Source organism: Kribbella speibonae (assembly GCF_004331375.1).
GTDB lineage: Bacteria > Actinomycetota > Actinomycetes > Propionibacteriales > Kribbellaceae > Kribbella > Kribbella sindirgiensis.
The window spans coordinates 399,215-453,721 of sequence record NZ_SJKC01000003.1 but is presented as its reverse complement, the minus strand read 5'-3'; the positions used below and the strand labels follow the sequence as shown (position 1 = coordinate 453,721).

Sequence of the window (54,507 nt, the reverse complement as noted above, 5' to 3'; positions counted from 1 at the left end):
GAGCAGGACGTGCAGCAGGCCGATGCCGGCGACCGCGATGATCAGCGCGATCACATGCCCGATGCCTTCCGGGATGTGCGCCAGTTCGAAGAGCGGATGCAGCAGATGCGCGACGGCCGGTTCGCTCAGCGAGCCGAGGCCCAACGTGCACAACGTGATCCCGAGCTGGGCGCCGGCGAGCATCAGCGACAGCTCGCTGACGCCGGCGATCGCGGCCCGGGCCGAACGGCTGCCGGCCGCCGCTGCCTCCTCGAGCCGGTGCCGCTTGGACGCGACCAGCGCGAACTCGGCGGCCACGAAGAACCCGTTCAGCGCCAGCAGTACGGCGGAGATGATGAGCGCGAGCGTCGTACTCATGCCGTCCGCTCCATCACGACGATGCCGGGCACCCGGCGTTCGATGGTCTGCACCGTGAGCCGCACGTACTCAGGCGGAACCGGCCGCCCGTCGTGGTCGATCCGGTGCGGAAGCTCCAGGACGAACGAGTCGCCGACGTCCGGGATCCGGCCCAGCCGCGCCATCACCAGCCCGGAGACCGTCTCGTAGTCGTCACTCTCCGGCAGTTGTACGCCGGTCACCTCGGCGACCTCGTCGACGCGCCACCGGGCAGGCACCACCCACGACCCGTCGCCGCCCTGCACCAGCCCGGTCTCCGGCAGGTCGTCCTCGTCGCGGATCTCGCCGACCAGCTCCTCGGCGATGTCCTCCAGCGACACGATGCCCGCGAACCCGCCGTACTCGTCGACGACGATCGCCAGCTGCCGGCGCGCGACCCGGAGCCGTTCGAGGACCGCGGGCAGCGGCAGGGTCGTCGGTACGGCGACCGGTTGCGACGCCAGCGATCCGACGGCGATCGTCGCGCGATCGGCCGGCTCGAGCTCGACGACCTCGCCGATCGCGACCACACCAATCACCTCGTCGACCGAGGCCCCGATCACCGGGAACCTGCTGTGTCCGGTGTCCTGCAGCTCGACCACGCGGGTCAGCGGCTCCTCGCGGTGCACGGTGACCACGTCGACCCGCGGCACCATCGCCTCGCCCGCGGTCCGGCCGCGGAAGTCGAGGCCGCGGTCCAGCAGCCGCATCGTGTCCTGGTCCAGCAGGCCCTGCTCGTACGACGTCTCGATGATCCGGTCGAGCTCTCGCGCGGTCGCGCCCTGCGGAAGTTCCTCGACCGGCTCGATGCCGACGCGGCGCAGGATCCGGTTCGACGCCGAGTCGAACAGGTGGATCAGCGGTCCCGCGACCGCCAGGTAGATCAGGGTCGACCGGGACAGCCGCAGCGCGATCGCCTCGGCGCGGGCGATCGCCAGGTTCTTCGGCGCCAGCTCGCCGAGCACCATCTGGATGATCGTTGCCAGCAGCAACGCAAGGATCACCGAGACCGACCTGCTCACGGCCTCCGGTACGTCGGCCGCGCCGAGCACGCGTTCCAGACCTTCACCGAGGTACGGCTCGGCGAAGTACCCGGCGAGCAGTGCGGTGATGGTGATCCCGACCTGGGCGCCGGACAGCACGAACGACAGTCGGGCGGTGACCTTCAGTGCTCGCGCGGCGGCGGCGTCACCCTCCGCGGCCAGCGTCTGCAGGCGGCTCCGGTCGACAGCGACGTACGAGAACTCCTGGGAGACGAAGTAGCCGGTGGCAACGGTCAGCACCAGGATCAGGCCCAGGCCGGCCAGGATCAGCATGGGACGACCTTATGAGAACTCCAGCGACTGCAGCACCGCGGGGTCAGTGGCGTCGAGACCTTCCTCGGCCGCCTTGGCGAACGCCTGCATCCGGACGGCGTCACCGCGCTCCGCCGTCTCGCCCGCGATCCAGTACGCCACCGTGTGCAGGTCGTCACGACTCACACCGAGCTCGTCGACGAGGTACGGACGGATCGAACGCACGACACCGGCCTCGGCCGCGCACCACGCCTGCAGGCGCCCGGGCGGTCGCCGGAACGACCGGACCGCCTGCTCCAGGACGCTGCCGGCGCCGGTGACGGGAGGTGAGTGGATCCACTGCACGTCACCCTTGACCAGCGACCGCTCGGCGGGCGTCTCCGCCTGCAGGAAAACGGTTGACGGTACGTCGAGACTCTCGACGATGCTCGCGATCGCGGGCAACGAGGTGGAGTCACCGATCAGCAGATGATGGTCGACGTCCCCGGCGTGGAACTCGCGACGCATCCCGAGCAGTACGACGGTGTCGCCCGGGCGGGTGTTCGTCAGCCAGGTGATCGCCGGACCGGCGCCGTGCAGTGCGACATCGAAGGTGAGCCGACGGGTGGCCCGGTCGAAGGTGCGGACCGTGAAGCCGCGGGTCAACGGCGTCGGGCGGTCCTCCGGCCAGACCGGTGCGCCGGCCGGACTCACCTTCGGCATCCGGATGCTGCCGACGCCGTCCGGCGGGATGACCAGCTTGAACGCGTCGGCCGGACAGATCGTGCGGTACGCGGCGAGGCCGTCGCCCTGCACGGTCACCCGGCTGAACCGTGAGGTCAGCGGTTCGACCGATTCGACCCGGACCGGGCAGATCAGCCGGGAGTCGCCGGATCGCGTCAGTCGCCTGATCTCACCGCGTATCGTCGTTCCCCTCACAGAAACTTAGGTTAACCTAACCAGCACAGCCGGACGAGGGTCTTACCGAGGGGTGGACGGCTTCCAGGTCAGCACCTCGCCGTCGCGGACCAGTTCGCCGTACCGGGCCGGATCGACGGTGCCGGCCAGGATCAGGTCGGCGATCGGTACGACGGCATCGGCCGGCGACTTCGCCTGGCTGAAGTCCTCGAACCACGGGCGGGACGCGCGGGTGTCGACGAGCCCAGGGCAGACCGACGCGACCAGGGTGTTCTCGGCGAGGTCCCGTTCCCGTCGTTCGGCCGCGACCGCGCGCACCGCGGCGACCTGCGCGACCTTCGACGGGAGGTTGATCCACTCCGGCCAGCCCTGCGCCTGCGCCGTACCGTCGTGGACCGCCGTACGCCACTCCTCCACGACCTTCTCAACGTCCTCCAGCGAGGCTCCGTCGAACCGATCCCACAGTTGCTGCGGCAACTGCGCCAGCGTTCCGAGCGAGCTGGCCACCACGATCAGCCGACCACCCGGCCGCAGGATCGGCCCGAACGCCCGCAATACGTGCTGCGCACCCAGGTTCGCCACATCCACGAACTCATCCACCTGCTCCACCGGAGCCTTCCCCGGCTCCAGCGGCCCCACGGCGTTGGACACGACGATGTCCACCGCGCCCAGCTCCCCCGCCAACCGCCGTACGGCCTCTCCGTCCGTTACGTCCAGCACTCGACCCTCGACCCGCGCCTTTCCGTTCACCTGAGCGGCTGCGGCGGCTACTCGGGCTGGGTTTCTGCCGGTGAGGAGGATCAGGTCGTCAGGGTTCATCCGGTTGGCGAGTTCTTGTACCAGTGCGTATCCGATGCCTTGGTTGGCACCGGTGATCAGTGCGGTTCTCATGTGGCCAACGTAGGTCCGCAGCGGGTATGACTCCAGCGAAAGTTAGGCACACGTGGTATGCGTAGATGTCATGGACTTCACCGACGTCTCGCTGGTCGCGCTGCGCGTGTTCCGGGAGGTTGCCGAACGCGGTACGTTCACGGCCGCGGCCGCTGCGCTCGGCTACACGCAGTCGGCCGTCTCCCGCCAGATCGCCACGCTCGAACGCGCCGCGGGCAACCAGCTCCTCGAACGCCGCCGCGAAGGCGTCGCCCTCACCGACGCAGGACAGGTCGTACTCCGGAATGCCGCCGCTGTCCTCGACCAGATCGACGCGACTGCCCGCGAGCTCGCCGGTCTCCCGGCCGCGGGCGGGACCGTGCGGCTGGGCTGGTTCCCGAGCGCCGGTGCGGTCTTGTTGCCGCGGGCAATCAGTGCGGTACGCCGTACGCACCCGGCGATCACCGTGACGACCCGGGAAGGGTCCACGCCCGCGCTGGTCCGGGCGCTCCGCGCCGGGACGATCGATCTCGCGGTGATCGCGGCCGCTCCGCCGTTCCGGCCGCCGGACGCGGAGTCGCCGGCGTTGAAGCTGGAGACGCTCGCGGAGCGGAGCCTGCGGCTGGCGGTGCCGACCGGGCATCCGCTCGCGGCGTCCGACTCGGTCGAGGTCGCCGACCTGCGGGGTCAGCGGTGGATCGCCGGACCGCCGTCGAGCAACGAGCTGTTGATGGGCGTCTGGCCGGGGCTGGACGAGCGGCCGGTGATCGCGCACACCGTCCGCGACTGGCTCGCCAAACTCCAACTGGTCGCAGCCGGCGCGGGCCTCACCACGATCTCTGCATCCATGGCGTCCGCGGTACCACCAGGCGTCCGAGTCGTCACCGTCCGAGGCGGCCCCCAGGAGCTCAGACGCACAATCCTCGCCCGGCTCCCCGGGAAGCTCCCAGAATCCACCGCCGTACTAGCAGCAGCCCTACGAGCCGCCGCTGCGGAGATCACGCCCACCTGACCCCTCGACCTTTGGGGGTTGGGTTTCGTCGTCGTCGCCGTGGCGGGCTTTGTCGAATTCCTTCATGGCCCGGGCCGCGTTGCGGGTCAGTTCGGGGAGTTTCTTCGCGCCGAACAGGAGGACGACGATGACCAGGATGACGATCCATTCGCCGCCTTCGGGCAGTGCGAGCTGTAGCACCATGCTGCCAACGTACGTCGATCCGCGGACCGTAGGCTGGGCCATATGTCACGAGTTCTGCCCGAGTTGTTCGCGGCCGCGGTCCGCCGGGACGGCGGCGCCCCGTTCCTCACCTACTACGACGACACCACCGGCGAGCGGATCGAGCTCAGCGCGGTCACCACCGCGAACTGGGTCGCGAAGACCGCCAACCTGCTCGTCGACGAGTACGACCTGGAGGCCGGCGAGACCGTCGCGATCGGCCTGCCGCCGCACTGGCTCGGCGTTGTCTGGGCGCTGTCCACCTGGTCCGTCGGCGCGGCGCTGACCAGCGGCACCGGCACCCTCGCGATCACCGGCCCGGACTTCACGCCCCGCGGCGAGCGCGAGACCGTCGCCTCGGCGCTGCTCCCGCTCGGCGGCCGCTTCCGCGAGCCGCTCCCGGACGGCGTCCAGGACTACGGAGCCGAGGTCTACAACCACCCCGACGTCTTCGTCCCGTTCGACCCGCCGACAGCGGCCTCACCGGCGTACGACGACCTCACCCACGAAGACCTGATCGGTACGGCGGAACCGGTCAGCGACCGGATCCTGGTCACCCGGAGCCTGGTGGACCGCCACGGACTGGGACTGCTGGTCGGGGTGATCGCCGGAGGTGGTTCGATCGTGCTCTGCAGGAACCTGGACCCGGCCAAGCTGGAGCGCCGGGTGGCGGACGAGAAGGTCGACCGAGTTCTGGAGGGGTAGCGTGCAGCGGTTCGAAGGGAAGGTCGCACTGGTCACGGCGGCGGCGCAGGGCATCGGGTCGGCAGTCGCGCAGCGACTCGCCGACGAAGGCGCGTCGGTGGTGCTGACCGATCTCCAGGAGGAGAAGGTCGCCGAGGTCGCGAAGGAGATCGGCTCGAACGCGATCGGGCTCAAGGCCGACGTGACGAGCCGGGGCGACGTCGACGCAGCCGTCGCGGCCGCAGTCGAGCGGTTCGGCCGCCTGGACGTCGTGGTGAACAACGCCGGCGGGTGCATCGTGCGGTCGGTGCCCGAGGACGCCACCGACGAGGAGTGGCACGCACAGCTCGACCTCACGCTGGTCGGCGCCTCGCGCTGCATCCAGGCGGCTTTGCCCCAGCTGGTGCAGAACCGCGGCAACGTGGTCACGATCAGCTCGGTGAACGGGCTCGCCGCCTTCGGCAACCTCGAGTACTCCGCCGCCAAGGCGGGGCAGGTCGCGATGACGGTCAACTACGCCGCCCGGTACGGCAACCTCGGCGTCCGGTTCAATGTGGTTGCCCCCGGCACCATTCGGACGCCGAACTGGGACAACCAGCCGGGCACCCTGGAGAAGTTCGGCACGATGTACCCGCTCGGCCGGGTCGGCGAGCCCGAGGACATCGCCGCCGCCGTCGCCTTCCTCGCCTCCGACGACGCCTCCTGGATCACCGGCCACACCCTCCCGGTCGAAGGCGGCGTCCTCACGGGCCCCGGCGCCCTCGACCTGACCACCTCAGGCCCGTTCAAGAAGGAGTACTGACGCGGCGCAGGCCGCGGAGCGCCTCAGCCTGTTCGAGTTTGTTGCCGAAGGCGCCCCAGTCTGCGGCGGCGCGGGTGAAGGCGGTGGCTGCGGTCTCGGTGTCGCCGCGGTGTTCGGCGAGCAGTGCCTGGGCCGTCGTCGCCGCGTACTCGCGCATCGGCAGCACCGGCTCCACGGAGTCCGCGAGGACAGCCGCGGCTTCGACGTGGCCGACAGCGAGCGCCGCGCGCACCAAGGACGGCAGGCGGACGTCGAACTCGATGCTGCCGTGCAGATCGGCCAGCGAGGCGAGCAACTGCAGGATCTCCAGGACGCCGTCCCGGTCGCCGTCGTGGGCCCGCGTCGTCGCCGCGGGCGCGGCCGCGACGGCGATCATGTCCGGCCAACCCGCCTCCACCGCCAGCCGGTACGCCTCCTCGGCGTGATCGCGAGCGCCCGGAAGACCCGCCTCGGCCTCCGCCACCGCCAGCGCGCCGAGGACCTCGATGCGCCGCAGGAGGGTGAACGCCGGTGACGGGTGCTCGAGCTGGGACCGGCACGCCGCGATCACCTCGGCCGACCGGCCGGTCTCGATCATCAACTGCAGGACGGTGCAGCCGATCTGCTCCTCCATCTCGGCCAGCCGGCGCCGGGCCGAGAATTCGCGAGCCGCTTCCAGCTCGCCCAAGGCAACCACCGGTCCCTCGATCTGCCACAGCACCCAGCCGTAGTTCAGCCACGTCACCGCCGCATCGCGCCCTCGACCGCCCTCGAGCAGCGCGGTCAGCGCCTCCTTCACGTCAACGAGCCCACCGGTGTCCCCCAGTCCGACCCGCGCGAGCCCCCGCGACTCCAGGGCCCGGTGCGGCACCTCGTACCCCTGCTCGGTCGCGATCCGCAGGGCACGGTTCGCCGAATCGATCGCATCCTGATACCGGCTCGCGACCACCCGGATGCTCGCCTGGCCGGACAGCAACAACACCAGGTCCTCGCTCGGCCCGAGCTCCTCGAGCATCCCGACCGCCCGGTCGACCGTGGCGAGGCTCTCCTCCATGCTGCTCAGCGAGTACGTCGAGGCGCGCAACGCGAGCGCGACGCCGCGGGTGTCCCCGATCGCCTCGAATCCGGCGATCGCCTCGACGTACGCGGCCTGGGCGTCGTCGAGGCGACCCGCCTGGAACGCCGCCCAGCCCCAGCGCAGCAGGACCGTGGGACGTTCGGGATCGCCGGCCGGGCTCAAGGCCAGCGCGCGGTCGAGCAGGGCGAGCGCCTCGTTGGTGTCTAGGTTCATCGCCAGTTCCGCGGCCATCAGCTGGTACCGGCGTGCCCGCGGCGCGATCTGCGCCGCCGCGTCGGTGTCGCCGCGCGCGGCGGCCAGGTCGAGCGCGGTGGTCAAGTGGTACGCGATCAGGTTCGGGGTTTCCGCCTGACAGGCGGCACAGCGCAGCTCGAGCCACTCGGCGGCGGCGAGGTGCCGTGCCGACCGGACAGCGCGCGGCACCTGGCTGTAGGCGACGTCCCGGGTCAGTGCGTGCCAGAAGGCGTATTCGCGCTGGCCCAGCATCGACGATCGCCGAACCGGCCGCACCAGCTCCTTGCGAGCCAGCTCTTGCAGTGCCTGGAGCACCTCGCCCGGATCACGGTCGGACAGCGCCGCGACGGCTTCGGCCCAGAACACCGGACCGATCACCGCGGCGTCCGCGAGCAAGGCCTTGCGGTCCGGCTCCAGCGTGTCCAGCCGAGCCGCGATCAGCGCCGCGATGCCCACCGGCAGGTCGTCCGAGCCGGCCTGCTCCGGGCCGCAGTCAGTCACCACCCGGGCGAGTTCCTCGGCGTACAAGGGGTTGCCGTCGGCTCGGCGTACCAGCTGACGACGCGTCTCGTCCGGGACGTCCTGGCCGGCGAACATCCCGGTCAGGAGCTGCTCGGTCTCATCCGCGGTGAGCGGCGAGAGGCCGACGGTGAGAGCGTTCTGGATCCCACGGGTCCACTGCGGTCCGCGTTCGAGCAGCTCGGGGCGGGCTGTGACGACGACCACCAGCGGCAGGCCGGTCAGCCATTCGGCCAGGTGATCGACGAAGGCGAGCATCGCGTCCGTCGCCCAGTGCAGATCCTCGAACACCAGGACCACCGGCGACTGCTCGGCGAACGACTCCAGCAGTTGCCGCCACGCCGCGAACGACTCCTCCTGGGTCGCGGACCCCGGCTTCGCGGACTGGTCGGCGCCGACCAGCGGCCCGACCCGCGCCCGCAGCCAGGCACGGTCCGCGCCGTCGGGCACGATCGCGTCCAGCTTGGCGACGGCCTGCGCCGGCGGGTCGGTGTCCAGGATCCCGGCCTGGATCTTGAAGATCTCGGCGATCGGGCCGAACGGCGTCTCGCCGTACGGCAGCGATCGGCCCTCGCGCCAGGTGACGAGTTCGTCGTGCTGATCCAGCCAGGCGCCGAACTCCGCGACCAGGCGGGACTTGCCGATCCCCGGCTCGCCGAGCAGCGTGACGAACTGCGGCACCAGCTCCGCGAGGGCCTTCTCGAACGCCGTGGTCAGCAAGGTCAGATCGCGCGTCCGGCCGACCATCGGCGAACTGAGGTCGCGGATGATGTCAGTACCGAAACGTGCTCGCGGTGCGCCGGCCTGCCAGCGTTCGACCGGGCGGCTGATGCCCTTGGCCGCAACGGGTTCCAGCGCGTCGTACCGGAAGACGCGACTCGTCGCCTCGTGGGTGCCGCGACCGACCACGATCGCGCCGATCGGCGCGGAGGACTGCAGACGGGCGGCGAGGTTGACGACCATGCCGGTGACGAACGGCTCGCCGAGCTCGGGGCGCGCGGTCAGCTGAACCAGCACCTCGCCGGTCTCGACACCGATCCGGACCTCCAGCGGCCCGTCCGGCAGCGTCCGCACCGCCTCGAGGATCGCCAGGCCGGCCCGGACCGCCCGTTCGGCGTCGTCCTCCCGGGACCGCGGGGCGCCGAAGACGGCCAGGATGGCGTCCCCGGCGAACTTCTCCACGGTCCCGCCGTACCGCTCGACCGTCTGCCGCAAGGCCGAGTGGTACGGCGCCAGCCAGCGCCGGACGTCCTCGGGATCAGCGACCTCGGACGCGGTGGTGAACCCGACGAGGTCGCAGAACAGCACCGTGACGACCTTGCGTTCCTCGGTCATGGGGCCCCCGGGCGGCTCGAGCCGGATCGGTCAGCTCCCGGACTCGAGGCTGCGGATCCGGGCGGTCAGGGCCTTGAGCAGCGACTGGGCGACGTCCGGGTTCGCCCGCACGACCGGCTCGAAGGCCAGCGCGGACAGCGCGAACGTGCTCAGCCCGTCCGGCCCGGCCACCACGGTCGCGGAGCGCGGCAGGCCGTCGATCAGCGAGACCTCGCCGAAGTAGTCCCCGACTTCCAGCGGCTCACGCTCGACGCCGTTGACCGACACGACGGCCGAGCCCGCCAGCACCACCTGCAGGCCCGCGTCGTGGGCGCCCTGCTCGACCACATGGCTACCGGCCGGAACCTTCAGCGTGGTGCCACGCTCGATCAGCTCGGACAGTGTCTCCTTCGGCAGGCCTTCGAAGAGGTCGATCTTCGCCAGGAACTGCGGCAGGCTCTCGTAACTCATGGATCGCACCCCTCGATCGGCGCCCGTTGTCCGGGCCGCAACTGTGAACTGCGCCACAGGTTACAACCGCCGGGGGATCGCCACCACTCAGCTTTTCGGCCAGGCCTCCCAGGCGGTCGCGAACATGTCGTCGACCGTGAAGGTGTTCTGCCAGGCGAGGTCGCGGGTGGCCAGGTCGCCGTTGGCAACGACCCGGGACGGGTCGCCGGGGCGCCGCGGGCCCTCGGTCGGGGTGAAGTCGATGCCCGTGACCCGGCGGGCGGCATCCATGATCTCGCGGACCGACGTACCGGTCCCGCTGCCCAGGTTGTAGACGGGTTCGAGGGTCTTGCCGGACTCGAGAGCGCGCGCGGCCGCGACGTGGGCGCGGGCCAGGTCGGCGACGTGCACGTAGTCCTTGACCGACGTGCCGTCCGGGGTCGGGTGGTCGGTGCCGTAGATCTGCGGCACCTTGCCCTTGGTGAGCAGGTCGCAGACGATCGGGAACAGGTTGTACGGCGAGGCGTCGTACACCGTCGGGTCGCCGGACCCCACGACGTTGAAGTAGCGCAGCGAGGTGTGCTGCAGGTCCGTCGCGGCGGCCTGGTCGCGGAGCAGCCACTCGCCGATCAGCTTCGACTCGCCGTACGGCGATTGCGGGTCCGGCGCGGTGTCCTCGGTCACGACCTCGTCCTTCGGGGTGCCGTACACGCCGGCGCTGGACGAGAACACGATGTTGCGCACCGAGGTCTCCGCCATCGCTTCGAGCAGCGACACCATCGCGGTCACGTTCTGCGTGTACGTGTGCAGCGGGCGCTGCACCGAGACCCCGGCGTACTTGAAGCCCGCGAGGTGCACGACGCCGTCGACGCCCTCCAGCGCGCGGCGGACCGCCGTACCGTCGAGCAGGTTCGCCTGCACGAACGGCACGCCGTCCGGGACGAACTCCGCCTTCCCGCTCGACAGGTCGTCGATCACGACCACGTCGATCCCGTCGTTGCGGAAGGCGCGCACCACATGCGCCCCGATGTATCCGGCACCACCAGTCACGAGCCACGTCATGTCTCAGATCCTGCCACCAGAATCTGACCGGAGCCCCGGAAACGGGCCGAACCTGTACCAATTAGCAGACAGTTGCCAGCCAGAAGTAAGTCAGCTCGGTCCACTCCACCTCGGCGGGCGCCACCTCGGCCGTGAACTGCTCGCGGCTCGGGAAGTTCTTCAGCACCTCGAACGTCCGCCCGTCCGACAACTGCCGCGTCTGGTACGTGTCGCCGTCGTCCGCGGTCCGCGTGATCGGATAGTTGCTGCCCTCCACGTACCGGTTGTCGGCGAGGATCACCACGCCACCCGGCTCGACCCGGTCCCGCAGGCCGTCGACGAACCGCCGTACGTCGGACCGCGGCACATGCGACCAGAAGAAGCCGGCGAAGATCGCGTCGTACCGCCCCTCGACAGCACCGAGGTCGTACGCGTCCGCAGTCCGGAACCGTACGTCGGCCGCGCCGTAGGACCGCGTCCGCGCAATCGCCAGCGGCTCCTCGTTGAAGTCCGTCGCGACCACGGACCGCGCCGTGGTCGCCAGCGCCGTCGTCCAATAGCCGGTGCCGGCGGCAACTTCCAGGACGGAGCACCCTTCGACGAGGGGCGGCAGGAGGGCCCGCAGACGGGCCAGGTCCTCCTGCCGTTCCGGCTTGTCGTACACCGCGTCGTACTCGAGGGCACGCTCGCGGTAGTAGTCGGCCAGCTCACTCACGAGCGGTCCGGAGTTTCGGGGTCAGGATGAACGCTCCGACGTACAGCAGGGCGGCGATGATCAGCAGGCCGTGGAAGCCGATGATCAGCGCGGCGTACTCGAGACAGCCGCCGAGCATCGCGCCGAGCAGGTTCGCGCCGAACGACGCCGTACCGTCGGCGGTGTCGGTGAACCGTTTCGCGAAGATCACGTTCGCCGCGAAGATCGGCAGGAACGCGATCAGCACCGCGACCAGCGCCCGCAACCCGACCGGCATCGACAGGAGCCAGCTGTCCGGGAACACCCACGACAACGCGAGCCCGCCGAACAGGATGGCGAACATCGCCTTGATCGGTGGTGTCTTGAACCGCCTCGTCACTTCGACCGCCGCGAGCACCGCCACCAGCACGCCGGCGAACACGATCGCGTTCACGACCCACGTCGTACCGAACAGCAACGCGAACCCGGTGATGCTCTTCGTCTCCAGCAGCATGAACCCGGCCCCCAGCAGGAACAGGTCCGCGTACGGGCGCATCCGCCGGTACGACGAACCGCCGCCGGCGATCCCGACGCCGACGAGACCGGCGACCAGGATCAGCCCGAGCGTGACCAGGTAGAGCGACGGGATCCGGTCCGTGAACAGGTACAGGAACGGGCGGTTGTCCGTGGCCGGCGGCGGCGTCTCCGCGGTAGCGCCGGCCCACTCGGCGGAACAGTTCTGGTCCTGCTCGGTGAGCCCGACCGTCACGACCGCCTGCTGCAGACCGTCGCCGATCTTGTCCACACACGGCTTGTGCCCGAACGCGTGCTGCGCCGTCGACGCGAGTCGGTCGATCAGCCAGGTCTCGCGGTAGTAGTTGTACATCGCGAACGCGCCACCCGGGTTCAGGTGGTCACGCGCCGACTCGAACGCCTGCTGCGTGAACAGGTAGCTCTCCAGCCGCAGCGAGCTCGCGCCGTTGACCAGCGTCAGCGAGTCCGGCAGCGCCAGCAGGATCAGGTCGTACTTCTTGTCGGTCCGGGACAGGAACGCCCGCCCGTCGTCGATGTGCGAGCTCACCCGCGGGTCCTGGTACGGCCGGTCCGGGTGCAGCTCCTTGCCGAGGTCCCGGATCCGCGGGTCGATCTCGACCGCGTCGACGTGCTGCGCGCCCTTCTTCAGCGCGATCGCCACGTCCGAACCCGATCCGGCGCCGATGATCAGCACGTTCTTCGGCTGCTTACCCGCGTTCGCGCGCTCGTACGGCAGGCCGTACTGCGGCTCCCACTGCAGCCGCGCGTCGGCCGGGATCGCCTGCTGGTGCGGTACGCCGTTCACCGTGATCGTCAGCAGCGGCACACCTTCCCAGGTGTACTGCTTCGTCTGCACCTTGTAGTACGGCGACCAACTGTTGTCGGACTTGGTCGACTCCTTGAACAGCACCCCGAGCATCACGAGCAGCGGCGCGAGCACCATCGCGGCGCTCAGTCCGGTGGCGACCGCCCGCCGGCCGGCTCCGGAGGCCCGCGGGATCATCAGCACCGCGAACACCACTGTGACGATGAGCCCCCACCAGATCGGCGGTGCGCCCAGGAACGACAGCGCGGTGAACGTCACGATCCCGATCAGCGATCCGACCAGGTCGAACCGGTACGCCGTCAGTCGCGGAAGCTCCGCGAAACAACGCCCGACGAGTTCGGCGGGCCCGGCCAGCACCACGGCGGCCGCGACGAAGACGATCGGCAGGATCACCCAGACCGGCGGGCCGGTGGTGTTCAGGCTGGTGAAGTAGATGACGCTCGACGAGCTGCCGCGGTCGACCGTGACGGGTTTCCACGCGATCACCAGAACCAGCAGGCCGAGCATGATCGGCGAGTAGTACGGCAGCCGTTTCGCCCGGCCGGAGCGCAGGACGCCGATCCCGATCCCGAGGAACGAGCCCAGCAGCACGAAGTTCGAGAAGTAACTGAGATGCACGACGTTGGAACCGGTCCAGCGGATCAGCGCGAGCTCGACGAACAGCATCAGCGCGCTGGACGCGACCAACCGCGTCCGAACCCCGAACGGGCTCGGCCAACCGGTCGTGACGACGGGATCAGTAGCGGAGTCGACTGCCATGCGGGGCGACGTTACCGGATATCGAAGTGCTCTGCGTCACCCCGCAGGCATCGTTACTTTCTGTTCAAATTGCGGTCAGTGACGGCGGGCCGGCTTCGGGAGTTCGCAGCCGGACTTGTTCAGGTCGATGGTGCGGTTCGCGGTCAGGCAGGTGTAGAGCCACCACGTCTGCTGGCCGTACGCCGCGCCTTGCTCGACCGTGACGTTGCCGTCGGCGTCGACCTCGCACGGGTTGTTCACCGTGCACTGCTCGCCGTCCTCGTTCCCGGTGTTGTTCACACCGATCACCTCGCCGGTCGAGGTGCTGACCACGGGCGATCCCGACGTACCGCCGATCGTCTCGCAGCCGGGCTGCTGGTACTTGATCGAGTTCTGCCAGGTCCAGTCGCCCTCGCGGAGCTGCGGGATCGTCGCCTGCACCGAGCAGGTGTAGATCCGCTTCCAGTACCCGGACACCACGGCCATGCCGGCGCCGTCCGCGGGGCCCTGCTTGGCGAGCGTCAGCGGGGTCACGTTCAGGCGGCTCTTGATCGACGCGTAGGTCTCGTTGACCTGGTACACGATCATGTCGGTCTTGGTCATGGTGCCGAACAGGATCTTCTCGGCCCGGATCGTGCCGGCCCGGCTGGAGTCCGGCTTCAGCAGCGTGATCGAGCGCGTCGAGTTCTTGTTCACCAGCACCTGGCCGGGCTGCAGGAACCCGCCCTCGTAGCAGTGCCCGTTGGTGAGTACGAGCGCCTTGTCGGTGCTGACCGATTCGGCGTACCGGACGAGGGACGCGGAGCAGTTGCTGAGAGCGGCGATCCCGGTGAAGTCGGCACCCGGCGCGGCTTGGGCGACGGTGGTGCCGAGGACGGAGGTGCTGACGACCGCGGTGGCAGCCAAAAGCGTACGGAACAGTTTCATGGGGGCGGTTTCCTCACTGTTTGGGCTTAGAGGACTTCGTAACGCATCCCTCCGCCGCGAACCATCACAACTGCGTCAAGCAGGGTGAGTGCAGGGGTTTTCCTGCGCTGAGTGTCGATCCTGCTACTCTTCGTCTCCGGATCCGCCCGGTCTCGAACCATCAGCGACCCCGGCACGTCGTACCAGGTGACAACGAGCCACAAGGTACGGTCGGGAACGAACCGCCCGGAGGAGAACGGAAGGACGTCATGCCGCAGGAGAAGCCAGACCTGCGCAATCTTCGCGAGCCGGTCCGGTTCAAGCGGGCGCTGACGCTGCTGCTGATGACACTGGTCCTGCCGGGATCGGCGCAGATCGTCGCGGGCAGCAGGAAGACCGGCCGCTGGGTGTGGCGGGTGGTCGCCGGCCTGGTCGCGATCGTGATCTTCTTCGTGATCCTGGGCCTGATCTGGCGGTCCGGCACGATCAACATCCTGGCCCGCCCGGGCACGCTGCGGATCGTCCAGGTGCTGCTGATCCTGCTCGCGATCGGCTGGGCGGCGCTGTTCGTGGACGCGTACCGGCTCGGTCAGCCGCTGATGCTGGAGCGGAACCACCGCCTGATGACCAGCATCATGGACGGCGTCCTGATCTTCGTGGTCGTCGGCGCCCTGATCTACGCCAGTGTGATCGTGAACACGCAGCGTGACTTCGTCGCCAGCGTGTTCGGCAACGGGCAGAAGTCGAAGGCCGACAAGGGCCGCTACAACGTGCTGCTGATGGGCGGCGACTCCGGCGCGGACCGGATCGGTACCCGGCCGGACAGCATGACGGTGGCGAGTATCGACGCGGACACCGGCCGGACGGTCCTGATCGGCCTGCCGCGGAACCTGGCCAAGGTGCCGTTCCCGGCCGGTACGGCGATGGCGAAACAGTTCCCCGAGGGCTTCAAGTGGAAGGACTGCGGCTCCGAGTGCCTGCTGAACGCCGTCTACACCTACGCCGTCAACCACAAGAACCTGTTCCCGGGCGACGCGAACCCCGGTGAGACCGCGACCATGCAGGCCGTCGAGGCCGTCACCGGGCTGAAGCTGAACTACTACGTGCTGATCGACCTGGCCGGCTTCCGCGACCTGCTGAACGCGGTCGGCGGCATCACCCTGGACATCGGCAAACGGGTCCCGATCGGCGGCGGCAGCTCGCCGATCAAGGGCTACATCGAGGCCGGCAAGAACCAGCACCTGGACGGGTACCACGCGCTGTGGTTCGCCCGCTCCCGCGCCGAGTCGTCGGACTACGAGCGGATGGCGCGGCAGAAGTGCGTGATGTCCGCGATGCTGAACCAGCTGTCCCCGCAGACGGTGCTGACCAAGTTCCAGGGCATCGCGTCGGCCAGCAAACAGGTGGTCAAGACGAACATTCCGGCGGGTGAACTGGGCACTTTCACCGATCTCGCGCTGGACGCGAAGAAGCTGCCGGTGTCAAGCTTCTCCGCGGTCCCGCCGTTGATCCACACCGGCAACCCGGACTTCGCGCTGATCCGGACGAAGGTCGCCGAGGCGATTACGAAGTCCGAACAGCTGGACAAGGGCGGCTCGGGAGGAGACGGTAAGACTTCGAGCACTCCGAGTAGCAGCAAGCCGACGACCAGTACGACGAAGAAGCCGAGCACCGGTACCACGAAGAAACCGACCAGCTCACCGACCACACCCGCCACCGGCGTCGACGACGTCGCATCGATCTGTAAGGCCTGACCTGATATGCCGCTGTCCCACTGGCCACCCGTGTCCGTCGTGATGCCCGTGCTGAACGAGGAACGCCATCTCGAGGAGGCGGTCGGCCGCGTCCTCGAGCAGGACTACCCCGGCAACCTGGAGGTCGTGCTCGCGATCGGCCCGAGCAAGGACCGGACCCAGGAGATCGCGGACAAGCTGGCCGAGAAGGACCACCGGATCAGCATCGTGCCGAACCCGACCGGCAAGACGCCGGCCGCGCTGAACGTCGGTATCGCGCACGCCAAGCACGACATCCTGGTCCGGGTCGACGGGCACGGCGCGCTCACCGACGGGTACATCACCCGCGCGGTCGAGGTGCTGGAGGAGAGCGGCGCGGACAACGTGGGCGGCGTGATGGCCGCCGAGGGCCGGACCCCGACCGAGATGGCGGTCGCCTGCGCGTACCGCTCCCGGCTGGGTCTGGGCGCGTCGACGTTCCACCAGGGCGGCAAGGCCGGTCCGGCCGACACCGTGTACCTCGGGGTGTTCCGGCGGGCCGCGCTGGAGCGGGTCGGCGGATTCGACGAAACCATGCACCGGGCCCAGGACTGGGAGCTGAACTACCGGATCCGCAAGACCGGCGGCCTGATCTGGTTCAGCCCCGACCTGTCCGTCACGTACCGGCCGCGCTCGTCGCTGTCCGCGGTGGCGAAGCAGTTCTTCCACACCGGCCAGTGGCGCCGCGAGGTGATCCGCCGGCACCCGGAGACCGCCAGCAAGCGGTACCTGGCACCGCCGGTCGCCGTGATCGCGCTGGCCGTCGGCACCGTCCTCGGCATCATCGGCCTCGCCACCGGCATCAGCTGGCTCGACATCGGCTTCCTGGCCCCGATCGGCTACGCCCTGCTGCTGATCTTCGGCTCCGCGATGGAAGGCCGCTACCTGCCCTGGAAGGCGCTGTTCTGGATGCCGCTGGTCTGCGCGACCATGCACGTGTCCTGGGGCCTCGGCTTCCTGATCGGCCTTCGCGAGCGGCCGAAGGCCGTCTAACCGCGGGCCGACTTGATGTAGGCGGCCACGACCTCGTCGACGGGGCCGTCCAGCTTGAGTACGCCCGCGTCCAGCCAGAGGGCGCGGTTGCAGGTCTCCTGCACCACGTCCAGGCTGTGGCTGACCAGGAACACCGTGCCGGCCTGGTCGCGGAGCTCCTTGATCTTGCGCTCGGACCGGACCCGGAACTCGGCGTCGCCGGTCGCGAGCGCCTCGTCGACGAGCAGGATGTCGTGCGTCTTCGCGGACGCGATCGCGAACTTCAGCCGGGCCGCCATCCCGGAGGAGTACGTCGACATCGGCAGGTCGATGAAGTCGCCGATCCCGGAGAAGTCGACGATCTCGTCGTACCGGCGCCGGATCTCGTCCCCCGACATCCCCATCGCGAGGCAGCCGAGGACGACGTTGCGGTCGCCGGTGAGATCGTTCATCATCGCCGCGTTGACGCCGAGCAGCGACGGGCGGCCGCCGGTGTAGACGGCCCCGGACGCGGGCGGCAGCAGACCGGCGATCGCGCGCAGCATCGTCGACTTCCCGGAGCCGTTGCGGCCGATCACGCCGATCGCGTCGCCCTTGTACGCCGTGAAGCTCACGTTCTTGACCGCGTGCACCTCACGGATCGTCGGCCGGTCCTGGCGTTTCACGATCCGGCGCAGCGCGGTCGCCGCCGTACCCTTGCCGCCCTGCCCGGCGATCACCTTGTAGATGATGTCGAGGCGGTCGGCGATGACCGTCGGCTCAGCCTCGTCCATAGCGGTCCTCCGCCTGCCAGAAGTACCAGAATCCGGCCGCCAGCATCACGAACGACCAGACGATCGCGATCGACCAGGCGTGCGGTAGCTGGTTCGGTTCGTGCTCCGCGAGCAACGACCGGCGGATGATGTCGATGTACGCCGAGATCGGGTTGAACGCGAGCACCTGGATCACCCAGCCGGGCGCGTCGATCTGGTTCAGCTTGGCCGGCAGCGAGAAGAAGATCCCGGACGCGTACAGCCAGGTCCGGGTGACGAACGGCAGCAGTTGCGTGATGTCGGAGACGAACGTCCCGATCCGCGCGAAGACCAGCGTGATCCCGATGTTGAACATGACCTGCAGCAGCATCGCCGGGACGACGAGCAGCCAGCGCCACGCCGGCCCGTCGGTCAACCCGACGACCACGAACAGGATGCCGAGCGACACCAGCATCTGGTTCAGCTCGTTCAGCACGTAGGCGAGCGGGAGCGTCGCGCGCGGGAAGTGCAGCGTGCGGATCAGCGACAGGTTCAGCGCGAGCGACCGCGAGCCTTCGGTCATGCAGCGCTGCGTGAACGTGAACACGAAGATTCCGCTGAGCAGGAACGCGACGTAGTTGTCGATCCCGTTCTTCGTGCCGAGCAGGACACCGAACGCGAGGTAGTACACGGCCGCGTTCAGCAGCGGCGTCAGCACCTGCCAGATCGATCCGAGGCGAGCCCCGGCGTACATGGCGTAGGTGCGGGCGGCGGCGTAGCTGACGACGAACTGGCGACGGCTCCACAGCTCGTGCAGGTACGCGCCGAGCGGTGGGCGGACAGAGCTCCTGGAGAGTCCGTAGCGTCGCGCCAACGCCGCGGCATCGGTCTCTGCGGCGGTTGGCATTGCGCCAATGTACTGCGGTGCGTGACGTGGCGGTGACTCAGGTCAGCCCACTAAGCGGGCTCTCAGCTTGTCCAGATCGTCGTCGGTCAGACCACCGTGCCGCAGGTATGCCTCCGGTCCGCCGTAGTTCTCGTCGAGATGCCGGAGGATCGCGACGATCGACTCGGCCCGCGTGTCCCGGAACTCGATCATCTCCGGGTGCTTCGCGACGTCGAGCTCCTCGGCGAGCTGCTCCTCCAGCCACTGCGCGAGTCGCGACTGCGTGAGGTAGTAGTCGGCAACGATCTCTTCCTCACCTACGCCGGCCACACTCAGCGCCAGCGCGACGACCATGCCGGTGCGGTCCTTGCCGCCGTGGCAGTGCACGACCACGGCGCCCTCCGGCTCGTCCGCGATCGCCTTCACCGCGGCCGCGAACAGCTCCGGCCGCTTGTCCAGCATCCAGATGCACGCCGCGATGATGGTCGGCTGCCCGTGGTCGGGATCGGCCGGATCCGCCAGCGATTGCCGGACCGCCAACGGCGTACCGGTGAACGGCGTCGGCGCGATCGCGACCTCGCCGTCACCGCGCAGGTCCAGGATCCGGCTCACCCCGGACCGGCGGACCGCCTCGACGCCGTCCGGGTTCAGGTACTGCAGGCTGTCCGCGCGGATCAGCACGCCCTCGCGCACCACGCGTCCGTCGGTGGTCGGCAGGCCGCCGACGTCGCGGACGTTACGGCAGCCGGGCCAGTCGAGATCCATCGCGTTTCACCTGTCCTGTGGGCGGTCCGGGTTCGGTCCAGGATTGTACGGCGGGGGCTCCGGGAAGGTGTGGTTCTGCGGCGGCGGGTACGGATAGGTACCGGGCTGATAGGGACCGGGCTGGTTCGGGAACGTGTTCGCGGGACGGTTGCGCCGCCGCTTCTTGACCGCCCCGACGGTCAGCAACGTGATGCCGAGGCCGAGGAAGATCAGGAACGAGAACACGGTGCCGAGGATCGACAGCACGAACGCGACGACGGACGACTTCGGACCGGCCGCGTAGGTCGCACTGGTCTCGTCGTCGGTGCAGGAGATGCTGTAGTCCCCGGCCGGTACGGTCCGCGTCGACCGCGCGACGACGTACCAGTTCTCGCCGTTGATCGTGATCGTCTCCGACCCGGTCGGGGGCTTGATCGGTACGTCGTTGCCGTCCGCATCCTGCACCTCGCACGGCGGGGTCAGCACCGGGATCGACGCGTAGATCGTCAGCCCTTCCTTCGTCAGGTGGACGACCCCGTCCTCGATCGGCTGCGGCGTCCGCGGCGCGGTCACGACGATCCGCCACACGAAGAACCCGACCACCAGCGCGCCGACGACGAAACAGGCGACGGCGATCTTCGGCAGGATCGACTTCTTCTCGGCCGGAGCTCCGGGGTACGTCATACCCGCACGGTATCTGGTGCAGGTTGCTACGGAGACTGTCGCGTGAGGCTCAGATCGTCGCAGTAGCCGAACCCGGCGCCCGCTCGCGTGAAGCAGTAGACCTTCGCTGTCGTCGCACTCGGGCCGGTGGTGAACGTGACGCTGCCGCCGCGCCACGTGGTGTTGACGAAGGACGGCGCCCGGACCTCCGACGTACCGTTGAAGGCCTTCGCGCCGATCACGATCTCCGTGTCGTACGCCGACACGCGACCCCAGCCGGACAGTACGTACGTCGTACTGGGTTGCACCGTGACGACCTGCTCCGCGCTCGCCGGAGCCGGACCGAGTTTCACCGACTCGAACACGCCGGCCGGGATGAGGTTCGTACCGGCGCAGGCCGTGTCGTCGAAGGTCGAGCGCTGATGGAAGCCGACGTCCGGCCGGCAGGCGGCCGGGACCGGACCGCCGAAGTAGTCCGTGGGACTCGATCCGACCAGGTTCAGCCCGGTCCGCAGGGCGGGCGATCCGGGGCCGAGCTTGTACCCATCAGGTGTCGAACTGCCCGGCGCGGCGAGGAGCGGGTTCGCGATCGACTTGTACGGATCGGCGGGCTCCGACGACGGATGGTTGCCGTAGTAGAGGTTTCCGCGGAACACGTGGTTCGCGACCTGGTCGTACCCGCCGGTCCCGAGGTTGTAGATGACGTTGTTCGTCCAGGTCGCTTTGGTGGACGCGGAACCGTTGTCCTCGATCACCTTCGTCGACGATCCGCTCGGGATGTAGAACGTGTTCCCGTAGATCTGCGCGGCGCTCTCCCCCGCGGCGTACAGGATGCGGGACTTGTCGTTGATCGAGAGGTTGTACCGCACGATCGTGCCGGACGTGCTCCAGCCGCTGGAACAGCCGCAGAACAGGACGAATCCGCCCTCGTTGTCGTGGCTGAAGTTGTACTGGAAGATCACGCCGCGGTTGCCGCCGTCGGAGTCGAACGCCATCCCGTCGTTGCAGCACGGCCGGCGCACCCGGTAGACCTCGTTGTACTGCACGAGGGTCCGGTCGCTGTTGATGGTCCAGATGCCCGCGTTGTTCCCCGCGGAGCGCATCCAGATGTCGTACGCCGTGTTGTGCTCGACCACCGCGTCGGCGCCGATCCGCAGGACGATCCCGTCGCCCCCGATGTCGTGGATGCGATTGTTCCGGAACACGATGCCGGTGTTCGCGGTCCACACCGGCCCGGACGTGCACGCGTAGATCGCGCGGCAGCCCCAGCTGGACGAGGTGGTGAGACCTTCGCGGTCGACGCGGTAGATCTCGGAGTTCTCGACGGTCACGCCGTTGAAGTGCGTCGGTGTCGTCGTCCCGCTGACCCGGAACTGGATCCCGTTGCTGTTCTTGGTGTCGCCGCCGTTGACGTCGTGCACGTAGACGTTGTCGACGACGTAGTGCGAGCCGGTGCCGAAGTCGGCGAGCTCGACGAGGATGCCGTTCCGCTCCGCGACGGCGGCGCCCTGGTTGGTGACCTCCAGACCGCGGATCTCCCAGTACTGGACGTTGTACAGGTGGATCGCGGCGTACACGGTTCCCCCGCCGGCGACGACCGGGCGCGAACTGCCAGCTCCGTAGGCGTCGACGGTGATCGGCGCGGCGGCGGTTCCGGATCCCGACGGTTTCAGCTGCCCGGCGCAGGTGACACCGCGTGCGAAGAGCACTCTGTCTCCGGCCGCGAACCCGTGCGCGTTGACGGTCGCGAGCGAGTTCCAGGGCGAGGCCTGAGTGCCGCTGCCGCCGGACGCCGCCGAACAGTCGACGTAGTACGAGGTCCCTGCCGCCGACGCGTTGGCGCTGGTGAGCGCCGAGGCCAGGAGCAGTACCACGAACGCCAGCGCGATCTTCAGTCTCATGCTGACCACCTCCGACGACAGGTCACCACGGTTGCCCGCCGCGGCGCGCCGATTCGGACAAAAGACGACACGTCCTCACGTATCGTCCTGGGAGCATGAGGCAGCTTCTCGGGGCACAGCGCAGAGAGCTTCTGGTCAAGTGGATCGAGCGCACCGGCTCGGTGTCTGCCCTCGAGGCTGCAACGGCTCTGGGCGCGAGTGTCCGCACAATTCAGCGGGACATCGAGGAACTGTCGACGGCGGGGCGGCTGACCCGCGTCCACGGTGGAGCTGTCGGCGCCGGGCGCCGCAAGCCTGTCGACGCACAGCTGCGACTGGGCATCCTCGTCCCGACTCGGGGTTACTGCTTCGACGCGGTCCTCGCGGGCGCGGAACAGGCGGCGGCCGCGAGTGGCAGCACGTTGATCGAGGCCGACTACGACTACACCGACGATCTCGCCGCGGCACGGTACGCACGCATCACCAGCCTGGAGCTCGACGGACTACTCGTCACGCCGCACCTCCCGGCGACGACGTGGGGTCAGCTGTGCCGTACCGACGTACCGGTCGTGCTGATCGAACGGCCGTGGGAGCTCGGTTGGGTCCGCGACCTCGACCCGGCAACGTCCGTGGCCGCTGCCCGCTCGCCCGTCGACCACGTGTTCACCGACCACGAGGCCGGAGCGGTACTGGGCCTCGATCACCTCGCTGCCCTTGGACACCGGACGATCCACTGCCTGATCCGCGATACCCCGACCGCGCCGACCTTGCTGCGAACGGCATCGGCGTACGGCGCGACGATCGCTCCGGCGCGCGGGGTGACGCTCGGGATCACCCGCCTGCAACGCTCCTCCGACCAGAGACGTGTGCTGACCGACGCACTGGAACAGGTCTTCCGCGATCAGAAGCCGACAGCGCTCTTCATCCACACCGACGAAGACGCGGTAGCCGCCCGGGAGTTCCTGGAGGATCGGGTGTCGATCCTGTCGTACGACGACGGCCTCCCCAGCAACCCAGCCGGTGGCCTCAGCGCCGTCGCGCCGGACCGCGTTGCTCTGGGCAAGCGCGCCGTCGAGATGATCGTCGACCGCCTCTCCAGCCGCGGACACCACACCCACGACGTCCACCCACCCACCAAACTCGCCATCGTCCCCCGCCTGCACCAAAGAGCAACCACCAGCCGGCTACGGCACACCCAGCAGGCGTAGGCCGGCGGCGGTTGCCGCGGCGGCGACGACCACCAGCACGAACGGCGCCTTGCGCCAGGCGAGGATGCCGCCGACCAGTACGCCGGCCGGTCGGGCGATGCCTGCGGGACCGTGTCCGTCGGTCAGTGCGGAGGTGGCGACCAGTGCGGTCAGCAGGACGATCGCGGCCGCGGCGAGCAGTTGCTGTGCGCGCTCCGGCACCTCGAACCGGCTCCGCAGCGCCGGCCCCGCGAACCGCATCGAAAAGGTGCCCACGGCAAGCACTCCGATCGCGACCAGCAGCAGTGGGGTGTTATTCATGGTGCGCGTCCTCCAGTGCGGGCTTCCCGGCGCGATAGAACAGCAGACCGGCCAGCGCGAGCAGTACCGGCAGACCGGCCGGCAGGAACGGCGTGGCAATCAAGGCGATCACGACGCCGGCGAGCGCCGCCGTACGAGTCGCTCGGTCGCGGAGCGCGGGCAGGACCAGCGCCAGCAGCACCGCGGGGAAAGCCGCGTCGAGTCCGAAGACGTCGGTGTCGGTGATCACCGAGCCGGCCAGTCCACCGATCACGACCCCGATGTTCCAGCAGACGAAGATGCCGATCCCGCCGGCCCAGTACGCCGCCCGCCGCTGCTTCAGCTCGTCCTGTCCCATCGCGAACGCGACGTTCTCGTCGGTCATCAGGTGACTGCCCGGCCAGCGCCGCCACCCGCTGCCGATCACGTCGCTGACCGCAAGCCCGAACGCGATGTGCCGGGTGTTCACCAGCAGCCCCGCGACCATCGCCGCGATCGGGCTCCCGCCGGCGGCGACGATCCCGACGAACAGGAACTGCGACGCGCCCGCGAAAACCACGATCGACAACACGATCGGCACCCACAACGGCAGCCCGCCGCCGACGCTGATCGCGCCGTACGACACCCCCACGACACCGTCGGCCAGGCAGACCAGACCGATGTCACGGGCGAGTCCCCGATCGAGTGTTCGCCATATCGAACGCATGGGCATTATGATGAACACCTAATCTTCCGTTCGTCAAGCCGAACGATCAGACCGATGGAGCGAACAGCGATGGACAGCAAGGCACCCCTGGACGTGATCGCGTCCTCCCTGCGCCGGCACCGCGCCCGCGCCGGACTGTCCTTGACCGAGGTCGCGAAACGCGCCGGGGTCGCCAAGTCCACGCTGTCCCAACTCGAGTCCGGTACCGGAAATCCGAGTGTCGAAACCCTGTGGGCGCTGGCCGTCGCGCTCGACACCCCGTTCGCGGCGCTGCTCGACCCGCCGCGTCCGAAGGTCCAGGTGATCCGCGCCGGCGAAGGCCCGGCGATCTACTCCGACCAGGCCGACTACAGCGCCACGCTGGTCGCCTCCAGCCCGCCGAACGCGCGCCGCGACATCTACCGCATCGTCGTCGCCCCCGGACCCGGCCGGAAGTCCGAGCCGCATATGCCCGGTGTCGTCGAACACGTCATCCTCGGCTCCGGCCGCGCCCTCGTCGGCCCGCTCGATGACCCGGTCGAACTCAAACCGGGCGACTACATCGCCTATCCGGGCGACCTCCCGCACATCTTCCAGGCCCTGGAGGAAGGAACGGTAGCCACGCTCATTTCCGAGCATGTGTAACGTTAACCGCTCACCTCTGGACATCTACGCGCAGCTCTGCGCATCATCATCCTCGAGAGAGCTCTCTGGCTGAAGTCCGCCCCACTTCGCTTGGAGGTAGCACCCCCGATGAGACTCAAGTCCTTACTGCTGTGCGCTCTTCTCGGCCTCGCCGCCGCCCTCGTCCCGGGGAGCGCGTCGGCCGTCGGCGTCACGCCCGGCACCTACGTCAACTACACGTTCGACACCGCCTCGCTCACCCAGGCCGAGTTCACGATGACGATCAACGCCTCCCCCGGCCGCGCGAACGTCTACTGGGCCAACCAGTTCGGCTTCACCGGCGGCGACGTCGGCGGGTACACCGGCATGCAGGCCCACCGCGACGGCGGTGGCATGTTCCTGTACTCACTCTGGAACTCGACCGCCTGGAAGGCCGGCGACGCGGGCACGTACTGCATCCAGTTCCAGGAGGACGGGACCGGCGGCAGCTGCCGCCTCGACCAGGCCCCGACCCCCGGCCACACCTACAGGTTCGCCGTCGCAAGCGAAGGCAGCGGCTGGTACGGCGTCACGGTTCGCGATCTCACCGCCGGTACGTCGTTCAAACTCGGCAGCCTGCAAACGGGCTCCGGGAACACGATCAGTACGTCGGGAATGGTCAGCTGGACCGAGTACTTCGACTGGAACAACGACAAGGCCACCTGCGACGACGAGCCGTACTCGAAGCTGACGATGAGCGTGCCGACCAGCGGCAGTCTCACCGCGCACTTCACCGGTACGTCGGAGAGCAGCGGCTGCGCCGCGGACAGTCAGGTCACGCTGAACGGATCGACCGCCGTCCAGGAGAACGGCATCGGTAACTCGGCCTCGGGCGACATCCGCGGCAGCGGCGGCTGCCTGGACGTCTCCGGCTCGGACGGTACGACGATCCTCTTGTACACCTGCACCGGCGGCAACAACCAGAACTGGGTGCACGCGGAGAACTCGACGTTCCACGCCCTGTTCAGCTGCCTCGACGCGAGTGCCACGCAAGCCGGCACCGTGATCCTCTACAGCTGCCACGGCGGCACGAACCAGCAGTGGACGTTGCCCGGCGACGGCACGATCCGGTCCGGCGGCCGCTGCCTCACCGCACCGACAACTCTGGGCAATGCCGTGACTGTTGCCACCTGCAACAACTCGGCAGCACAACGCTGGACGGTCTGACAACGGACGACGCCCGGGACCGCAGCCAGCGGTCCCGGGCGTTGCGACGTACTGTCCCTCGTTAGACCTTGTGGCCGATCCCGCCGACGATGCACTCCTCGACCTGGTTCAGCGGCTTGAGCCGCGGGCCGTCCGGCCACCAGTCGTCGCACAGCACCAGGCCCGGGGGGACGAGCTCCTGGTCGGGGAAGAACGTCATCAGCTCCTTGCGGGTGCGGAACCGGCCGCTGCCCATCGGGCTGTGGATGAACTTGTCCTCCATCTTCTGGGCGACCTCGGTGTGCTCCGGCGTCTCCGGGTCGAAGAAGTGTGAGACCACCGTGTACGACCCGGGCACCACCGCGTCGACGTACTTCTGCATGATCTGCGCGCCCTCGTCGCCGATGTAGTGGTGCAGCGTGCCGTTCTGGATCACGGCGATCGGCTGGCTGAAGTCGAGGAAGGCCCGCACCTCGGGGTGGCCCAGCACCTCGTCCGGGTCGAAGATGTCGGCGCTGACGAACAGCGTGTTCTCGTTCTCCTCCAGCAGCGCGCGGCCGTGCGCGAGCACCACCGGGTCGTTGTCGATGTAGAGGACCTTGGCCTCGGGCTGGATCCGCTGCACGACCTGGTGGGTGTTCTCGGCGGTCGGCAGACCGGACCCGCAGTCGAGGTACTGCGTGATCCCCGCCTGGCCGGCCAGGAACCGGCAGGCGCGGATCAGGAAGTTCCGGTTCGACCAGGCCAGGTCCTGAGCCTGCGGCGCCGCGGCCTGGACCCCGCGCAGTACCTCGCGGTCGACCTCGAAGTTGTCCTTGCCGCCCAGGAAGGCGTCGTACACCCGGGCGATACTGGCCCGGCTGGTGTCGACGCCGACCGGGATCGAGCTCGGCGCGTTGGTGGCATCGACCATCAGTGAACCTCGCAGAAAGTGATCGGGAAGTTTGTGCGCCCGACTCTACCGAGAGTACGGCGCGCTGAACACACCGTGTCGGCGCGTGCGGTGTGGACACGTTCACGATCCGTTATGAAATGATCAACTGCTCCACACCGAACCACTGCTGGGAGGCCAGAGGTGACCGAGCCGGGGGCGTACGGCGGCCCGACCGCCCTGCGCATCATGCTTGGGGTGCACCTGCGCCGGCTCCGTGAGAACGCGGGCGTCTCCCGCACCGACGCGGGCTGGGCGATCCGCGGCTCGGAATCGAAGATCAGCCGCCTCGAGCTCGGCCGCGTCGGGTTCAAGGTCCGCGACGTCGACGACCTGCTGACGCTGTACAAGCTCGAGGACCCGGAGGAGCGCGACCGGCTGCTCGCGCTGGCGCGGGACGCGAACAACCCGGGCTGGTGGCAACGGTACGACGACCTGACGCCGCAGTGGTTCCACTCCTACCTCGGCCTGGAGATGGCGGCCGACCTGATTCGTACGTTCGAGCTGCAGTTCGTACCGGGTCTGCTGCAGACACCGGACTACGCGCGATCCGTCGTACAACTCGGCCGGCAGGACAAGCCGTTGTCGCGGGCTGAGCAGGATCGCCTTGTTTCGTTGCGGATGAGCCGCCAGGAAGTGCTGACACGGCAACGACCCGCGCGGCTGTGGGCGGTGATCGACGAGGCGGTCCTGCGACGTCCGATCGGCAGCCGCCAGATTCTCAAGGCCCAGCTCGAGTTCCTGATCGACTCGGCGCGCCGGCACAACGTGACGCTGCAGATCATCCCGTTCGAGAAGGGCGGGTACACGGCGACCGGCGGCGCGTTCACACTGCTCCGGTTCAACGACGCCGACCTTCCCGACATCGTCTACATCGAGCATCTGACCAGCGCCGTCTACCTCGACAAGCGCGAGGAACTGGACACGTACGTCGTCACCATGGACTCCGTGTCGATCACCGCGGCCCAGCCCCGCGAGACCGAATCCATCCTCCGCAGGGCGATCGCGGACCTCGACCTCTAACGAGGTTGCGCCCCAGGCCCGGGGCGGAAGGCAACTTCACGCGGGCTCGGCTCGTGGCCGGCCTCGCACTGCATGACGACGGTGACGCGCTCGCCGCAGTCGCCACGGTGCCGCGGCTCGATCGGCGGGCCGGAGTCGAGCGGCAGGTACTGATCGGCCCACTGGATCATCGCGACCAGCACCGGGTAGAGGTCGAGCCCCGCCTGGGTGAGCCGGTACTCGGAGCGTTCACGCTGGCCGGGCAGGCGATACGGGTGCCGGCGGATCAGGCCGCGCTCGATCAGCGCGGCGAGCCGCTCGGTGAGGACCTGCCGCGGTACGCCGGCCCGGGCGCGGATGTCCTCGAACCGGCGGACGCCGACGAAGACCTCGCGCAGGACGTGAAAAGTCCACTTGTCGCCGAGGATGTCCATCGTCCGGGAGATCGTGCAGTTCTCCGTGGACCAGTTCATCGCCTCCGGCATCTGTTCGCTCACTGCCGTACCCATACCTCGATGATAAGTCCGCTTGACAGACTCAGCCAAGTCGAGCCAGGCTGAATCCGTGAACCAGACTCAGACGAGACCGCCACTCGTCCGCCGCGCCGGCGAACCCGACGCGGACGAGCTGGCGAGGATGCTGTCCGGGCTGACGGACCTCAGCCGCTACTTCCGGTTCCAGACCGCGATCGGTACGCCGCCACGCCCGGCGCTGCTGCTGCGGATGCTGTGCCCGACCGGCACCGCCTTCGTGGCCACCCGCGACCAGACGATTGTCGGCCACGCGATGTGGGCCTGGGCCCCCGGCGAATCCACCGCCGAACTCGCTGCCGTGATCGCCGAGGACGACCAGCGCCGCGGCCTCGGCATCCGGATGCTCTCCATCGCCGCTGCCGACGCCATCGCAGCCGGCGCCACCCACTTCCTGTTCGTCGTCAGCGCCGCCAACGAACGCACCCTCCGCATGATCCGCCGCCGCTGGCCCACCGCAACAGTCGACCGCGACGGCGCCCTCCTGACCTTCACCGCCCCAGCCCGCCTACCGGAAGAGCGTCTGCACGTCGTCAGCCCGCGCGGTGCAACCCGTACCTCCGTCGTCGCCCGCGTCCCGTAGCAAACTGGGGCACGTGGATTCACTGCCCTGCGGGCACATCGCGCATCGCGGCCCGAGCCGGTTCTGCCCGCACCTCGTCAGCAGCGAGGATCGATGGGTCGAGGCCATCGCCTACCTCACCGGAAACGATCTGGACTTCGACCTGTCCTGCAAGGACTGCGACGCCGCAGCCCATCCGATCGCGTGGGTCGACGTGTGCGAGGGATGCGTCCAGCGGATCATGGAGGACGACAACCCGGTCGCTTGGCGCGGCCATCCCGGCGTGAAGCACCGACCGGAACCGGTCGAAACCTCACTGACCTCGACTGCCCTGCCGGCAAACCTCGCTCAGCCTGCCGACTTCACCGCACTGCCCGGAACCGCCGGCAACTGGTTGATCCTCACCGCGGACGGTCTGCTCAGCAATTTCGACGCCGACACCGGTGAGCATGTCCTGCTCGCGCCCGCCGACCTTCCGGCAGAGCCCACGCCCGAGCTCGGCAAGACGCCGCGCCCCCGCATCCATGCCGACCCGAGCGGTCGATACGTCGCGATCGTCAACGACTACGGCCGGTACGGCGTTGTCCTCGACCTGCACGACGGACGGGAAACCATGCGGCTCGATCGAGGTGACTACCACCCCGAGCAGACGCCGTTTCCGATCGCGTTCCTCACCGTCGACGACGACATCGCCCTGATCCATGCCACGGCATGGAACCGCGTCGATGCGTCAGATCCCGCCACAGGAAAGCTGCGTACTCGCCGCGACCAGACCCCCTACCTCGCCGGCCAGCCAAGGCCCGAGCACTACCTCGACTACTTCCACGGCGCGCTGCACCTGTCGCCGGACGGCCGCTGGCTCGCCGACGACGGATGGGTGTGGAGCCCGGTCGGGCTCCCCCGCGTCTGGGACACCCAGCACTGGCTTCGAACGAACGTCTGGGAGTCCGAGGACGGCGAATCGGCCCGCCGTCTCGCGCACCGTGCCTACTACTGGGACAAGCCGATGTGCTGGGTCTCCACCGATCTCGTGGCGATCAGCGGCATCGGGTACGACGACGAGGCCATGCTCGACGGCGTCCGCATCTTCGACGTCACGACCGGCGACGAGGTCCTCGCCTTCGCATGCCCGATCAGGGCACTCTTCGGCGCGCCCGGCCGTCTCTACGCCAGCTCGGAAACGGAACTACAGATCTGGGACCCGCGGACGGCCGAGCTGATCGGCACCGTCGACCACTTCGCCCCGACCCGCTACCACCAGGGCACCAGCGAACTCGCGCAAATCCAGAACGGACAACTCACGCGCTGGAGCATGCGCTAGTCAACCCGCTCGATCCGCTGAGCCGCAGCACGGACGCCGCGTTCTCGCATGACCGCAGCGAAACTGGTGGCTCGATGGGTGCCGGTGTAGTCGACGACGAAGCGGAAGCCGTGGGGGCTGGTCCAGGCGATTGCTCCGGTGGGCAGGCGTCGGCTTCGCCAGCCGCCGAAGGTTTTGGCGCGGTGGTGGAGTCTGCCGAGCGGTATGAGGTTGTCGGTGGTCGTCTGTCTCGGTGGTCCAGCACGCTCGTACGGCGCGATGTGATCCTGATCCATCCGCGTCGTCGCCTCGGCTCCGCTGTACGGGAACATGTCGACCGGGTGCTGGAGTCTCACTCGTTCGCGGATCCGGTCGGGGATCTCGTAGCTGTGGACGCTGACCTGGTCCTGTAGGTCGATCACCGGCTTCACGACGATCTGGTCGTGGCCGAGAAGCTCGTTCAGTTGGCCGGCGAGTAGCGGTCCGAGTTCTTCGACCCGCAGTACACCGTTGCCGGTAGCAAGTGTCCGGTCGGTGAGATGCACGTACAGCGTGTGCCGGTTCCGCCGTCCGCCGCCCGAGCCGAGACCTTCGCGGTACGCCTCGCGCTTGATCGCCGCGAGCCGAGCCGGAAGCGCACCAGCCAGCATCCGCCGCGTGAACGCATCCCCGTCATCCCCACCACAGGCAACGCGATCCCAACCATCGCCACCGTCATAGACAGCCGCATCCCAGCCGTCGCACGAGCTGTCGTATGCACCGTTGTCCCCGCCGGGAACCTGGCCCTCATCCGCCTGATCAACCTCGAACGGCGCGATGTTGTCAGCTGCCGGCGCGTCCTGCTCGGCCTGCACGACGTCGTCTGCCGACGGTACGTCGTGCTCGGGCTGGCCGGTCCCGTCCTCTGCGTCGGCCCACTGCAGCGCAGCATCCGCATCGCCTGAGGTCGCGTGCGTCCGTTGGGCGTGCGGCGGCTGAGGGTCGGCGGGCTGAGGGGCGGCCTGCTGGCGCTCGGTGGGCTGGAAACCCGCTGGCTGGGAACCGGCCCGCTGGAGGTCTGCCGGCTGGAGGTCTGCGGGATGGGAATCCGCGGGCTCGGAATCCGCTGGCTGGGGGCTGGCTGGCTCGGGGTGGGTGGGTTGGGTGCGGGCGAGGTGGCGGGCGACCTCGAGGAGGTGATCGGCTGCTGCCGGGTCGGCGATCCAGCCGAGGGCTTTGGCGCGGCGTTGGTTGAGGTCGTCGGGGTCGCCGAGGGTTTTGAGGGCGCGGGCGAGGTCGTCGATGGTGGCGTCGAAACGGATCACGTCGCCGGCGGCGGCGCGGACCCAGATCTGCTTGGTGCCATGGTCGTCCGACGGGGCGACGAACACGCCGCGGGTGCGGGCGGCAGCTTCGGCCTGGGCTTTCGCGGCGTCGGGGTCGGCCTCCCAGACCGCCGCCTTGACGATCCGCTCCAGCGCGCCCGGCGTCACGGTGTTCACAATCCCGACCACCCGCCGGTCCACGATCGCGGCCGCCTCCTGCGACAGCGCCAAACAGGCGTGCGCGACCTTGCGGGCCCGCCACGGCACCGCGTTCCCGGCCAGCACCGCGGCCCAGATCCTGGGCAGCCGGTGCCGCAACGCGAGCGCCTCGCCGATCAGCGCCGCGGCGGCACCCGACGACATACCCAGCACGGCGCCGAACTCGATCGGCGCGAACTCCGCCACACCGGGACAGCCGTCACCGCCGTACACACGGAGCTGCTCGTAACCCGGCAGCCATTGATAGCCCTCGACGACCGCATGCCGGTCGGCGTAGACCAGCGCGACCTCCAGGACCCGGACCGCGGCACGGGTCTGGATCTGGTCGTACTCCGACGCCGCGGCCAGCAGGTCCGCGGTGTCGAGTGCCTCCAGATCTTCTTCGAACATGTGTTCTAGTTTATGTCACGATCGGGTCTCGGTCAAATCGGCACAGACTCCAGATCCCTTGTTTACAAGGGAATACCGCACAAGACGAAACTTGTCGGACGGCACGGACCACCGGCTGGTGCCCGCGCTCTCGGGATGCGGCCGCGCCGCCTACCGGACCAGGCGGAAGAAGGTTCGGATGTCGTTGACGAGGACGGTGGGGGCTTCGAGGGCGGCGAAGTGGCCGCCTCGGGGGAATTCCGACCAATGGATGATGTGGTGCCGGCGTTCTAGGACGCGGCGGATGGCTGGGTCGGTGGGGAAGACTGCTACGCCGGTCGGCACACCTGGGCGTACTTCGGTCGCATCTGAGCGGTTCTCGTAGTACAGGTTGGCGGAGGTGGCGCTGGTGTTGGTGAACCAGTAGATGGAGACGTCCGTCAGCAGGTGATCGAGGTCTACCGCGTCCTCGGGGAGGTCGCGCGCCGGGTCGGTCCATTCCCAGAACTTCTCGAGGATCCAGGCCAGTTGCCCAACCGGTGAATCGCTCAACGCGTACGAGACCGTCTGCGGCCGGGTCCCCTGCAGATCGGCGTACCCGGTGCCGACCGCGCGCAACCTCTCGGCCGCCGCGAGGCGCTCGCGTTCGACCGCGGTCAAAGCGGAACGATCGCCCGGTTCGAGCGCCGGATAGGCCAGTCCCCCATTGATGTGTACGCCGACCACGTGCGCCGGATCCACCTGTCCCACCAGGGGCGAGACGACCGATCCGGTGTCACCGCCTTGCGCGCCGTACCGCTCGTACCCCAGGCGGCGCATGAGCTCCGCCCACGCGCGGGCGATCCGCTCGTGGTTCCAGCCTGGGGTCAGCGGCACCGAGAACCCGTGCCCGGGCACGGACGGCGCGACGACGTGGAACGCGTCGCGCGGATCACCGCCGTACGCCGCCGGATCGGTCAACGGCCCGAGGACGTCGAGGAACTCGGCGACGGACCCCGGCCAACCGTGCGTCAGCACCAACGGCAGCGCGTCGGGCTCAGGTGATCGCACATGCAGGAAGTGAATCGTCTGCCCGTCGATCTCGGTCGTGTACTGCGGATACTCGTTGAGTCGTGCTTCCCAGGCCCGCCAGTCGTACGTCGTCCACCGCTCGGCCACTCGTTGCACATAGCTGACCGGCACCCCACGTTCCCAGCCGCCAGGTAGTTGCCGGGGCCAACGAATCCGTTCCAGCCGCTCACGCAGGTCCAAGAGCTCCGCGTCCGGCACCGCGATCCGGAACTCAGAGATCATGCGCCCGCTCGTGCAGCGGCTCGTACAGGCCGACCTCACCCCCGCCCGGCAACCGGAACGACGTCAGCACTCCCCACGGCTGCCGCTCGACCGGTCGCACGAACTCCACGCCCCGTGCCGACAGATCCGCCATCGTCTGCTCGAGGTTGTCACACATCAGCAACAGCTCGTGCGACCCCGCCTCCGCCGGATGCAGGGCGACCTCGGCCGGTGGCAGTTTGAAGATCAGCCAGCCGTGGCCGGCGTCCACCGACGGGTACTCGAGCACGTCCCGGAAGAAGGCACGGTCCGCGTCGGCGTCGGTCGTGTAGATGATCACATGCGCTCCGTTGATCATCTTCAGCACTGTAGCGGGGAATACCGACAGTGCCGGGGCAGGTTGCCGACTAGGTGATCCTCTTGACTGGCGCAACGGGAAACGTCGGGCGCGAACTCCACGCGCTGTTACCGGAGGCGCGGACCCTGGACCGCTCGTCCGGCGCCGATCTCGCCCGTCCCGAGACGCTCGACCTGGAAGGCGTCGACACCGTCTTCCTGGTCTGGCCGTTTCTCACGTCCGAGGGTGCGCGCACACTCCTGCCGAAGATCGCGGAGCACGCACAAAAGGTTGTCTATCTGTCCTCGTCGGCCGTCCGGTTCGGGGCCGACACGGACCCGATCACGCGGCTGCACGCCGATCTGGAGACCGCCGTGCAGGCGTCAGGCCTGGAGTGGACGATCCTGCGCGCTGACACGTTCGCGTCCAACGCGCTCGGCTGGGCGGGTCAGTTGCAGGCCGGTGACGTCGTACGCGGACCGGACAGCGCCGTCACCGCGGTGATCGACCCCGCGGACATCGCCGCGGTCGCTGCCGCCGTACTGCGTGATTCGCGGCCCGGCACGACCTACACCCTGACCGGTCCCGACGTACTCAGCCGAGCCGATCAGGTGCGGATCCTCGGCGAGGCGCTCGGTCGCGAACTGAGGTTCGACGCGACACCGTTCGACGACGCGCGCGCCCAACTGCTCGCGGACGGTCGCCCGCCGGCACTCGTCGAAGCGCTCATCGGCAGCGCCCAGAACCGCCCCGCCTCCGACCTCGTCACGACAACCGTCCAGGACGTCACCGGCCGGCCCGCGGGCAGCTTCCGCGCCTGGGCCGACCGGCATGTCGCAGACTTCAGCTGATCAGTCCTCGACGACGATCGCCAGCGCCGGGCAGACGGCCGCGGCCTGATGTACGTCGGCACTCAGGTCCTCGGACGGGTTGTCGGTGAGGAGGACGACGATCCCGTCCTCGTCCCGTTGGTCGAACACGTCGGCGGCCGCGGTGACGCACTGGCCGGACGCGACGCACTTGTCCTGGTCGACGATGATCTTCATGAGGTGGCCTTTCACCAGGTGACGGGGAGCGAGTAGACGCCGTACACGGCGCCGTCGTGCTTGAACGGGATCTCGTCCAGCGGGACGGCCCGGCGCAGCGTCGGGATCCGGCGGTAGAGCGTGCTGTAGACGACCTGCAGCTCGAGCCGCGCCAACGGTTGCCCGAGGCATTGATGGACGCCGAACCCGAACGCCACATGCCGCCGCGCGTCCCGGTGCAGGTCCAGCGTGTCCGGGTCCTCGAACACGGACGGGTCCCGGTTGCCGATGTCGTTCGGGAAGATGATCCCTTCACCGGCCTTGATCACCTGCCCGTGCAGCTCGAGGTCCTCGAGCACCGCGCGCCGGCGGCCGCTGTGGGTGATGTTCAGGTACCGCAGCAGTTCCTCGACGGCGCCGGCCACCACCTTCGGGTCGTCCGTCTCCTGCAGTACGGCGAGCTGCTCCGGGTGCTCCAGCAACGCGAGGGTGCCGAGGGCAATCATGTTCGCGGTGGTCTCATGCCCCGCGAGGAGCAGCAGCACGCCCATCCCGGCCGCGTCCTGCCGGGTCAGCTCACCGGTCTTGACGCGCTCGGTCAACCCGGACAGCAGGTCGTCGCCGGGATTCTCGAGCTTCTCGCCCACGAGGTTGTCCAGATACGACGCGAGGTTGCCGTGTGCCGTCGCGCGTTCCTCCGGCGTCGCCGACATCTTGATCAGCAGCTTGCTGTTCTGCTGGAAGAAGTCGTGCTCCGCGTACGGCACCCCGAGCAACTGGCAGATGACCAGCGACGGCACCGGCAACGCGAACGCCTCGACCAGATCGACCGGGTTCGGCCCGACCAGCAGGTCGTCGATCAGCGAGTCCACGAGCTTCTGGATCCCGGGCCGCATCGCCTCGATGCGCTTGATCATGAACGGCGCGGTCACCATGCGGCGCAGCCGCGCGTGCTCCGGGTCGTCCATCAGGATGAACCCGATGCCGACGCCGTCTTTCCGCGGCGGCTCGCCGGTCGGGCTCGGATATCCGGGTTTGCTGACGTCGGAGCTCAGCCGCGGATCCGCGAGCAGCGCGCGCTGGTCGTCGTACCGCGTCACGAGCCAGGCTGCCTTGCCGAAGACGTCGACCTTGACCAGCGGCGCCTCCTCCTGCAGTTCGCGCAGCTTCGGCGGCGGATCGAACGGGCAACCCGGTGCCCGGGTCATCGGATAGACAGGAGTAGTCATGCAAAGTCCTTCCCCAGAGAGGTCTTTACGCGTGCACCAGGTGCTCCCGGTGCAGGCGGGTCTGTTTCGGTGCGTTCCAGCCGAGGACGCCGACGATCCGGCCGTCCCGGCGGTAGTGCGCCACGAACCGGTCCGCAACGTTGCCTTCGGCAATCGTCACGGCGGCGTCGGCGGACGGCCGGCCGTGGACCTGGATCTTGGTGCCGAACTGGTCGGTCCAGAAGTACGGGATCGGGCGGTACGGCTGTGCCGCGCCCAGGATGTTGGCCGCGACGCACAACGCCTGCTCGGTGGCATTGGTCCGATTCTCCAACCGGAGCAGGGAATCCCCGCACTGCCAACGCGCCACGTCACCGGCCGCGTAGACCCCGTCGGCCGCACGACAGAAGGCATCACACACGATCCCGTTGTCGATCGTCAGCCCGCTGCCGTCCAACCACCCGGTCGCAGGTTCCGCCCCCAGCGCGACAACCACAACATCAGCCGGCAGTACCTCGCCATCAGCCAGCAGTACGCCGCTCACGCGACCGTCAACGTCCGTCAGCCCGGTCACCGCCGTACCGAGCCGAAGCTCGACGCCTTCGGCCATGTGCAACTCGCCTAGCAATCCCCCGATGACAGCACCGAGCTGAGCTTCCAGCGGTACGGCTTGAGGCCCGGCGAGCGTGACGGCGAGCCCCAACTTGCGAGCCGTCGCAGCAACTTCGGCGCCCAGCACACCGTCACCAACGACCACGACACGGGCTGCCTCGGTCAGGTCTTTGCGCAGGGCAGCGGCGTCGTCGAGCGTCCGCAGTACATGCACGCCCTCGAGCTCCGGGCCAGGCAAGCGGCGCGGCGTGAGACCGGTGGCGATCACCACCGTGTCGGCCGACAGCTCGCGGCCCGACGCGGTTCGTACGGTGCGACCGTCAAGACCGACCGCAGGATCGCCGAGCACGAAGTCGACGTCCAGCGCCGACAACATCGCCTCCGGGCGCAGCCGCGTTCGCGCCTCGTCCCAGTCGCCGCACAAGAACTGCTTGGACAGCGGCGGCCGGTCGTACGGCGGATGCCACTCGGCCCCGAGCACCGTGATCGGATCCCGGAAGCCCTGACGCCGCAGGGCTTCCACGGTCGTCAACCCGGCCGCCGAGGCACCCACCACGAGCACACTCATGAAGTGACCGGCGCGGTCAGCAGCCCGACGATCCCGTCGATCAGACCGTCGGCCATTTCCTCCCACGTCGCCCGCGCGGTCGGTCGGCCCTCGGCCAGCGCGAGCTCGAACTCGGCCGTCATCTGGATGATCAGGTGCCGCGCCATGTCACCGCGCTCGATCCGCACCGGCTCCGGAAGGTCCGCGAGCCTGTCGGCGAGACCGTCGACGACACGCTGCAGCGACGGCGAGTTTCGCGACTCCTGGAGCTGGATCTCCCGCAGCGCCGGGTCGTTCATCAGCTGCGCGCTGAACCGCGCGAGCCAGCACGACGTCCCGAGGCTGCCCATGTGATCGGTCGCCGACCGGACCAGGACCGTGACCCAGTCGCGCACGTCCGGTTCGGCGCCGAGCTCCGCGAGCAGCTCCCGGCGGCGCGCCTCGACCGGCTCCGCGTGTTTGCGGACGATCGCGCGCACCAGATCGGTCTTGGTCCCGAAGTGGTACCCGACCGCGGTGTTGTTGCCCTGTCCGGCAGCCTCGCTGATCTGCCGGTTCGACACCTCGTGCACACCGCGCTCGGCGAACATCCGCTCCGCCGTGGTCAGGATCAGCTCGCGGGTCGCGTTCACCCGGATCGCCCGGACATCTTTCGCCATCATCATCACCAGATCACCCTTACCTCCCGCAGCCCACCGACGAGCAGCCCCTCGACGAGCGGCAACTCGGCCGGCGGTACCGCCAGCGCCAACGTCGGCAGCCGGCGCAACAACACTTCCAGAACGACCTGCAGTTCGGTCCGCGCCAGCGACTGACCGATGCAGGAGTGCGGCCCCGCCCCGAACGCCAGGTGCACGTTCGGGCTGCGGGTCAGATCCATGTCCGCGGCCTCGGTGAAGATCCGCTCGTCCCGGTTCGCCGAGGCCATGCTGCAGATCGCGGTCGTCCCCGCGGGCAGTACGCCGTCGGACAGTTCGAGCTCCTCCGAGACATACCGGATCATGCCGAACCCGGCGTTCGCGTCGTACCGCAAGGCTTCCTCGACGGCGGTGCGGACCAGCTCGGGTTCCGCGAGCAGCTGCTCCCAGCGGCCGCGGTCGGCGAGCAGCATCGCCATCATCTTGCCGATCATGTTGGTGGTCGTCTCGTGCCCGGCGATCAGCAGACCCATACCGGTGGAGACGAGCGCGTCGTCGCTCAAGCGCTCCCCGGCCGAGTCGGTGCCGGTGATCAGATCGCTGAGCAGATCGGTGCCCGGCTCCGCCCGCTTGGCCACGACGTGACCGGTCATGTACGCCGTGAACTCGGCCTGCGCGGCCTCCATGTCAGCGGCCGTGTAGCGACTCAGGTTGAGGAACGTGTCGGACCAGTACGAGAACCGCTCGCGGTCCGACGCCGGTACGCCGAGCAGCTCGCAGATCACCCAGACCGGCAACGGGAAACCGAGATTCGCCTTCAGGTCCGCGGGTTTCCCGCCCGCGATCATCGCGTCGACGAGTTCGTCGGCCATCGCCTCGATCGAGGGCCGCAGCGCCGCCATCCGCTTGGCCGTGAACCATTTGGTGATCATCCGCCGCCACCGCTGATGCCCGTCCGCGGACTGCGGTACGCCGGGACGCCGCTTGTCGAACACGCCGGCGCCCTCGGCCGAGACGCGGGCCGCTCCCTCGGCGGTCCGGGCGAACCGCGCGTCGGACAGCACCTGGCGAACATCGTCGTACCGGGTGAGCAGGGCGGCCTGGTCGCCGCTGGGGAGCCGGACGTGCGCCACCGGGCACTGCTGCCGGAGCTGCTCCCACTCCGGTGGCGGTTCGATCGCATCGACAGGCGGGATCGGGTAGTTCACGAGCTGATCACTATCGGTCACAGGCCATCACCTCCGAGTGGTTTCTCTCCCAGCTTGCCTCGCCGACTTGTTTAAGTCAACTGCCTGACTTACCATTATGGTTGCACAAACCAACTATCTATCTCAGCCCAGGAGGCTGCTGATGTCCGCAACTCCCACCGTGCGTACCGGTGCCGTCGTGCCGGTGCTCGCCTCGGCCGGTATCACGGTCGCCCTGATGCAGACCCTGGTGATCCCGCTCGTCCCGGAGCTGCCGCGTCTGCTGCACGCCTCGGCCGCCGGGACCGCCTGGGCGATCACCGCCACGCTGCTCGCCGCCGCGGTCGCGACCCCGATCATGGGCCGCCTCGGCGACATGTACGGCAAGCGCCGGATGCTGCTGATCAGCATCGGCATGCTGATCGCGGGCTCGGTCGTCGCCGCGCTCAGCAGCTCACTGGTGCCGATGATCGCCGGCCGCGCGTTGCAGGGCCTGGCCGCGGGCGTGATCCCGCTCGGCATCAGCATCATGCGCGACGAGCTGCCCTCCGAGAAGGTCGGTACGGCGGTCGCGCAGATGAGTGCGTCCCTCGGCGTCGGCGGCGCACTCGGCCTGCCGCTGGCAGCGCTGCTCGCCGAGAACTTCAACTGGCACACGCTGTTCTGGCTGTCGGCCGGGCTCGGCTTGATCGTCTTCGGGCTGGTCCTGCGGTTCGTCCCGGAGTCGGCGGTGCGCTCCGGCGGCCGGTTCGACCTGCTCGGCGGGCTCGGACTGTCGATCGGCCTGATCTCGTTGCTGCTGGCCATCTCTCAGGGCGCGAGCTGGGGCTGGACCGGCGGCCGGACGCTCGGCCTGTTCGCGCTCGCGGTCGTGGCGTTGCTGGCCTGGGGCTGGTGGGAGCGCCGTACCACCGAGCCGCTCGTCGACCTGCGTACGACCGCGCGTCCGCAGGTGCTGCTGACGAACCTGGCGTCGATGGTGTTCGGCTTCGCGATGTTCGCGATGTCGCTGGTGCTGCCGCAGTTGCTGCAGATGCCCAAGGCAACCGGTTTCGGACTCGGGCAGTCCATGCTCGCGTCAGGTCTGGTGATGGGCCCGTCGGGTCTGATCATGCTGGTCGCCGCACCGTTCTCGGCGAAGATCTCGAAGACCCGCGGCCCGAAGGTGACGCTGATGCTCGGCGCGCTCGTGGTCGCGGCCGGGTACGGCGTGGGCAGCGTGCTGATGAGCTCGGTCTGGCAGCTCGTACTGGTGTCGCTGCTGATCGGCGCGGGCATCGGCCTGGCGTACGGCGCGATGCCCGCGCTGATCATGAGCGCGGTACCGGTCTCGGAGACCGCCGCCGCGAACAGCTTCAACACCCTGATGCGGTCGATCGGGACGTCGGTGTCCAGCGCGGTCGCGGGCGTGATCCTCGCGAACCTCACGATCAGCCTGGGCGGCTACACCCTGCCTTCGCAGAGTGGCTTCCGGGTCGTCCTGCTGATCGGCGCCGGCGCCGCACTAACCGCCCTGGCCATCGCCTCCTTCATCCCCACCCGCAAAGGTTCAGAGGAAGTCGAGGGTGCGCTGGAGGAGGAGTTTGGCGGCGGCCTCGTCGTAACCCGGGAGGGATGAGTCCGCGAACAAGTGCTCCTTGCCGGGGTAGAGGAAGAGTTCGGCTTCATCGACGGCGGCGACCAGGGCGCGGGCAGCGTCCAGGTCGCCGCCTTCCTCGGTGAAGAACGGGTCCTCGTCCATGCCGTGCACCTGCACCGGTACGCCGTCCGGCCAGGCGCCGAACTCCTCTACGGGCAGGCACGAGTAGTAGAAGAGCGCGCCGGCGGCACCGGGACGCGTCTGCGCCAGCTGCTGCGCGGGCACCACGCCGAGCGAGAACCCGGCGTACACCACGTTCTCGGGCAGGCTCTGCGCCGCCTGGACGCCGCGCTCGGCGACGACGCCGAAGCCGGTGGTCCGCGCGTAGTCCATCCCCTCCTCGAGCGTCGCGTAGGTGTTGCCCTCGTACAGGTCCGGCGTGTGGACGGTGTGGCCCGCCTGCCGGAGCTCGTCGGCGAACGCCTTCACCCCGTCGGTCAGCCCCTGTGAGTGGTGGTACAGCACGACCTCGGCCATCATCAGCTCCAATGATCCAAATATCTCGAACAATCGGCGATGCTAGTCTATTCGAACCATGCCGAACAAGGTCCCCGACTACGAACTCGCGGACACCGTCGAGCTGACCACCGCGGAGCAGGTGCGGGCGATCAGTGATCCGCTCCGGACGACGATTCTCGGGCTGCTCCACGAGCGGGCGGCGACGGTGACGGAGCTGGCCACCGCGGTCGGGCGGCCGAAGAGCACGGTCGCGCACCACGTGAAGGTGCTCGCCGACGCCGGCATCCTGCAGGTGGTCCGGACCCGGCGGGTGCGGGCGATCGAGGAACGGTTCTACGGGCGCGCCGCGCGGATGTTCTTCGTCGGCCTCGGCCGGCAGGGCGACCACGGGCAACTGCCGCACGACTTCAACGATTTCGAGGTCGCGGCCGAGGAGTCGAAACCGGCGTACGACGCGGGTCAGATGCGCTCGTTCATCCGGCACGCCCGCATTCCCGAGGAGCGGGCCGCCGAGTTCTGGCAGCAGGTGGACGCACTGATCCACACCTTCGACCAGCTCCCCCGCGCCGGCGACACGACGTACGGCTTCACGGTCGGCCTCTACCCGATCGGCGACTACCCGACGCTGCCCCCGGCCGACGACGAAACCTGATCCTCCTCGGCGGCGAAGCGGTCGAGGACGTCGACCAGGCGGGCCAGGACATCGCGGACCACTTCGTACTCCTGCTCGCCGAATTCCTCCTCGAACCGCCGCTCCAGCTCGATCAGATGCCGGAACCCGTCACCCGCCACCGACCGTCCGTGCTCGGAGTAGTCGACCACCTTGGCCCGGCCGTCGTTCGGGTCGGCCTTCATCTCCAGCATGTCGAGGGCGACCATGTCGCGAATCACCTCACCCATCGACTGCCGGGTGATCCCGGCCCGAACCGCCATGTCCGCGGCCCGCGCGCCACCGGAGTGCAGGGTGCCGAAGACCGAGTTGTGGGCCATCTTCACCTCGGCGTGGCCGTCGGCGTGGGCGCGCCGAACCATATCGGTCTGCAGCGCGCGATTGGCGCGGTCGACCAGCGCGATCAGCGGCTTGCGATCAGGCCGCGGCATCTGAGGCCTTGACATGTCGTAAGGATACCTTCCAATATTTCGACAGGAATCCTTACGGTATCAGGAGGGGTCGATGGAGACCAGGCAGCTGCACCCGGTGGTGGCCGGTCTGTTCGCGCGGGGGCGTCGGCGGACGGTCCGGGTCGCGATCGAGCAGGAGTACGTCGTCGCCGCGGCCGATGGACGCGTGGTACCGATCGAGGAGCTGCGGCGAGCGGCGGAGGGGTCGCCCGCGGCGCCGTACCTCAGCTTCGAACCCGGCGGACAGCTCGAACTGAGCCTGCCGCCGTCGCTCGATCCGCTCGGCGATCTGCGTTCGTTGACGGCCGACCTCCGGCGCCGGCTGGGCGGGATCACACTGCGGGCAATCCCGGTCGACCCGCGGCAGGACGTGCCGTTGCAGTTGACCTCGGCACGGTACGTCGCGATGCAACGGCACTTCGACCGCATCGGGCCGGCGGGGCGACGGATGATGCGCCGTACCGCGTCCACCCAGATCTGTCTGGACTGGTGGCCGGGGCGGGCCGGCATCGAGCAGTGGCGGGTCCTGAACCTCGCCGGTCCGTTCCTCGCGGCCCGCTTCAATCGCAGCGACCGGCTCGCGACCTGGCTGGCGGTCGACCCGGGACGGACCGCCTTCGACGACAGCCTGCTGCGCGACGAGGACCCGGTCGCGTCGTACGCCGCCTTCGCCGCGGCCGCGACCGTCTTCGTCGACGGGCCGGTCGGGCACCTGAGCACCCTGTTCCCACCCGTTCGCCCGCGCGGGGCGTATCTCGAGGTGCGTTTCCTCGACGCGCTTGAACCGGACGCGGTCGAGCGAGCGGTCGGCGTACTCAGGCAGCTCATGTACGACGACGTGCGCCGACGCGACGTACTGCGCGCGCTCGAAGGGTCTCGTTCCGCAGAGCTGTGGCGCGCGGCAGCGGCCGGCGAACTGGAGGAGGAGATGGCGGCATGAGCGGCGTTCTGTTCGTCACCGATCCCCTGGTTGGTCTGCAGGGCGAGATCGACGCCGGCATCGGGCTGATGAGTGCGACGCAGGACCTCGGACTCGACGTCTGGTGTTGTGGTCCGGAAGAACTCGCGGTCGTCGACGGGCGGGTGTGCGCGCAAGCCCGGCGGATCCGGCTGCGGCCGCGGGTCGCCGGTGGCGATCATCGGTGGATCGTGGACTCGACCTGGTGGGACGAGCTCGGTACCGCGGTCGTCGACGTCGCGTCGTTCGAGGTGGTTCACCTGCGGATCGATCCGCCCGTCGACGCGCGGTACCTGCACACGACGTACCTGCTCGACCTCGTCGAACAAGCCGGTACGCGGGTGATCAACCGGCCGGAGGGGATCCGGGCGATGCACGAGAAGCTCGTCGCGCTGCAATTCCCCGAGCTGTGCCCGCCGACATACGTCGGTGCCGATCCGCAGGCGCTGCGGTCGTTCGTGCGGAGGGTGGGCACGGCGGTCGTGAAGCCGGTCGACGGGTTCGCGGGGATCGGCGTCTGGCTCGTGCGGGACGACCGGAGCGCGATCGCGTTACTGGAATCGGCCACGCACGGCGGGCGGCGGCACGTGATCGCCCAGCAGTTCCTGCCGACAGTTGCGCAGGGCAACAAGCGGCTGTTCCTGCTGGACGGCGAGATCGTCGGCGCGGTCCTGCGGCGCCCGGCCGCCGACGACTTCCGGATCGGGCCGCCGGTCGCACCGGCCGATATCGACGACGACGACCGCGCGATCGTCGGCGTCCTCGGACCGGTGCTGCGCAAGCACGGCCTGGCGATCGCCGGTCTCGACGTGATCGACGGCCGGCTGATCGAGGTCAATGTCACCTGTCCCGGCGGCATGCACAAGACCGACGCCCTGCTCGGGACCAACCTCAGCCACACCATCGTCAGCAGTCTGTTCAAGGGAGCACTGGTATGAGCACGATCACCGTTGTCTGTATGGCCCTGCTGGGCATCCTGCTGTTCCTGCTCGGCGCCAACGTCACCCGGAACCGGGCGCTCCGCGGCGGCGGCAACCAGCAGCCGACCGACCCGACCGACCGGCTGCTGATCGCGGTCCGCGCGCACGGCAACGCGGCCGAGTACATCCCGACGATGATCGTGCTGCTACTGGTCTGCTCGGCGCTGTCCGACAGCAGGCTGATCGACGTCCTCGCCGTCGCGGCCGTCGCCGTCCGGTTCACGCACGCGATCGGCATGCTGCGGTCCGCCACACTCGCGGCGCACGGCCCACTCCGCGATATCGGTGCCCTGGGCACCTATCTGGTCGGGATCGCGCTCGGCGTCACCGCGATCGCGACGATCTGAAAGCGGTCGGAGTGGCACCGGTGAACTGGCGGAACACCCGCGCGAAGTGCTGGCTGGAGCTGAAGCCGAGGCTCAGCGCGAGCGCGGTGACGGTCACGTCGCTGGTTTCGAGGAGTTGGCGGGCGCGGTCGATCCGGCGTTCGTTGAGGTAGCGGTGCGGCGGCTGGCCGAGCTCACCGGCGAACAATTCGGCCAGGTACGCCGGCGCGAGCCCGACGCGGTCCGCCAGCTCCGTCAACGTCCAGCGCTCGTGGAACTCCTGGTCGAGCAGGCGTTTCACCGTCCGTACGGCGGGATGCATCGCGAGCTGCGGTACGGCGGCCGGCGCCAGCGACCGGGAGAACGCGAGCACCAGATGGTCCACCGCGAGCGCGAGCCCCGTCTCGGCGTACTCGTACCGCGTGGTCAGCTCGCGGACCAACTGCGCGAACGCGTACGTGAGCTCGCCGGCCTCTCGATGGACGACGGTCCGCGGCATCCTGAGTCCCGGGTGGCGCGTGCCGACCACCTCAAGGTCGACCGCGGCGAAATAGAAGTGGTGATTGCCGGATCGACCCGCGAGGTGGTGGATGACTCCGGGCGGTACGGCGAACAGGTGCCCTGGACGTAGTGCGTAACTCTCGCCGCCGGCGACCCAGTGCGTGGTGCCGTGCTGCTGCAGGTAGATCTCCCAGACCGGGTGGTCGTGCGGCTCGATCAGGAACTGCTCGGGCACCCACTGCTCGCCGGCGTGCAACAGGCCGCTGCCCGGTGCGAATCCGTCGGCGTGGAAGCCGGCGCGCAGGCCGCTGGGCCGATGGAGGGACACCTGAAGATTGTGTCCAGTTGCCTGAACATCGGCAACGCCACGGCGGTCGAGCGCTTCGTAGGTTGAGGGGCATGGACGCTGACGACATTGCCTTCTACCGCGAGCACGGTTACTGGATCTCACCCGTGATCGTGCCCGACGACGTACTGGATGCGGCCGAGCGCGGCATGGAACGGTTCTACGCGGACGATCACGATCGGGCGTTGCCCGACATACCGGCGACGCGCGGCTGGCGGCCGGCGGACGGCTACGTACTGCGGAAGAACGACTACTCGTCGCTGCGGGTCGACGAACTGGCCGCGCTGGTTCGGCATCCGGCGATCGGCGCGACGGCGGCCGCGTTGTCCGGGGCGGACGGGATCCGGCTGTGGCACGACCAACTGCTGTTCAAGCCGCCGGGCGGTTCGGCCACAGTCGGTTGGCACACGGACCGGCAGTACTGGCAGTCGTGCACGTCGGACGAGATGCTGACCGCGTGGGTCGGGTTCCACGACGTGGACGAGGTGAACGGTGCGGTGGGGTTCATGCCCGGTAGCCATCGCTGGTCCGTCACCGGGCTCGACTTCTTCTCGCAGGACTCCGCCGGCCTGCAGGCGTCGATCGTCGCCCAGGGCTACGACCCGGCCCCGTTCGTCCCGCGGATGAAGCGCGGCCAGGTCAGCTTCCACCACTGCCGGACCGTGCACGGGAGCTCGGCCAACCTCTCGAACGCGCCCCGCCGGTCGCTCGCGATCCACCTCCAGCCGCTCGACAACCGCTGGCGCCCCGGATCCTCACACTCGAACGATCTCCTCGCCCGCAACAACCCCGACCCCGACTACACGGACCCGGCAATCCAGCCACAACTCTGGCCGCCACTGCCTTGAGAAACGGACCGCAGTCCGTTAACGTCGCCGCATGGAGACACGCGCCGGACTCGACCGGATCAACGAACTCGGGCAGCGGGACCACTTCCTCGCCGTAGCCATCACCCAGCGACGGTCCGGCGAGCCGGCCGCGTCGGTGGTGAACGCCGGCGTGATCGACCACCCGGTGACCGGCGAGCCCGCGGTCGCCTTCGTCGCACGGGGGCGGACGGCGAAGCTCGCGCACCTACGGCGGACGCCGCACGCGACGCTGGTGTTCCGCGCGGAGTGGGAGTGGATCGGCGTGAGCGGTTCTGTCGAGCTGGCCGGGCCGGACGATGCGCTGGAAGGGATCGACGCGGAGCGGTTGCGCGTGCTGCTGCGGGACATCTACCACGCGGCCGGCGGCGTACATCCGGATCTGGAGGCGTACGACCGGGAGATGGTGGCGGATCGGCGTACGGCGGTGCTGATCACGCCGGAGCAGTTCACCAGCAACCCCACCGGCAGCGACCACCAGGAGGACGCGTGAACGTCGCACCCGGGACAATTCAGGTCTGGTCGGACCTGCTGTGCCCGTTCGCGCAGGTCGCGATTCACCGGCTCCGGACAACTCGGGCCGAGCTCGGGCTGGACGGGGTGGTGCGGCTGGACCACCACACATTCGCGCTGGAGCTGTTCAACGGTCCGCACTCCCGGCCGGGGACGGACAGCGAGGCGGTGGGACTCGGCCAGCTCGCGCCGGAGATCGGGTTCCGGCTGTGGACCCAGCCCGACTGGACCTACCCGTCGACCGTGCTGCTCGCCGCCGAGGCCGTCCATGCCGCCAAGGCCCAGGGCCTGCAGGCTTCGGAAGATCTCGACGCGGCACTTCGTCGAGGCTTCTGGTTCGAGTCCCGGCCGATCGGTCACCGGCAGACCATCCTCGAGATCGCGACCGACGTCGCATCGGTCGACGCCACGGAACTCGCCGCTGCCCTCGACGACGGCAGGGCACGATCCGCGGTGATGGGCGACCATGCCATCGCCGTCACCGATGCCGTCCAGGGCAGCCCACACCTCTTCCTCCCGGACGGCACCGGCATCCACAATCCGGGCATCGAGGTGCACTGGGAAGGCCCCTGGGCCTCCGGGTATCCGATCGCTCAGAGCAACGACCCCGAGTGGCCAAAACGCCTCCTCCACGCCGCCACGGCCACCAGATCCTGAATTCCGCGTCATGGATCGGCGGGGCGAGCGTCTCAGGGCGTACGAGTCGCCCGCCGGCCAGGTGGGCGACCACGATCGGTAGTCATAACGGGGACCCGCCATGGTGATCGACAAGCTGCTGCAAGAACCGGATCCAACGACGCGAGGGCGGCATCGGCTGCGCGGGCCGAGCCACGAGACGGTGTTCCGCCCGCTGCTTCAGGCGCTGGCGGGCGGATCGGATCCGGTCCCGCACGCAGCCGCGGCGGGGCGGCGGTTGGCAGAGCGCGAGGTTCCGTTGACGGCGGCCCTCGACGTACTGCGGAAAACGTATTCGGCGGCCGGCGAGGAGCCGTCGTTCGAGGCGATCCGGGCGTTGTGCCAGAGCTGGACCGAGTGCACGCTCACGTACCTGCACGCCTCCTCCTGCGAGGACGCCGGCACCGGACTCGCCACCACGCCGCACCTGCGGACCAGGCTGACCGAGCTCTACCGGATCGCCGAGCGCCACGGGTGGTACCTCCCCGACACCCACACCCTGGTGATCACCGAGCCGGTGACGGCCCATCCCTGCGACTCCCAGCTGGCCAACCTCGGCGGCGCGCTCGGGACCGTGTTCCGCGAGCCCGAGGTCATCGCCCGCCTGGGCGCCGCCCGCGTCGCCACGATCGTCCGCGTGGACGACCATTTCGCCGAGCACGTCGGCACGCTGCGCTCGATGATCGGCTACTGGCCCGACGACGCCCAGCCCGGTACGGCGGGAACACCGCGCACCAAGATCTGGTCCGAACGCCTGCCGACGCTCTCCGACTGGTCGGACAGCTTCGTCAACGATCTCGCGCTGGCCTGAGCTATCGCACGAGACGGGAGTAGTACGCGCGGGCGTCTGGGGTGCGGCCGGTGCCGAAGACGCGGAGGGCCTCCGCCAGGTCGGGGTGGTCCTGCTCGAGGAGGTGGGCGGCGGCTTCGAGTTCGGCGGCCGACGCCACGGCCCGCAGTACGTCCTGGATCACCGTCACCGGATCCCCCGCCTGCTGCGGCCAGGCAGGCGCACTGCCGGCGGCGGGCGGGGCCTCGGTCGTCACCATGGTCAGCGTGGAACGTTCGGCCGCCCGTACGTCGGCGAGCCGGCGCGACTGCTCCTCCGGCGGGAGCTCGTCCCACGTGGCGTCGCCGACCATGGCTTCCAGGTGCAGCAGCCGGGAGAGCACCGCGGGACTGCTGATCTTCGACCGATGACCGGACATCAGCTGCGACAGCATCGGCGCCGAGAGTCCCAGTACTCCGGCGAGTTGCGCCTGCGAGAGCCCGAGGCGCGCCAGCAGCCGGCCGAACCGGTCGCCGAGCGGTTCGCCGTACCACTCGATCTGCCGCTCGACGTTGCGGGTGTGCGCGTCGGTCACTGTTCCTCCGAGGGCTTTGCGGTTGCAAATCACAAATGCAAACGCTAGGGTCAATCTCGTTCTGATCTGCAAACACTGGGAGTTAGCAATGATACGCCGCGCTGCACTGCTGACCGTAGTCGGGCTCGCCATCGCGTTAACGTCTGCAAACGCAGCCGCGACCCCGGCCGCCGACCCGTACTCGCCGGTGATGGTCGTGCTGGACTCGTCCGGGTCGATGAAGGCGCGGGACGCCGGCGGCCCGGGGACCCGGATGGACGCCGCCAAGCGCGCCGTCTCCTCGATGGTCGACGGGCTTCCGGCCCAGGCCCGGGTCGGGCTCACCGTCTACGGAGCAGGCACCGGATCGGCAGGGTCCGAGAAGACCGCCGGCTGCCGCGACGTGCAGGTGGTCCAGCCGGTCGGCGCGGTGAACAAGCCGGCGCTCAAGGCCGCGGTGAACCGGGCCCAGGCGCGCGGCTACACCCCGATCGGCCAGTCGTTGCGGACCGCCGCGGCGCAACTTCCCGCGGAAGGGCAGCGCTCGATCGTGCTGGTCTCCGACGGCGAGGACACCTGCGCACCGCCGCAGCCGTGCGAGGTCGCGAAAGAGCTGCACCGGCAGGGCATCGACCTGCACGTTCACACCATCGGCTTCCGGGTCGGCGCCGCCGCCCGCGCGCAGCTCGCCTGTATCGCGCAGACCACCGGCGGCACGTACCACGACGCCGATGACGCCGGCACGCTGACCGGCGTGCTCGGACGCGTCACCGAGAAGGCGCTGCGACACTACGAACCGATCGGCAAGCCGGTCGCCGGGACGAACGACCCGACGACGGCGCCGCTGGTCGCGCCCGGGCAGTACGTCGACACCCTCAACTCGCAGGAAGAACGCTTCTACACAGTCGATCTGAAGGACGGCGAGACGCTGTACTTCGCCGGTACCGCGATCTTCCCGCGCGGCAACGTCCGCGACGTCGAAGCGCTGGACATCCGCATCACCGGCCCGGGCGGCGCCGACTGCAACAAGCGCGAACGGCAACTCAACACCCGCGCCAAGGCCGACGGCGGGAGCCTGAGCACCGTGCTGCGCTGGGACGAACTGGCGGACGGCACCAGCCAGAGCAGGACCTGTGACGAAGCGGGCCGCTACACACTGCGGCTCACGCGCGACAACAAGGGCACCGACCGCGTGCCGGTCGAGCTGCTGGTCCGGGTCGAGCCGCCGGTCACCGGCGGGAAGGGCGATCCTGAGCAGGCCGCGCGCGTCGAGTTCGCGGGACAGCCGGCCGGCGCCGGTCTGGCGGTCCGCGGCGGCGGGTCGTTCAACGAGGCCACCACGCTGGCCGGTCCCGGCCGGTACGCCGAGACGGTGTACTACGGCGAGCAACTGTTCTACCGGGTCAAGCTGGACTGGGGTCAGGGGCTCGCGTACCGGATCACGTACGGCGGGGTGCCTGACGGGGAGACCGTCAACGTCGCAACGTCGCTGTTCAACCCGGTGCGGGACGAGATCGACAGCGACACCACGGCGTACACCGGGAACACGATGACGCTGCCGTCCAACGGCAAGCCGATTGCGACGACGCGCGTGATGTACCTGAACCGCGAGGGCGGCGCCGCCGACATCCGGAAGATGGGCGTCGACGGCTGGTACTACATCATGGTCAAGCTCGGTGCGGCCGACGGAGCGGGCGGCGTACCGGTCAAGATCGACCTGGCGGTCGCGGGGACCAAGGTCAACGGACCCGAGTACAACGCGGTGGGCAGCACGCCCGAGGCGACGCCGAGCGAAACGCCCACCAGTTCGCCGTCCTCCTCGCCGGAGAACGGCTCCGGGACAGCGAGCGGTCCGATCGACGGTACGGCGACCTCGGACGACTCCAGCTCCGCGCTTCCTTGGGTGATCGGAGGGGCCGCCGGACTGCTCGCGGTGGCGGGCGTCGCGATCGCCCTGATCCTGCGCAACCGCCGCCCACTCAACTGATCTTCACCCACTCCTAATTCGTCTTCACCCACAGGTAGGACGATCCTTGCTGACGGCACTCAACCCGAGTGCCGTCAGCAGCCTTCTCAACCGAACCTGCCACCTGCCACCCGCACGGTTGCCCGGCCCGAATCTGCGGATCCGCAGACCGTGTCGCAGAACTCGCAGGCGTCGCGGTCTCGGATACTCCCGTGCCAAGCGGCGACGCCGAAGTCCCCGGTGGCAAAGGCGATTCCCCCAGCGGATCGAACACCGCCAGCACCGCCGCACTCCCGCCCCCAACCACCGCAACCATCACAGCCGCGGCAACAACAACCGCAGTACGCCGCCCGCCCTTCCGACGCTCGGGGGCTTGCTCGGGTAGGTGGTCGAAGACCTCGATGACTTCGCCGTCGGGGGTGTGGGCGGGGACCACGAGCGGCTCCGCCAGCGACGGGGCGAGGGCGGCGAGCGCTTCGGCTGCGGATTCTGGGCGTGTGGCGGGATCGGCGCGGGTGAGATCGGTGACGACGTCCCAGATCGGGTCGGTAGCGTCCGATGGCCGTGTCGGCAGGGATCCGCGTTCGGGTGGCTCGGCGCCGGTGAGCAGCTGCCACGCGGTCACGCCGGCGGCGTACAGGTCCTGCCGCGGCGAGGGCGCGGCCCCGGCGAGTACTTCGGGAGCGAGATAACCCGGCGTGCCGACGACCGTCCCGTGAACCGTCAGCCTCGGCTCCCCCATCGCGATCGCAATCCCGAAGTCGCTCAGCCGGAGCATCGGTCGCTCGGTACCTGTCGTCTCGAGCAACAGGTTCGCGGGCTTCACGTCGCGGTGCAGAACCCCGGCGGTGTGGATCTTGTCGAGCGCCCCGAGCAGCTGACTCAACAGCTCGGCGGCGAGCCGCGGCGGGAGCGGTCCGAAATCCGCCACAAGGTTGTCCACCGAACCGCCGCCGACGAGGTCCATCGCCAGCAACGCCATGTCGTCGTCGGCCGCCCAGCCGTACGGCGAGAGCACGTTCGGGTGATCCAGCCGACGGCCCTGCTCGCGGACGAAACGCAGCAGCGCACCGGCATCCCGCTGCCGCAGTACCTTGGCCGCACACAGCCGCTCCTGCCGACGGTCCCAGGCCCGCCACACCGTCCCTGCTCCACCGACCCCGATCGGGTCGAGGAGCTCGAACCGTCCGGCGAACACATCCGGCACCCCGTGGACCTCCTAGTACGTCGCAGCTCGACGCACACCGTAATCCATCACGGTCTTCTGAGAACGAAGCACCGGTAGTAGCTAGCGACCCCGAGGAACGTCTCGTCCTGCCCACGCCCGGTCTCCGTCATCCCGAGCGACTCCAAGATCCGCACAGAGGCCTGGTTCGCATCCACCGCCTCGGCCCAGATCTCCTGAAGCCCCAGTACGCCGAACCCGTACTCGACCCCGAGCCGCGCAACGATCCCGCCCAACCCACGTCCCCAACGCCCGGAAGGCCCGACGACATAACCCAGCTCCCGGCGCTCCGGCTCCGCTCCGAACAGATCGACGTACCCGATCACGTCGTCACCAGCGACTGCCGCCTGCCGGAGAAGGTCCGGCTTCGGCCGCTCGACCAGCGCCCGCCAGTGCGCCTCGAGCGCGGCGTCCGGAAGATCCACCGTCCACCCGGCATGCTCGCAGAACCGCCGATCACGTCCCCACGACACATAAGTCGCCACATCCGCCGACTCGAGCGGACGCAGAAACACCTGACTGTGCAGAAGGTTCACACGGCGATCCTCACCCGGCCAGGGGTCTCGAGGTCGTGCCGGATCAGAACGACGCCGTACACGACGAGCCAGACGACCCACATCAGCCATCCGAGGAGACCGAGCAGGCCGAGGACGCCACCGTTGCCGATCACCCAGTAGGCGAGCGTGGCCGAGCTGAACTGCAACACGGCGGCGACCAACCCGAGGACGCCGTGCCATGGAGGGATCAGGCCGGTACGCCGGCCGCCGATGGACAGACCGACGAGGGCGAGCGCCAGAAAGGTTCCGTTGAGCGTGAACAGCGCATCGTGCAACGCCCAGAGAGCCGTGGTCGCCGAACGGTCGTGCGAGGCAGTCGAGGTGAGGGCGAGGCGGGTGGCGACGACTCCGGCGAAGGTGACGTTCTGAAGGACCAGGCCGGTGAGCCCTGCCAATGACCACGCCTCGCGACGCTCGCGCTCGAGGCGCCACAGCGCGGCGAGCGCACCGGCGCCGAACAAGGTGGCCAGGATCCAGGCGGCGGGGGTGAGCGCGGAGCCGATGCCGACAGCGAGGCGCTCGGTGGCGAAGAACGCGGTGACCTCGCCGATGTCGGCGCCGGTGAGTGGCAGACCGGCAGGGATCATGATCACGTTGGCGAGCACGATCAGGGCGGCGAAGGCGATCGCGGCGAGGCCGCCGATCCGGGTGAAGGCCGGAGCAGCCAATTTAGATTTACTAGTCATATATTGATTATAGGTCGCGTTAATTTGGAGCGAGACGAAGGTTATGGACGCAGAGCAGAGCAGGCGGCGCTACGACTCGCTGCGCCGGACGACGCAGGCGATGGAGACGCGGGCCGAGATCGCCCGCGCGGCCCGTCGGCTCTTCGACTCCCGGGGCTGGGCGGACACGACCGTGCGCGAGGTGGCGCGTGAGGCCGGAGTCTCCGTGCCCACGGTCTATGCGGCGTACGGCAACAAGGTCGGGCTGACCCGGGCGGTCGCCGAGTCGGCCGATCTGGCCGCCGACGCACCGCAGATGGTCGCCGAGCTCGAGGCCGCGGCGGCGGACCCCGCGCGCCAGCTCACGGCGATGGCCGCCTACGACCGGCGGCTGTTCGAGCGCGCCGGCGACGTCATCCTGATGATTCGCGAGGGCGGCCGCAGCGAACCCGACCTCGCCACGACCTACAGCGACGGCCGCACCCGCGGCGACGAAACCCGGATCCAGGTCTTCTCGTCCTGGCCGTCCGGCACCCTGCGCACCGGCCTGGACCTACGGACCGCCGTCGATGTCTACGCGGCGATCTGCAACATCGACGTCTACACCACCCTCACCACCGAACGCGGCTGGACCCCCGACCGCATCGAGGAATGGTGGGGGCAGGCACTGGCCCGCGAACTCCTGAGCGGAACGCGCTGAGCCACCGAATCATCTTGCCTCGGGCAACTGCCGGGTCCCGGGCCGCAGGTCGTACGAACTCTGGACAATCCGTACGCCGACCTGTGTACTCGGCAAGTTGGCGCTGAGGAGGTGACGATGACAGCCATCAAACTGGAGTCGGTGTCCAAGGTGTACGGCGGACATCATCTTGCCGTCGACAACGTCTCACTGGAGATCGCCGACGGCGAATTCATGGTGTTGCTCGGACCGTCCGGGTGCGGCAAAACCACGATGCTCCGGATGATTGCCGGTCTGGAGGAGCTGACCGGCGGAGAATTGTGGCTCGATCGCACTCCGGCCGCAGATCTGACGCCCAAGGACCGTGGAGTCGCGTTCGTCTTCCAGAGCGGCGCGCTGTACCCGAACCGGACGGCCCGCGAGAACATCATGTTCCCGCTCCGGATGGCGGGCGAAGAGCCGGCCGCAGCGAGTACGAAAGCCGCCGGGCTGGCGAAGATCCTGCGCATCGTCCCGACCCTCGACCGGCTGCCGCGCACCCTGTCGGGCGGCCAGCGGCAGCGCGTCGCCATCGGCCGCGCGATCGT

The 54,507-nt window shown here is 69.0% G+C and carries 59 protein-coding genes (2 of these 59 only partly in view); 24 read left to right on the top strand and 35 right to left on the bottom strand.

Annotated elements, in window-relative coordinates:
• The 4 genes in view from E0H92_RS23450 to E0H92_RS23435 are tightly spaced (at most 42 nt apart) and all read right to left on the bottom strand, a layout consistent with a single transcriptional unit that may run on beyond the window.
• Positions 1 to 357 carry the 5' end (the start) of a hemolysin family protein gene (locus tag E0H92_RS23450; protein WP_131497731.1) on the bottom strand. 723 nt of this gene lie to the left of the window's left edge, so the window shows 357 of its 1,080 coding nt (coding positions 1-357); its start codon is at positions 355 to 357; its stop codon lies beyond the left edge, outside the window.
• Positions 354 to 1,691, bottom strand: coding sequence for a hemolysin family protein (locus E0H92_RS23445; RefSeq protein WP_131460157.1), 1,338 nt, complete (start codon positions 1,689 to 1,691; stop codon positions 354 to 356). Before E0H92_RS23445 ends, E0H92_RS23450 begins: the two co-directional genes overlap by 4 nt.
• Before the next feature lie 9 nt (positions 1,692 to 1,700).
• Positions 1,701 to 2,588: a siderophore-interacting protein gene (locus E0H92_RS23440; RefSeq protein WP_131460158.1), complete on the bottom strand. Its 888-nt coding sequence runs from the start codon at positions 2,586 to 2,588 to the stop codon at positions 1,701 to 1,703.
• A gap of 42 nt (positions 2,589 to 2,630) precedes the next feature.
• On the bottom strand, positions 2,631 to 3,458 hold the full coding sequence (locus tag E0H92_RS23435) for an SDR family NAD(P)-dependent oxidoreductase (RefSeq protein ID WP_131460159.1): 828 nt from the start codon (positions 3,456 to 3,458) through the stop codon (positions 2,631 to 2,633).
• A gap of 70 nt (positions 3,459 to 3,528) precedes the next feature.
• Between E0H92_RS23435 and E0H92_RS23430 the strand changes: the two genes are divergently transcribed.
• Positions 3,529 to 4,449 (top strand): LysR family transcriptional regulator, encoded by a 921-nt coding sequence (locus E0H92_RS23430; protein ID WP_131497730.1) that lies wholly within the window; start codon positions 3,529 to 3,531, stop codon positions 4,447 to 4,449.
• Here the strand turns inward: E0H92_RS23430 and E0H92_RS23425 are convergent.
• Entirely contained in the window at positions 4,414 to 4,632 is a 219-nt protein-coding gene (locus tag E0H92_RS23425) for a twin-arginine translocase TatA/TatE family subunit (RefSeq protein ID WP_131460161.1), read from the bottom strand. The genes E0H92_RS23430 and E0H92_RS23425 overlap by 36 nt on opposite strands.
• A 42-nt stretch (positions 4,633 to 4,674) precedes the next feature.
• On the opposite strand from E0H92_RS23425, the gene E0H92_RS23420 reads away from it, so the two are divergent.
• Positions 4,675 to 5,355 (top strand): TIGR03089 family protein, encoded by a 681-nt coding sequence (locus E0H92_RS23420; protein WP_131497729.1) that lies wholly within the window; start codon positions 4,675 to 4,677, stop codon positions 5,353 to 5,355.
• Between the two features lies 1 nt (position 5,356).
• Complete coding sequence (locus E0H92_RS23415) at positions 5,357 to 6,136, top strand: SDR family NAD(P)-dependent oxidoreductase (RefSeq protein ID WP_131497728.1); 780 nt, start codon at positions 5,357 to 5,359, stop codon at positions 6,134 to 6,136.
• Here E0H92_RS23415 and E0H92_RS23410 read toward each other — a convergent pair.
• The 6 genes from E0H92_RS23410 to E0H92_RS23385 form a co-directional block, all read right to left on the bottom strand.
• Positions 6,120 to 9,281, bottom strand: coding sequence for an AAA family ATPase (locus E0H92_RS23410; protein WP_131497727.1), 3,162 nt, complete (start codon positions 9,279 to 9,281; stop codon positions 6,120 to 6,122). The genes E0H92_RS23415 and E0H92_RS23410 overlap by 17 nt on opposite strands.
• 30 nt (positions 9,282 to 9,311) lie before the next feature.
• Positions 9,312 to 9,731, bottom strand: a complete 420-nt coding sequence (locus E0H92_RS23405; protein ID WP_131287556.1) for a cyclic nucleotide-binding domain-containing protein — start codon at positions 9,729 to 9,731, stop codon at positions 9,312 to 9,314.
• Between the two features lie 87 nt (positions 9,732 to 9,818).
• Positions 9,819 to 10,772 carry a UDP-glucose 4-epimerase GalE gene (gene galE / locus E0H92_RS23400; protein WP_131497726.1) on the bottom strand — a complete coding sequence of 318 codons (954 nt, stop codon included), beginning with the start codon at positions 10,770 to 10,772 and terminating at the stop codon, positions 9,819 to 9,821.
• Positions 10,773 to 10,833: 61 nt separating this feature from the next.
• Entirely contained in the window at positions 10,834 to 11,466 is a 633-nt protein-coding gene (locus E0H92_RS23395; RefSeq protein WP_131497725.1) for a class I SAM-dependent methyltransferase, read from the bottom strand.
• Positions 11,459 to 13,543, bottom strand: coding sequence for a spermine/spermidine synthase domain-containing protein (locus tag E0H92_RS23390; protein WP_131497724.1), 2,085 nt, complete (start codon positions 13,541 to 13,543; stop codon positions 11,459 to 11,461). The genes E0H92_RS23395 and E0H92_RS23390 overlap by 8 nt, the downstream gene beginning before the upstream one ends.
• Before the next feature lie 75 nt (positions 13,544 to 13,618).
• The gene (locus E0H92_RS23385) at positions 13,619 to 14,449 is read right to left on the bottom strand and encodes a S1 family peptidase (protein ID WP_131460168.1); all 831 of its coding nucleotides are present in this window, start codon (positions 14,447 to 14,449) and stop codon (positions 13,619 to 13,621) included.
• A gap of 248 nt (positions 14,450 to 14,697) precedes the next feature.
• Between E0H92_RS23385 and E0H92_RS23380 the strand changes: the two genes are divergently transcribed.
• Together E0H92_RS23380 and E0H92_RS23375 are read left to right on the top strand one after the other, a co-directional pair.
• Positions 14,698 to 16,182 (top strand): LCP family protein, encoded by a 1,485-nt coding sequence (locus E0H92_RS23380; RefSeq protein ID WP_131460169.1) that lies wholly within the window; start codon positions 14,698 to 14,700, stop codon positions 16,180 to 16,182.
• Positions 16,183 to 16,188: 6 nt separating this feature from the next.
• Positions 16,189 to 17,193, top strand: coding sequence for a glycosyltransferase family 2 protein (locus E0H92_RS23375; RefSeq protein WP_131287574.1), 1,005 nt, complete (start codon positions 16,189 to 16,191; stop codon positions 17,191 to 17,193).
• On the opposite strand, the gene E0H92_RS23370 is transcribed toward E0H92_RS23375, so the two are convergent.
• The 5 genes from E0H92_RS23370 to E0H92_RS23350 are packed head-to-tail and all read right to left on the bottom strand — an operon-like array spanning position 17,190 to position 22,097.
• A complete protein-coding gene (locus tag E0H92_RS23370; protein WP_131460170.1) occupies positions 17,190 to 17,945 on the bottom strand; it encodes an ABC transporter ATP-binding protein in 756 nt (251 codons plus the stop codon). The genes E0H92_RS23375 and E0H92_RS23370 overlap by 4 nt on opposite strands.
• Complete coding sequence (locus E0H92_RS23365) at positions 17,932 to 18,810, bottom strand: ABC transporter permease (protein ID WP_131497723.1); 879 nt, start codon at positions 18,808 to 18,810, stop codon at positions 17,932 to 17,934. The genes E0H92_RS23370 and E0H92_RS23365 overlap by 14 nt, the downstream gene beginning before the upstream one ends.
• A 42-nt stretch (positions 18,811 to 18,852) precedes the next feature.
• A complete protein-coding gene (locus E0H92_RS23360; protein WP_131460172.1) occupies positions 18,853 to 19,554 on the bottom strand; it encodes a tyrosine-protein phosphatase in 702 nt (233 codons plus the stop codon).
• Positions 19,555 to 19,560: 6 nt separating this feature from the next.
• Positions 19,561 to 20,217: a hypothetical protein gene (locus E0H92_RS23355; RefSeq protein WP_131497722.1), complete on the bottom strand. Its 657-nt coding sequence runs from the start codon at positions 20,215 to 20,217 to the stop codon at positions 19,561 to 19,563.
• A 26-nt stretch (positions 20,218 to 20,243) separates the two neighbouring features.
• Positions 20,244 to 22,097 carry a right-handed parallel beta-helix repeat-containing protein gene (locus E0H92_RS23350; RefSeq protein WP_131460174.1) on the bottom strand — a complete coding sequence of 618 codons (1,854 nt, stop codon included), beginning with the start codon at positions 22,095 to 22,097 and terminating at the stop codon, positions 20,244 to 20,246.
• A 95-nt stretch (positions 22,098 to 22,192) separates the two neighbouring features.
• Between E0H92_RS23350 and E0H92_RS23345 the strand changes: the two genes are divergently transcribed.
• Positions 22,193 to 23,284 (top strand): substrate-binding domain-containing protein, encoded by a 1,092-nt coding sequence (locus E0H92_RS23345; RefSeq protein ID WP_131497721.1) that lies wholly within the window; start codon positions 22,193 to 22,195, stop codon positions 23,282 to 23,284.
• Here E0H92_RS23345 and E0H92_RS23340 read toward each other — a convergent pair.
• Together E0H92_RS23340 and E0H92_RS23335 are read right to left on the bottom strand one after the other, a co-directional pair.
• Entirely contained in the window at positions 23,261 to 23,584 is a 324-nt protein-coding gene (locus E0H92_RS23340) for an AzlD domain-containing protein (RefSeq protein ID WP_131460176.1), read from the bottom strand. The genes E0H92_RS23345 and E0H92_RS23340 overlap by 24 nt on opposite strands.
• Positions 23,577 to 24,269: an AzlC family ABC transporter permease gene (locus E0H92_RS23335; protein WP_131460177.1), complete on the bottom strand. Its 693-nt coding sequence runs from the start codon at positions 24,267 to 24,269 to the stop codon at positions 23,577 to 23,579. Before E0H92_RS23335 ends, E0H92_RS23340 begins: the two co-directional genes overlap by 8 nt.
• A gap of 54 nt (positions 24,270 to 24,323) precedes the next feature.
• Between E0H92_RS23335 and E0H92_RS23330 the strand changes: the two genes are divergently transcribed.
• Positions 24,324 to 24,893 (top strand): helix-turn-helix domain-containing protein, encoded by a 570-nt coding sequence (locus E0H92_RS23330; RefSeq protein WP_238152510.1) that lies wholly within the window; start codon positions 24,324 to 24,326, stop codon positions 24,891 to 24,893.
• A gap of 108 nt (positions 24,894 to 25,001) precedes the next feature.
• Positions 25,002 to 26,078, top strand: coding sequence for an RICIN domain-containing protein (locus tag E0H92_RS23325; protein WP_131497720.1), 1,077 nt, complete (start codon positions 25,002 to 25,004; stop codon positions 26,076 to 26,078).
• Positions 26,079 to 26,139: 61 nt separating this feature from the next.
• Here E0H92_RS23325 and E0H92_RS23320 read toward each other — a convergent pair whose 3' ends face one another.
• Entirely contained in the window at positions 26,140 to 26,970 is an 831-nt protein-coding gene (locus E0H92_RS23320) for an SAM-dependent methyltransferase (RefSeq protein WP_131497719.1), read from the bottom strand.
• 162 nt (positions 26,971 to 27,132) lie between these two features.
• Here E0H92_RS23320 and E0H92_RS23315 point away from each other — a divergent pair, with 162 nt between their 5' ends.
• Complete coding sequence (locus E0H92_RS23315; protein ID WP_238173555.1) at positions 27,133 to 28,011, top strand: helix-turn-helix domain-containing protein; 879 nt, start codon at positions 27,133 to 27,135, stop codon at positions 28,009 to 28,011.
• Here the strand turns inward: E0H92_RS23315 and E0H92_RS23310 are convergent.
• Complete coding sequence (locus E0H92_RS23310) at positions 28,008 to 28,499, bottom strand: winged helix-turn-helix transcriptional regulator (protein ID WP_238150943.1); 492 nt, start codon at positions 28,497 to 28,499, stop codon at positions 28,008 to 28,010. The two genes, E0H92_RS23315 and E0H92_RS23310, sit on opposite strands and share 4 nt — an antisense overlap.
• A gap of 55 nt (positions 28,500 to 28,554) precedes the next feature.
• Here E0H92_RS23310 and E0H92_RS23305 point away from each other — a divergent pair, with 55 nt between their 5' ends.
• Positions 28,555 to 29,103, top strand: coding sequence for a GNAT family N-acetyltransferase (locus E0H92_RS23305; RefSeq protein WP_238173554.1), 549 nt, complete (start codon positions 28,555 to 28,557; stop codon positions 29,101 to 29,103).
• 13 nt (positions 29,104 to 29,116) lie between these two features.
• Complete coding sequence (locus E0H92_RS23300) at positions 29,117 to 30,403, top strand: YncE family protein (RefSeq protein ID WP_131497718.1); 1,287 nt, start codon at positions 29,117 to 29,119, stop codon at positions 30,401 to 30,403.
• On the opposite strand, the gene E0H92_RS23295 is transcribed toward E0H92_RS23300, so the two are convergent.
• The 3 genes from E0H92_RS23295 to E0H92_RS23285 all read right to left on the bottom strand — a co-directional run bounded on the left by E0H92_RS23295 (position 30,400) and on the right by E0H92_RS23285 (position 33,904).
• Entirely contained in the window at positions 30,400 to 32,295 is a 1,896-nt protein-coding gene (locus E0H92_RS23295) for a 13E12 repeat family protein (protein ID WP_131497717.1), read from the bottom strand. The two genes, E0H92_RS23300 and E0H92_RS23295, sit on opposite strands and share 4 nt — an antisense overlap.
• 150 nt (positions 32,296 to 32,445) lie before the next feature.
• Complete coding sequence (locus E0H92_RS23290) at positions 32,446 to 33,567, bottom strand: epoxide hydrolase family protein (protein WP_131497716.1); 1,122 nt, start codon at positions 33,565 to 33,567, stop codon at positions 32,446 to 32,448.
• Positions 33,557 to 33,904 (bottom strand): VOC family protein, encoded by a 348-nt coding sequence (locus E0H92_RS23285; RefSeq protein WP_131497715.1) that lies wholly within the window; start codon positions 33,902 to 33,904, stop codon positions 33,557 to 33,559. The genes E0H92_RS23290 and E0H92_RS23285 overlap by 11 nt, the downstream gene beginning before the upstream one ends.
• A gap of 53 nt (positions 33,905 to 33,957) precedes the next feature.
• Here E0H92_RS23285 and E0H92_RS23280 point away from each other — a divergent pair, with 53 nt between their 5' ends.
• Entirely contained in the window at positions 33,958 to 34,734 is a 777-nt protein-coding gene (locus tag E0H92_RS23280) for a Rossmann-fold NAD(P)-binding domain-containing protein (RefSeq protein ID WP_202873783.1), read from the top strand.
• Here E0H92_RS23280 and E0H92_RS23275 read toward each other — a convergent pair whose 3' ends face one another.
• The 5 genes from E0H92_RS23275 to E0H92_RS23255 are packed head-to-tail and all read right to left on the bottom strand — an operon-like array spanning position 34,735 to position 39,142.
• Positions 34,735 to 34,929 (bottom strand): ferredoxin, encoded by a 195-nt coding sequence (locus tag E0H92_RS23275; RefSeq protein WP_131497713.1) that lies wholly within the window; start codon positions 34,927 to 34,929, stop codon positions 34,735 to 34,737.
• Between the two features lie 11 nt (positions 34,930 to 34,940).
• Entirely contained in the window at positions 34,941 to 36,137 is a 1,197-nt protein-coding gene (locus E0H92_RS23270; RefSeq protein WP_131497712.1) for a cytochrome P450, read from the bottom strand.
• Positions 36,138 to 36,162: 25 nt separating this feature from the next.
• Entirely contained in the window at positions 36,163 to 37,296 is a 1,134-nt protein-coding gene (locus tag E0H92_RS23265) for an NAD(P)/FAD-dependent oxidoreductase (RefSeq protein WP_131497711.1), read from the bottom strand.
• The gene (locus E0H92_RS23260) at positions 37,293 to 37,934 is read right to left on the bottom strand and encodes a TetR/AcrR family transcriptional regulator (protein ID WP_238173553.1); all 642 of its coding nucleotides are present in this window, start codon (positions 37,932 to 37,934) and stop codon (positions 37,293 to 37,295) included. The genes E0H92_RS23265 and E0H92_RS23260 overlap by 4 nt, the downstream gene beginning before the upstream one ends.
• A 5-nt stretch (positions 37,935 to 37,939) precedes the next feature.
• Positions 37,940 to 39,142, bottom strand: a complete 1,203-nt coding sequence (locus E0H92_RS23255; RefSeq protein WP_131497710.1) for a cytochrome P450 — start codon at positions 39,140 to 39,142, stop codon at positions 37,940 to 37,942.
• A gap of 121 nt (positions 39,143 to 39,263) precedes the next feature.
• Between E0H92_RS23255 and E0H92_RS23250 the strand changes: the two genes are divergently transcribed.
• Entirely contained in the window at positions 39,264 to 40,718 is a 1,455-nt protein-coding gene (locus tag E0H92_RS23250; protein WP_131497709.1) for an MFS transporter, read from the top strand.
• On the opposite strand, the gene E0H92_RS23245 is transcribed toward E0H92_RS23250, so the two are convergent.
• Complete coding sequence (locus tag E0H92_RS23245) at positions 40,650 to 41,249, bottom strand: dienelactone hydrolase family protein (RefSeq protein ID WP_238173552.1); 600 nt, start codon at positions 41,247 to 41,249, stop codon at positions 40,650 to 40,652. The two genes, E0H92_RS23250 and E0H92_RS23245, sit on opposite strands and share 69 nt — an antisense overlap.
• Positions 41,250 to 41,274: 25 nt before the next feature.
• On the opposite strand from E0H92_RS23245, the gene E0H92_RS23240 reads away from it, so the two are divergent.
• Positions 41,275 to 41,850: an ArsR/SmtB family transcription factor gene (locus tag E0H92_RS23240; RefSeq protein WP_131497708.1), complete on the top strand. Its 576-nt coding sequence runs from the start codon at positions 41,275 to 41,277 to the stop codon at positions 41,848 to 41,850.
• Here the strand turns inward: E0H92_RS23240 and E0H92_RS23235 are convergent.
• Positions 41,814 to 42,314: a MarR family winged helix-turn-helix transcriptional regulator gene (locus E0H92_RS23235; protein ID WP_131497707.1), complete on the bottom strand. Its 501-nt coding sequence runs from the start codon at positions 42,312 to 42,314 to the stop codon at positions 41,814 to 41,816. The genes E0H92_RS23240 and E0H92_RS23235 overlap by 37 nt on opposite strands.
• 58 nt (positions 42,315 to 42,372) lie before the next feature.
• Between E0H92_RS23235 and E0H92_RS23230 the strand changes: the two genes are divergently transcribed.
• Genes E0H92_RS23230 through E0H92_RS23220 form a run of 3 tightly spaced genes read left to right on the top strand, consistent with a single transcriptional unit; the run spans position 42,373 to position 44,605 of the window.
• Positions 42,373 to 43,260, top strand: coding sequence for a glutamate-cysteine ligase family protein (locus tag E0H92_RS23230; RefSeq protein ID WP_131497706.1), 888 nt, complete (start codon positions 42,373 to 42,375; stop codon positions 43,258 to 43,260).
• A complete protein-coding gene (locus E0H92_RS23225; protein WP_131497705.1) occupies positions 43,257 to 44,216 on the top strand; it encodes an ATP-grasp domain-containing protein in 960 nt (319 codons plus the stop codon). The genes E0H92_RS23230 and E0H92_RS23225 overlap by 4 nt, the downstream gene beginning before the upstream one ends.
• Positions 44,213 to 44,605, top strand: a complete 393-nt coding sequence (locus E0H92_RS23220; protein WP_131497704.1) for an MAPEG family protein — start codon at positions 44,213 to 44,215, stop codon at positions 44,603 to 44,605. Before E0H92_RS23225 ends, E0H92_RS23220 begins: the two co-directional genes overlap by 4 nt.
• Here the strand turns inward: E0H92_RS23220 and E0H92_RS23215 are convergent.
• A complete protein-coding gene (locus E0H92_RS23215; protein WP_165549929.1) occupies positions 44,583 to 45,413 on the bottom strand; it encodes a helix-turn-helix transcriptional regulator in 831 nt (276 codons plus the stop codon). The genes E0H92_RS23220 and E0H92_RS23215 overlap by 23 nt on opposite strands.
• 71 nt (positions 45,414 to 45,484) lie before the next feature.
• Between E0H92_RS23215 and E0H92_RS23210 the strand changes: the two genes are divergently transcribed.
• The 4 genes from E0H92_RS23210 to E0H92_RS23195 all read left to right on the top strand — a co-directional run bounded on the left by E0H92_RS23210 (position 45,485) and on the right by E0H92_RS23195 (position 48,296).
• Complete coding sequence (locus E0H92_RS23210; RefSeq protein ID WP_131497702.1) at positions 45,485 to 46,279, top strand: phytanoyl-CoA dioxygenase family protein; 795 nt, start codon at positions 45,485 to 45,487, stop codon at positions 46,277 to 46,279.
• A 31-nt stretch (positions 46,280 to 46,310) separates the two neighbouring features.
• Complete coding sequence (locus tag E0H92_RS23205) at positions 46,311 to 46,790, top strand: pyridoxamine 5'-phosphate oxidase family protein (RefSeq protein WP_131497701.1); 480 nt, start codon at positions 46,311 to 46,313, stop codon at positions 46,788 to 46,790.
• A complete protein-coding gene (locus tag E0H92_RS23200; protein WP_131497700.1) occupies positions 46,787 to 47,467 on the top strand; it encodes a DsbA family oxidoreductase in 681 nt (226 codons plus the stop codon). Before E0H92_RS23205 ends, E0H92_RS23200 begins: the two co-directional genes overlap by 4 nt.
• A gap of 100 nt (positions 47,468 to 47,567) precedes the next feature.
• Positions 47,568 to 48,296 carry a hypothetical protein gene (locus E0H92_RS23195; protein ID WP_131497699.1) on the top strand — a complete coding sequence of 243 codons (729 nt, stop codon included), beginning with the start codon at positions 47,568 to 47,570 and terminating at the stop codon, positions 48,294 to 48,296.
• Position 48,297: 1 nt separating this feature from the next.
• On the opposite strand, the gene E0H92_RS23190 is transcribed toward E0H92_RS23195, so the two are convergent.
• Entirely contained in the window at positions 48,298 to 48,849 is a 552-nt protein-coding gene (locus E0H92_RS23190; RefSeq protein WP_131460200.1) for a helix-turn-helix domain-containing protein, read from the bottom strand.
• 88 nt (positions 48,850 to 48,937) lie between these two features.
• Between E0H92_RS23190 and E0H92_RS23185 the strand changes: the two genes are divergently transcribed.
• Positions 48,938 to 50,815, top strand: a complete 1,878-nt coding sequence (locus E0H92_RS23185; RefSeq protein WP_131497698.1) for a vWA domain-containing protein — start codon at positions 48,938 to 48,940, stop codon at positions 50,813 to 50,815.
• Between the two features lie 13 nt (positions 50,816 to 50,828).
• Here the strand turns inward: E0H92_RS23185 and E0H92_RS23180 are convergent, their stop codons facing one another.
• Genes E0H92_RS23180 through E0H92_RS23170 form a run of 3 tightly spaced genes read right to left on the bottom strand, consistent with a single transcriptional unit; the run spans position 50,829 to position 53,262 of the window.
• The gene (locus E0H92_RS23180; RefSeq protein WP_131497697.1) at positions 50,829 to 52,001 is read right to left on the bottom strand and encodes a serine/threonine-protein kinase; all 1,173 of its coding nucleotides are present in this window, start codon (positions 51,999 to 52,001) and stop codon (positions 50,829 to 50,831) included.
• Positions 52,002 to 52,048: 47 nt separating this feature from the next.
• Entirely contained in the window at positions 52,049 to 52,555 is a 507-nt protein-coding gene (locus tag E0H92_RS23175) for a GNAT family N-acetyltransferase (protein WP_165549928.1), read from the bottom strand.
• Entirely contained in the window at positions 52,552 to 53,262 is a 711-nt protein-coding gene (locus E0H92_RS23170; protein WP_202873781.1) for a hypothetical protein, read from the bottom strand. Before E0H92_RS23170 ends, E0H92_RS23175 begins: the two co-directional genes overlap by 4 nt.
• A 43-nt stretch (positions 53,263 to 53,305) precedes the next feature.
• Here E0H92_RS23170 and E0H92_RS23165 point away from each other — a divergent pair, with 43 nt between their 5' ends.
• Both E0H92_RS23165 and E0H92_RS23160 read left to right on the top strand, forming a co-directional pair.
• Positions 53,306 to 53,941, top strand: a complete 636-nt coding sequence (locus E0H92_RS23165; protein ID WP_131460203.1) for a TetR/AcrR family transcriptional regulator — start codon at positions 53,306 to 53,308, stop codon at positions 53,939 to 53,941.
• 117 nt (positions 53,942 to 54,058) lie between these two features.
• Positions 54,059 to 54,507, top strand: partial view of an ABC transporter ATP-binding protein gene (locus E0H92_RS23160; RefSeq protein ID WP_165549927.1) — the beginning only. The gene runs 847 nt beyond the window's last position; the window shows 449 of its 1,296 coding nt (coding positions 1-449); the start codon lies at positions 54,059 to 54,061; its stop codon lies beyond the right edge, outside the window.

What these genes read in the sequence shown, in the direction of transcription:
- E0H92_RS23445 (WP_131460157.1), bottom strand. Translation starts at nt 1,691, where the DNA reads ATGCTGATCCTGGCCGGCCTGGGCCTGATCCTGGTGCTGACCGTTGCC.
- E0H92_RS23435 (WP_131460159.1), bottom strand. Translation starts at nt 3,458, where the DNA reads ATGAGAACCGCACTGATCACCGGTGCCAACCAAGGCATCGGATACGCA.
- E0H92_RS23430 (WP_131497730.1), top strand. Translation starts at nt 3,529, where the DNA reads ATGGACTTCACCGACGTCTCGCTGGTCGCGCTGCGCGTGTTCCGGGAG.
- E0H92_RS23425 (WP_131460161.1), bottom strand. Translation starts at nt 4,632, where the DNA reads ATGGTGCTACAGCTCGCACTGCCCGAAGGCGGCGAATGGATCGTCATC.
- E0H92_RS23420 (WP_131497729.1), top strand. Translation starts at nt 4,675, where the DNA reads ATGTCACGAGTTCTGCCCGAGTTGTTCGCGGCCGCGGTCCGCCGGGAC.
- E0H92_RS23410 (WP_131497727.1), bottom strand. Translation starts at nt 9,281, where the DNA reads ATGACCGAGGAACGCAAGGTCGTCACGGTGCTGTTCTGCGACCTCGTC.
- E0H92_RS23405 (WP_131287556.1), bottom strand. Translation starts at nt 9,731, where the DNA reads ATGAGTTACGAGAGCCTGCCGCAGTTCCTGGCGAAGATCGACCTCTTC.
- galE (WP_131497726.1), bottom strand. Translation starts at nt 10,772, where the DNA reads ATGACGTGGCTCGTGACTGGTGGTGCCGGATACATCGGGGCGCATGTG.
- E0H92_RS23390 (WP_131497724.1), bottom strand. Translation starts at nt 13,543, where the DNA reads ATGGCAGTCGACTCCGCTACTGATCCCGTCGTCACGACCGGTTGGCCG.
- E0H92_RS23385 (WP_131460168.1), bottom strand. Translation starts at nt 14,449, where the DNA reads ATGAAACTGTTCCGTACGCTTTTGGCTGCCACCGCGGTCGTCAGCACC.
- E0H92_RS23380 (WP_131460169.1), top strand. Translation starts at nt 14,698, where the DNA reads ATGCCGCAGGAGAAGCCAGACCTGCGCAATCTTCGCGAGCCGGTCCGG.
- E0H92_RS23375 (WP_131287574.1), top strand. Translation starts at nt 16,189, where the DNA reads ATGCCGCTGTCCCACTGGCCACCCGTGTCCGTCGTGATGCCCGTGCTG.
- E0H92_RS23370 (WP_131460170.1), bottom strand. Translation starts at nt 17,945, where the DNA reads ATGGACGAGGCTGAGCCGACGGTCATCGCCGACCGCCTCGACATCATC.
- E0H92_RS23365 (WP_131497723.1), bottom strand. Translation starts at nt 18,810, where the DNA reads ATGCCAACCGCCGCAGAGACCGATGCCGCGGCGTTGGCGCGACGCTAC.
- E0H92_RS23360 (WP_131460172.1), bottom strand. Translation starts at nt 19,554, where the DNA reads ATGGATCTCGACTGGCCCGGCTGCCGTAACGTCCGCGACGTCGGCGGC.
- E0H92_RS23355 (WP_131497722.1), bottom strand. Translation starts at nt 20,217, where the DNA reads ATGACGTACCCCGGAGCTCCGGCCGAGAAGAAGTCGATCCTGCCGAAG.
- E0H92_RS23350 (WP_131460174.1), bottom strand. Translation starts at nt 22,097, where the DNA reads ATGAGACTGAAGATCGCGCTGGCGTTCGTGGTACTGCTCCTGGCCTCG.
- E0H92_RS23345 (WP_131497721.1), top strand. Translation starts at nt 22,193, where the DNA reads ATGAGGCAGCTTCTCGGGGCACAGCGCAGAGAGCTTCTGGTCAAGTGG.
- E0H92_RS23340 (WP_131460176.1), bottom strand. Translation starts at nt 23,584, where the DNA reads ATGAATAACACCCCACTGCTGCTGGTCGCGATCGGAGTGCTTGCCGTG.
- E0H92_RS23335 (WP_131460177.1), bottom strand. Translation starts at nt 24,269, where the DNA reads ATGCGTTCGATATGGCGAACACTCGATCGGGGACTCGCCCGTGACATC.
- E0H92_RS23330 (WP_238152510.1), top strand. Translation starts at nt 24,324, where the DNA reads ATGGAGCGAACAGCGATGGACAGCAAGGCACCCCTGGACGTGATCGCG.
- E0H92_RS23325 (WP_131497720.1), top strand. Translation starts at nt 25,002, where the DNA reads ATGAGACTCAAGTCCTTACTGCTGTGCGCTCTTCTCGGCCTCGCCGCC.
- E0H92_RS23320 (WP_131497719.1), bottom strand. Translation starts at nt 26,970, where the DNA reads ATGGTCGATGCCACCAACGCGCCGAGCTCGATCCCGGTCGGCGTCGAC.
- E0H92_RS23310 (WP_238150943.1), bottom strand. Translation starts at nt 28,499, where the DNA reads ATGGGTACGGCAGTGAGCGAACAGATGCCGGAGGCGATGAACTGGTCC.
- E0H92_RS23295 (WP_131497717.1), bottom strand. Translation starts at nt 32,295, where the DNA reads ATGTTCGAAGAAGATCTGGAGGCACTCGACACCGCGGACCTGCTGGCC.
- E0H92_RS23290 (WP_131497716.1), bottom strand. Translation starts at nt 33,567, where the DNA reads ATGATCTCTGAGTTCCGGATCGCGGTGCCGGACGCGGAGCTCTTGGAC.
- E0H92_RS23285 (WP_131497715.1), bottom strand. Translation starts at nt 33,904, where the DNA reads ATGATCAACGGAGCGCATGTGATCATCTACACGACCGACGCCGACGCG.
- E0H92_RS23275 (WP_131497713.1), bottom strand. Translation starts at nt 34,929, where the DNA reads ATGAAGATCATCGTCGACCAGGACAAGTGCGTCGCGTCCGGCCAGTGC.
- E0H92_RS23270 (WP_131497712.1), bottom strand. Translation starts at nt 36,137, where the DNA reads ATGACTACTCCTGTCTATCCGATGACCCGGGCACCGGGTTGCCCGTTC.
- E0H92_RS23265 (WP_131497711.1), bottom strand. Translation starts at nt 37,296, where the DNA reads ATGAGTGTGCTCGTGGTGGGTGCCTCGGCGGCCGGGTTGACGACCGTG.
- E0H92_RS23260 (WP_238173553.1), bottom strand. Translation starts at nt 37,934, where the DNA reads ATGGCGAAAGATGTCCGGGCGATCCGGGTGAACGCGACCCGCGAGCTG.
- E0H92_RS23250 (WP_131497709.1), top strand. Translation starts at nt 39,264, where the DNA reads ATGTCCGCAACTCCCACCGTGCGTACCGGTGCCGTCGTGCCGGTGCTC.
- E0H92_RS23240 (WP_131497708.1), top strand. Translation starts at nt 41,275, where the DNA reads ATGCCGAACAAGGTCCCCGACTACGAACTCGCGGACACCGTCGAGCTG.
- E0H92_RS23235 (WP_131497707.1), bottom strand. Translation starts at nt 42,314, where the DNA reads ATGTCAAGGCCTCAGATGCCGCGGCCTGATCGCAAGCCGCTGATCGCG.
- E0H92_RS23230 (WP_131497706.1), top strand. Translation starts at nt 42,373, where the DNA reads ATGGAGACCAGGCAGCTGCACCCGGTGGTGGCCGGTCTGTTCGCGCGG.
- E0H92_RS23225 (WP_131497705.1), top strand. Translation starts at nt 43,257, where the DNA reads ATGAGCGGCGTTCTGTTCGTCACCGATCCCCTGGTTGGTCTGCAGGGC.
- E0H92_RS23220 (WP_131497704.1), top strand. Translation starts at nt 44,213, where the DNA reads ATGAGCACGATCACCGTTGTCTGTATGGCCCTGCTGGGCATCCTGCTG.
- E0H92_RS23210 (WP_131497702.1), top strand. Translation starts at nt 45,485, where the DNA reads ATGGACGCTGACGACATTGCCTTCTACCGCGAGCACGGTTACTGGATC.
- E0H92_RS23205 (WP_131497701.1), top strand. Translation starts at nt 46,311, where the DNA reads ATGGAGACACGCGCCGGACTCGACCGGATCAACGAACTCGGGCAGCGG.
- E0H92_RS23195 (WP_131497699.1), top strand. Translation starts at nt 47,568, where the DNA reads ATGGTGATCGACAAGCTGCTGCAAGAACCGGATCCAACGACGCGAGGG.
- E0H92_RS23185 (WP_131497698.1), top strand. Translation starts at nt 48,938, where the DNA reads ATGATACGCCGCGCTGCACTGCTGACCGTAGTCGGGCTCGCCATCGCG.
- E0H92_RS23170 (WP_202873781.1), bottom strand. Translation starts at nt 53,262, where the DNA reads ATGACTAGTAAATCTAAATTGGCTGCTCCGGCCTTCACCCGGATCGGC.
- E0H92_RS23165 (WP_131460203.1), top strand. Translation starts at nt 53,306, where the DNA reads ATGGACGCAGAGCAGAGCAGGCGGCGCTACGACTCGCTGCGCCGGACG.